The organism is Acidisphaera sp. L21, from assembly GCF_009765685.1.
Lineage (GTDB): Bacteria > Pseudomonadota > Alphaproteobacteria > Acetobacterales > Acetobacteraceae > LMUY01.
The window spans coordinates 1-55972 of the sequence record NZ_LMUY01000010.1; the positions used below are offsets into that span (position 1 = coordinate 1).

Annotated in this window: 57 protein-coding genes, 2 pseudogenes and 1 riboswitch (1 of these 60 cut by a window edge); of the genes and pseudogenes, 29 read left to right on the plus strand and 30 right to left on the minus strand. The window is 63.3% G+C overall.

Translation table 11 applies throughout. The features are described 5' to 3' along the window. The 3 genes from GSQ76_RS02250 to GSQ76_RS02260 form a co-directional block, all read right to left on the minus strand. On the minus strand, positions 1–1998 hold a 1998-nt coding region (locus GSQ76_RS02250), incomplete at its 3' end, for a cobaltochelatase subunit CobN (RefSeq protein WP_174247276.1). Further along, on the minus strand, positions 1998–3026 hold the full coding sequence (gene cobW / locus GSQ76_RS02255) for a cobalamin biosynthesis protein CobW (RefSeq protein ID WP_158742295.1): 1029 nt from the start codon (positions 3024–3026) through the stop codon (positions 1998–2000). The genes cobW and GSQ76_RS02250, both read right to left, overlap by 1 nt. After that, positions 3023–3370: a DUF1636 domain-containing protein gene (locus GSQ76_RS02260; protein WP_158742296.1), complete on the minus strand. Its 348-nt coding sequence runs from the start codon at positions 3368–3370 to the stop codon at positions 3023–3025. Before GSQ76_RS02260 ends, cobW begins: the two co-directional genes overlap by 4 nt. Positions 3371–3499: 129 nt before the next feature. Continuing rightward, positions 3500–3689, minus strand: a riboswitch (cobalamin riboswitch). An 8-nt stretch (positions 3690–3697) separates the two neighbouring features. Between GSQ76_RS02260 and cobU the strand changes: the two genes are divergently transcribed. The 3 genes from cobU to GSQ76_RS02275 are packed head-to-tail and all read left to right on the plus strand — an operon-like array spanning position 3698 to position 6230. Then, positions 3698–4192 (plus strand): bifunctional adenosylcobinamide kinase/adenosylcobinamide-phosphate guanylyltransferase, encoded by a 495-nt coding sequence (cobU, locus tag GSQ76_RS02265; RefSeq protein WP_254070198.1) that lies wholly within the window; start codon positions 3698–3700, stop codon positions 4190–4192. Then, complete coding sequence (gene cobO / locus GSQ76_RS02270; RefSeq protein ID WP_158742298.1) at positions 4189–4794, plus strand: cob(I)yrinic acid a,c-diamide adenosyltransferase; 606 nt, start codon at positions 4189–4191, stop codon at positions 4792–4794. The genes cobU and cobO overlap by 4 nt, the downstream gene beginning before the upstream one ends. After that, a complete protein-coding gene (locus GSQ76_RS02275) occupies positions 4791–6230 on the plus strand; it encodes a cobyric acid synthase (RefSeq protein ID WP_216850861.1) in 1440 nt (479 codons plus the stop codon). Before cobO ends, GSQ76_RS02275 begins: the two co-directional genes overlap by 4 nt. A 2-nt stretch (positions 6231–6232) precedes the next feature. Here GSQ76_RS02275 and GSQ76_RS02280 read toward each other — a convergent pair whose 3' ends face one another. Beyond that, on the minus strand, positions 6233–6847 hold the full coding sequence (locus GSQ76_RS02280; RefSeq protein WP_158742300.1) for a carbonic anhydrase: 615 nt from the start codon (positions 6845–6847) through the stop codon (positions 6233–6235). Between the two features lie 164 nt (positions 6848–7011). Here GSQ76_RS02280 and GSQ76_RS02285 point away from each other — a divergent pair, with 164 nt between their 5' ends. Genes GSQ76_RS02285 through GSQ76_RS02295 form a run of 3 tightly spaced genes read left to right on the plus strand, consistent with a single transcriptional unit; the run spans position 7012 to position 9024 of the window. Beyond that, positions 7012–7965, plus strand: a complete 954-nt coding sequence (locus GSQ76_RS02285; RefSeq protein WP_216850852.1) for a phosphatidylserine/phosphatidylglycerophosphate/cardiolipin synthase family protein — start codon at positions 7012–7014, stop codon at positions 7963–7965. Further along, positions 7958–8500, plus strand: a complete 543-nt coding sequence (locus GSQ76_RS02290; RefSeq protein ID WP_158742301.1) for a chromate transporter — start codon at positions 7958–7960, stop codon at positions 8498–8500. The genes GSQ76_RS02285 and GSQ76_RS02290 overlap by 8 nt, the downstream gene beginning before the upstream one ends. Continuing rightward, the gene (locus GSQ76_RS02295) at positions 8497–9024 is read left to right on the plus strand and encodes a chromate transporter (RefSeq protein ID WP_158742302.1); all 528 of its coding nucleotides are present in this window, start codon (positions 8497–8499) and stop codon (positions 9022–9024) included. Before GSQ76_RS02290 ends, GSQ76_RS02295 begins: the two co-directional genes overlap by 4 nt. A 185-nt stretch (positions 9025–9209) precedes the next feature. On the opposite strand, the gene GSQ76_RS02300 is transcribed toward GSQ76_RS02295, so the two are convergent. Next, positions 9210–10808: an ABC transporter substrate-binding protein gene (locus GSQ76_RS02300; protein ID WP_254070199.1), complete on the minus strand. Its 1599-nt coding sequence runs from the start codon at positions 10806–10808 to the stop codon at positions 9210–9212. Positions 10809–10964: 156 nt separating this feature from the next. On the opposite strand from GSQ76_RS02300, the gene GSQ76_RS02305 reads away from it, so the two are divergent. Together GSQ76_RS02305 and GSQ76_RS02310 are read left to right on the plus strand one after the other, a co-directional pair. Next, the gene (locus GSQ76_RS02305) at positions 10965–12182 is read left to right on the plus strand and encodes an ABC transporter substrate-binding protein (protein ID WP_158742303.1); all 1218 of its coding nucleotides are present in this window, start codon (positions 10965–10967) and stop codon (positions 12180–12182) included. Positions 12183–12256: 74 nt separating this feature from the next. Then, positions 12257–13123: an N-formylglutamate amidohydrolase gene (locus GSQ76_RS02310; protein WP_158742304.1), complete on the plus strand. Its 867-nt coding sequence runs from the start codon at positions 12257–12259 to the stop codon at positions 13121–13123. Positions 13124–13138: 15 nt separating this feature from the next. On the opposite strand, the gene GSQ76_RS02315 is transcribed toward GSQ76_RS02310, so the two are convergent. From GSQ76_RS02315 to GSQ76_RS02325, 3 genes are all read right to left on the minus strand, one after another. Then, complete coding sequence (locus tag GSQ76_RS02315; protein ID WP_158742305.1) at positions 13139–14182, minus strand: alpha/beta hydrolase fold domain-containing protein; 1044 nt, start codon at positions 14180–14182, stop codon at positions 13139–13141. A gap of 105 nt (positions 14183–14287) precedes the next feature. After that, entirely contained in the window at positions 14288–14560 is a 273-nt protein-coding gene (locus tag GSQ76_RS02320; RefSeq protein ID WP_158742306.1) for a hypothetical protein, read from the minus strand. Between the two features lie 34 nt (positions 14561–14594). Beyond that, positions 14595–15077 (minus strand): hypothetical protein, encoded by a 483-nt coding sequence (locus tag GSQ76_RS02325; protein ID WP_158742307.1) that lies wholly within the window; start codon positions 15075–15077, stop codon positions 14595–14597. 444 nt (positions 15078–15521) lie between these two features. Here GSQ76_RS02325 and GSQ76_RS02330 point away from each other — a divergent pair, with 444 nt between their 5' ends. After that, entirely contained in the window at positions 15522–16877 is a 1356-nt protein-coding gene (locus tag GSQ76_RS02330; protein WP_158742308.1) for a carbohydrate porin, read from the plus strand. A 43-nt stretch (positions 16878–16920) separates the two neighbouring features. Beyond that, complete coding sequence (locus GSQ76_RS02335) at positions 16921–18729, plus strand: hypothetical protein (protein WP_158742309.1); 1809 nt, start codon at positions 16921–16923, stop codon at positions 18727–18729. Here the strand turns inward: GSQ76_RS02335 and GSQ76_RS02340 are convergent. The 4 genes from GSQ76_RS02340 to GSQ76_RS02355 all read right to left on the minus strand — a co-directional run bounded on the left by GSQ76_RS02340 (position 18650) and on the right by GSQ76_RS02355 (position 24174). Next, positions 18650–20257, minus strand: coding sequence for a tannase/feruloyl esterase family alpha/beta hydrolase (locus GSQ76_RS02340; protein ID WP_158742310.1), 1608 nt, complete (start codon positions 20255–20257; stop codon positions 18650–18652). The two genes, GSQ76_RS02335 and GSQ76_RS02340, sit on opposite strands and share 80 nt — an antisense overlap. Positions 20258–20419: 162 nt before the next feature. Next, entirely contained in the window at positions 20420–21535 is a 1116-nt protein-coding gene (gene dinB, locus GSQ76_RS02345; RefSeq protein ID WP_158742311.1) for a DNA polymerase IV, read from the minus strand. A gap of 104 nt (positions 21536–21639) precedes the next feature. Further along, positions 21640–22596, minus strand: coding sequence for a TraB/GumN family protein (locus tag GSQ76_RS02350; RefSeq protein ID WP_158742312.1), 957 nt, complete (start codon positions 22594–22596; stop codon positions 21640–21642). A 72-nt stretch (positions 22597–22668) separates the two neighbouring features. Then, positions 22669–24174, minus strand: a complete 1506-nt coding sequence (locus tag GSQ76_RS02355) for a S10 family peptidase (protein WP_216850854.1) — start codon at positions 24172–24174, stop codon at positions 22669–22671. A gap of 635 nt (positions 24175–24809) precedes the next feature. Here GSQ76_RS02355 and GSQ76_RS31575 point away from each other — a divergent pair. The 3 genes and pseudogenes from GSQ76_RS31575 to GSQ76_RS02365 form a co-directional block, all read left to right on the plus strand. Continuing rightward, positions 24810–25002: pseudogene (locus tag GSQ76_RS31575) on the plus strand (IS481 family transposase); the annotation flags it as partial. Between the two features lie 153 nt (positions 25003–25155). After that, positions 25156–25368, plus strand: coding sequence for a hypothetical protein (locus tag GSQ76_RS02360; RefSeq protein ID WP_158742313.1), 213 nt, complete (start codon positions 25156–25158; stop codon positions 25366–25368). Between the two features lie 10 nt (positions 25369–25378). After that, positions 25379–25732 carry a hypothetical protein gene (locus GSQ76_RS02365; protein ID WP_158742314.1) on the plus strand — a complete coding sequence of 118 codons (354 nt, stop codon included), beginning with the start codon at positions 25379–25381 and terminating at the stop codon, positions 25730–25732. A 184-nt stretch (positions 25733–25916) separates the two neighbouring features. Here GSQ76_RS02365 and GSQ76_RS02370 read toward each other — a convergent pair whose 3' ends face one another. Continuing rightward, positions 25917–26828, minus strand: coding sequence for a LysR family transcriptional regulator (locus GSQ76_RS02370; RefSeq protein WP_158742315.1), 912 nt, complete (start codon positions 26826–26828; stop codon positions 25917–25919). Between the two features lie 328 nt (positions 26829–27156). On the opposite strand from GSQ76_RS02370, the gene GSQ76_RS02375 reads away from it, so the two are divergent. Together GSQ76_RS02375 and GSQ76_RS02380 are read left to right on the plus strand one after the other, a co-directional pair. Further along, positions 27157–27861 (plus strand): SDR family NAD(P)-dependent oxidoreductase, encoded by a 705-nt coding sequence (locus GSQ76_RS02375; RefSeq protein WP_254070200.1) that lies wholly within the window; start codon positions 27157–27159, stop codon positions 27859–27861. Between the two features lie 176 nt (positions 27862–28037). Then, positions 28038–28757, plus strand: coding sequence for an SDR family oxidoreductase (locus GSQ76_RS02380; protein WP_158742317.1), 720 nt, complete (start codon positions 28038–28040; stop codon positions 28755–28757). A gap of 159 nt (positions 28758–28916) precedes the next feature. On the opposite strand, the gene GSQ76_RS02385 is transcribed toward GSQ76_RS02380, so the two are convergent. After that, positions 28917–29252: a helix-turn-helix domain-containing protein gene (locus GSQ76_RS02385; protein ID WP_158742318.1), complete on the minus strand. Its 336-nt coding sequence runs from the start codon at positions 29250–29252 to the stop codon at positions 28917–28919. An 86-nt stretch (positions 29253–29338) separates the two neighbouring features. Between GSQ76_RS02385 and GSQ76_RS02390 the strand changes: the two genes are divergently transcribed. After that, a complete protein-coding gene (locus GSQ76_RS02390; RefSeq protein ID WP_216850855.1) occupies positions 29339–30013 on the plus strand; it encodes an NADPH-dependent F420 reductase in 675 nt (224 codons plus the stop codon). Then, entirely contained in the window at positions 30010–30651 is a 642-nt protein-coding gene (locus GSQ76_RS02395; protein ID WP_158742319.1) for a cysteine hydrolase, read from the plus strand. Before GSQ76_RS02390 ends, GSQ76_RS02395 begins: the two co-directional genes overlap by 4 nt. Before the next feature lie 139 nt (positions 30652–30790). On the opposite strand, the gene GSQ76_RS02400 is transcribed toward GSQ76_RS02395, so the two are convergent. The 6 genes from GSQ76_RS02400 to GSQ76_RS02425 all read right to left on the minus strand — a co-directional run bounded on the left by GSQ76_RS02400 (position 30791) and on the right by GSQ76_RS02425 (position 39132). Then, complete coding sequence (locus GSQ76_RS02400; RefSeq protein ID WP_158742320.1) at positions 30791–31825, minus strand: hypothetical protein; 1035 nt, start codon at positions 31823–31825, stop codon at positions 30791–30793. A 261-nt stretch (positions 31826–32086) separates the two neighbouring features. Further along, the gene (locus tag GSQ76_RS02405) at positions 32087–33181 is read right to left on the minus strand and encodes a catalase family protein (protein ID WP_158742321.1); all 1095 of its coding nucleotides are present in this window, start codon (positions 33179–33181) and stop codon (positions 32087–32089) included. 176 nt (positions 33182–33357) lie between these two features. Then, the gene (locus tag GSQ76_RS02410) at positions 33358–33735 is read right to left on the minus strand and encodes a response regulator (protein ID WP_158742322.1); all 378 of its coding nucleotides are present in this window, start codon (positions 33733–33735) and stop codon (positions 33358–33360) included. 72 nt (positions 33736–33807) lie between these two features. Continuing rightward, positions 33808–37062, minus strand: coding sequence for a PAS domain S-box protein (locus GSQ76_RS02415; RefSeq protein ID WP_216850856.1), 3255 nt, complete (start codon positions 37060–37062; stop codon positions 33808–33810). A 446-nt stretch (positions 37063–37508) separates the two neighbouring features. Then, positions 37509–38132 carry a DUF1003 domain-containing protein gene (locus tag GSQ76_RS02420; protein WP_158742324.1) on the minus strand — a complete coding sequence of 208 codons (624 nt, stop codon included), beginning with the start codon at positions 38130–38132 and terminating at the stop codon, positions 37509–37511. Positions 38133–38706: 574 nt separating this feature from the next. Further along, positions 38707–39132: a GNAT family N-acetyltransferase gene (locus GSQ76_RS02425; RefSeq protein ID WP_158742325.1), complete on the minus strand. Its 426-nt coding sequence runs from the start codon at positions 39130–39132 to the stop codon at positions 38707–38709. A gap of 280 nt (positions 39133–39412) precedes the next feature. On the opposite strand from GSQ76_RS02425, the gene GSQ76_RS02430 reads away from it, so the two are divergent. After that, positions 39413–39601 (plus strand): hypothetical protein, encoded by a 189-nt coding sequence (locus GSQ76_RS02430; RefSeq protein ID WP_158742326.1) that lies wholly within the window; start codon positions 39413–39415, stop codon positions 39599–39601. Here GSQ76_RS02430 and GSQ76_RS02435 read toward each other — a convergent pair. Then, positions 39598–39795: a hypothetical protein gene (locus GSQ76_RS02435; RefSeq protein WP_158742327.1), complete on the minus strand. Its 198-nt coding sequence runs from the start codon at positions 39793–39795 to the stop codon at positions 39598–39600. The two genes, GSQ76_RS02430 and GSQ76_RS02435, sit on opposite strands and share 4 nt — an antisense overlap. Positions 39796–40127: 332 nt before the next feature. On the opposite strand from GSQ76_RS02435, the gene GSQ76_RS02440 reads away from it, so the two are divergent. After that, positions 40128–40637 (plus strand): hypothetical protein, encoded by a 510-nt coding sequence (locus tag GSQ76_RS02440; RefSeq protein ID WP_158742328.1) that lies wholly within the window; start codon positions 40128–40130, stop codon positions 40635–40637. Positions 40638–40768: 131 nt separating this feature from the next. Here the strand turns inward: GSQ76_RS02440 and GSQ76_RS02445 are convergent, their stop codons facing one another. From GSQ76_RS02445 to GSQ76_RS32545, 4 genes and pseudogenes are all read right to left on the minus strand, one after another. Beyond that, positions 40769–40948 carry a DUF2256 domain-containing protein gene (locus GSQ76_RS02445; protein WP_158742329.1) on the minus strand — a complete coding sequence of 60 codons (180 nt, stop codon included), beginning with the start codon at positions 40946–40948 and terminating at the stop codon, positions 40769–40771. Next, the gene (locus tag GSQ76_RS32540; protein WP_408836155.1) at positions 40949–41179 is read right to left on the minus strand and encodes a hypothetical protein; all 231 of its coding nucleotides are present in this window, start codon (positions 41177–41179) and stop codon (positions 40949–40951) included. Between the two features lie 309 nt (positions 41180–41488). Further along, positions 41489–42034 (minus strand): hypothetical protein, encoded by a 546-nt coding sequence (locus tag GSQ76_RS02455; protein ID WP_158742331.1) that lies wholly within the window; start codon positions 42032–42034, stop codon positions 41489–41491. 115 nt (positions 42035–42149) lie between these two features. Further along, positions 42150–42788, minus strand: a pseudogene (locus GSQ76_RS32545) (CoA transferase); the annotation flags it as partial. 431 nt (positions 42789–43219) lie between these two features. On the opposite strand from GSQ76_RS32545, the gene GSQ76_RS02465 reads away from it, so the two are divergent. The 6 genes from GSQ76_RS02465 to GSQ76_RS02490 all read left to right on the plus strand — a co-directional run bounded on the left by GSQ76_RS02465 (position 43220) and on the right by GSQ76_RS02490 (position 47806). Beyond that, positions 43220–43441 (plus strand): hypothetical protein, encoded by a 222-nt coding sequence (locus tag GSQ76_RS02465; RefSeq protein ID WP_158742333.1) that lies wholly within the window; start codon positions 43220–43222, stop codon positions 43439–43441. A gap of 726 nt (positions 43442–44167) precedes the next feature. Continuing rightward, a complete protein-coding gene (locus tag GSQ76_RS02470; RefSeq protein ID WP_158742334.1) occupies positions 44168–44632 on the plus strand; it encodes a hypothetical protein in 465 nt (154 codons plus the stop codon). A gap of 486 nt (positions 44633–45118) precedes the next feature. Further along, a complete protein-coding gene (gene tnpA / locus GSQ76_RS32550; RefSeq protein ID WP_408836158.1) occupies positions 45119–45478 on the plus strand; it encodes an IS66-like element accessory protein TnpA in 360 nt (119 codons plus the stop codon). Then, entirely contained in the window at positions 45475–45822 is a 348-nt protein-coding gene (gene tnpB / locus GSQ76_RS02480) for an IS66 family insertion sequence element accessory protein TnpB (RefSeq protein ID WP_158742336.1), read from the plus strand. The genes tnpA and tnpB overlap by 4 nt, the downstream gene beginning before the upstream one ends. A gap of 131 nt (positions 45823–45953) precedes the next feature. Beyond that, entirely contained in the window at positions 45954–47552 is a 1599-nt protein-coding gene (gene tnpC, locus GSQ76_RS02485) for an IS66 family transposase (RefSeq protein WP_158742409.1), read from the plus strand. A 2-nt stretch (positions 47553–47554) separates the two neighbouring features. Beyond that, positions 47555–47806, plus strand: a complete 252-nt coding sequence (locus GSQ76_RS02490; RefSeq protein WP_254070201.1) for a hypothetical protein — start codon at positions 47555–47557, stop codon at positions 47804–47806. 586 nt (positions 47807–48392) lie between these two features. Here GSQ76_RS02490 and GSQ76_RS02495 read toward each other — a convergent pair. Beyond that, entirely contained in the window at positions 48393–48767 is a 375-nt protein-coding gene (locus tag GSQ76_RS02495; RefSeq protein WP_158742337.1) for a hypothetical protein, read from the minus strand. Here GSQ76_RS02495 and GSQ76_RS02500 point away from each other — a divergent pair. The 4 genes from GSQ76_RS02500 (at position 48739) to GSQ76_RS02520 (ending at position 53168) form a co-directional block, all read left to right on the plus strand. After that, complete coding sequence (locus tag GSQ76_RS02500; protein ID WP_158742338.1) at positions 48739–49173, plus strand: SDR family NAD(P)-dependent oxidoreductase; 435 nt, start codon at positions 48739–48741, stop codon at positions 49171–49173. The genes GSQ76_RS02495 and GSQ76_RS02500 overlap by 29 nt on opposite strands. A 509-nt stretch (positions 49174–49682) precedes the next feature. Continuing rightward, entirely contained in the window at positions 49683–49949 is a 267-nt protein-coding gene (locus GSQ76_RS02510; protein ID WP_256366955.1) for a PhzF family phenazine biosynthesis protein, read from the plus strand. 149 nt (positions 49950–50098) lie between these two features. Next, positions 50099–50449: a TetR/AcrR family transcriptional regulator gene (locus tag GSQ76_RS02515; protein WP_216850857.1), complete on the plus strand. Its 351-nt coding sequence runs from the start codon at positions 50099–50101 to the stop codon at positions 50447–50449. Between the two features lie 403 nt (positions 50450–50852). After that, positions 50853–53168, plus strand: coding sequence for an ATP-binding protein (locus tag GSQ76_RS02520; RefSeq protein ID WP_254070203.1), 2316 nt, complete (start codon positions 50853–50855; stop codon positions 53166–53168). A gap of 87 nt (positions 53169–53255) precedes the next feature. Here the strand turns inward: GSQ76_RS02520 and GSQ76_RS32555 are convergent, their stop codons facing one another. The 4 genes in view from GSQ76_RS32555 to ispH are tightly spaced (at most 47 nt apart) and all read right to left on the minus strand, a layout consistent with a single transcriptional unit that may run on beyond the window. After that, positions 53256–53708: a LysE family translocator gene (locus GSQ76_RS32555; RefSeq protein ID WP_408836156.1), complete on the minus strand. Its 453-nt coding sequence runs from the start codon at positions 53706–53708 to the stop codon at positions 53256–53258. Next, complete coding sequence (gene rnhA / locus GSQ76_RS02530; RefSeq protein ID WP_158742342.1) at positions 53665–54132, minus strand: ribonuclease HI; 468 nt, start codon at positions 54130–54132, stop codon at positions 53665–53667. Before rnhA ends, GSQ76_RS32555 begins: the two co-directional genes overlap by 44 nt. Beyond that, positions 54116–55075 (minus strand): homoserine kinase, encoded by a 960-nt coding sequence (locus GSQ76_RS02535; protein WP_158742343.1) that lies wholly within the window; start codon positions 55073–55075, stop codon positions 54116–54118. Before GSQ76_RS02535 ends, rnhA begins: the two co-directional genes overlap by 17 nt. A 47-nt stretch (positions 55076–55122) precedes the next feature. Then, on the minus strand, positions 55123–55972 hold the 3' portion of the coding sequence (gene ispH, locus GSQ76_RS02540; protein WP_158742411.1) for a 4-hydroxy-3-methylbut-2-enyl diphosphate reductase. 104 nt of this gene lie beyond the right edge of the window; 850 of the gene's 954 nt are visible here — the last part of the coding sequence; its start codon lies beyond the right edge, outside the window; the stop codon is at positions 55123–55125.

Genomic DNA, 55972 nt, shown 5'->3' on the forward strand with positions numbered 1-55972 from the left:
CAGCCGGTCCGGGTCGGGCTGCATGCCATAGACATGCAACCCGTCGCGGATCTGCAATTCCTTCACGTCGCACAAATACGCATCCAGCCGGGCCAGCGCGTCGTCCTCCAGTGCGCCCGGGGCAACGCCGCCCTCGTCCAGCAACCCGGCGGTGGCGGCGCGATCCAGGATCTCCGTGCGAAGCAGAGTGGTGCGGCGGCGATCCATGCCATCGGCAGCGGCGTATTCATCGATCAGCCGCTCCAGCCTAGCTGCCTCCCCCAGCAACCCGGCGGCGTGCAGCGGCGGCGTCAGGTGGCCGATGGTGACTGCGCCCAGCCGCCGTTTGGCCGCTGCGGCCTCGCCGGGGTTGTTCACGATGAAGGGGTAGATCACCGGCATTCCACCAATCAGCGCACGCGGCCAGCAGGCGGAGGACAGGGCGGCGGCCTTGCCCGGCAGCCACTCCAGCGCGCCATGCGTGCCCAAATGCACCAACGCATCGGCCTGCAAAGACAAGTATAGCGCGATGAAGCCATGGCGCGGCGGCAGGTCGGGGTCGTGGTAGGCCGCCCGGCGATCGCCCGCATCGCCTCGCTCCGGTTGCACCAGCGCGGTGATGCGGCCCAGTCGCACATGCCGTGCGGCGAACCAGCCGTTGGCGACGGTCGGGTCGTCCGCCGGGTCACCCCAGGCGGCGAGGGCGGCTTGCTGCAACGCCTCCGGCAGGGCGGCGAATAGCAGGCGATAGTCCGCGAGCGGCAGAAACGGCGTGGGGGCCGCGCGGCACAGCGTCGCCGTCAATGCCGACGCGTCGGCAGGCGTCGTTTCGTAACCAGCGTCGGCCAGATGCGTCACGATCGCGGCCAAGCTGGCGAAACTGTCCAGTCCCACCGCATGCCCGCGCTGGCCACCCAGGCCTGGATAGTCGCTGAGCACGATGGTCAGCCGGCGATCGGCCACGGTCGTCGCCGCCAGACGCGACCATCCGACCGCACGGTCTGCGGCCAGGGCGATCCCGTCCGTGTCCGGCGCGTGTATGGTACGGCCGTCGCGTTCGGTCTTGAACGAGATGGCGGTGGTCAGCAGCCGACCGTCCAATTCGGGCAACACCACTTGCATCGCCAGATCGGCCGGGGTCAGTCCGCGCGTGCTGGCCGCCCATGCGGCATGGCTGCTGCCGGCCAGAACCAGTTGCAGCACTGGCGCATTCGCGGCATCCAGCGGACTCGCCTCGGCGTCGCCCTGCGGCAAGCGCGCGGAAAATCCGGTGGCGTTCAGCACGACCTTGGGCGCCCATGCGGCCAAAGTTCGGGACACGAACGTGGCCGTCTCCGGCGCTTTTAGGCTGCCGACATAGATCGCACCCACCGCCAACCCCCGGGCCTGCAATGCCGCGAGCAGGGCGGTGACGGGGGCGATGTCTTCCGACAGCAGATGCGAGCGGTAGAACACGAGGGCTGCGAGCGGCCGATCGTTCAGGTCCAGCGCGTGCACGCCATGCTGCGGCATTGCCACCGCCTGGCCGGCCTCATCCGAGCCGAGTCCGGCCAGATGCGTCATCAGCGCCAGCGCACTGCGCAGATTGGCCCGGCCGCCATGGCGAAAGCAGGCGTCCAGCCGGGCGTAGGCTGTTGGCGTCACGGTGGAAAACGCCGCGAGCGCCGGGTCGTCGCGGCCGTCGCCAGGTAGCACTGCCAGGGCAATCCCGCGCTCCCGGCACAACGCCGCCAGTTCCTCCGCGCCGTAGCGCCAGTAATCCAGCCCGCCCAGCAATCGCAGCACGACGCAACGCGCGTGCGCCACCGTCTGCTCCAGATACAGATCGACCGATAGCGGATGCCGCAGGCGGCCCAGCGGCGCCAGCCGCAGCGCCACTGTGCCTGGATCAGCCGCTGCCAACGCCGCCAAATCGCCGTCGGAGAAGGACAGCACCACCAGTTCCGCGGGCGCGTGGCCGAGGTCGACCGCTTGGGCCGCCTCGTCCAGGGAGCGCGTTTCGCGGAGCAGCAGATGCATCAGGCGGCGGCGAGTGCGGCGGCGATGGCGTCGCGATCGAGCCCGGTCTGTCCAATCACCACCAGATGCCCGGCGCGCGCCTCGCCCTCGGTCCAGTTACGATCGTAGCTTTGGCGGAACCGGGTGCCAACGCCTTGGATTGCCAACCGCATCGGCCGCCCCGCGACTGCGACGAAGCCCTTGATGCGCAGCACCTCATGCGCCCCCGCCACCTCCGCCAACCGCCGCAGCAATGCGTTGGGTGCTGCGGTTTCCGGCATGGGCACGACGAAGCTGTCGAAATCGTCGTGCTCGTGCTCGCCATCGACCGCGTCGTGGCAGGAGGGACGTGCGGCCAGATCGTCTTCCGCCGCGGAATCCAGCCCCAGCAGCACCGACAGATCCACACGGCCCTCCGTCGCCGTCACCAGCGTCGCCGGGCGCGGCAGGCTTGCCGCGATTTCAACGCGCAGCCGGGCGAGCGTTGCGGGGTCCAGCAGATCCGCCTTGTTCAGGATCACCAGGTCGGCGGCGTTGATCTGGTCGCCATAGACCTCGGCCAGCGGGTTGTCGTGATCCAGTGACCCGTCCGCGGCCCGTTGCGCCGCCACCGCCGCCGGGTCATCGGCGAAGCGCCCGGTGGCGACGGCGGGGCCATCCACAACGGTCACCACCGCATCCACCGTGACGCGGGACCGGATATCCGGCCAGCCGAACGCCTTCAGCAGCGGCTTGGGCAGCGCCAGGCCGGAGGTTTCGATCAGGATGTGCTCGGGCGGGTTCGGCCGGTCCAGCAGCGCCTGCATGGCGGGCAGGAATTCGTCCGCCACGGTGCAGCACAGGCAGCCATTGGCCAATTCCACGATATCGGCGTCCTCGCAGCCCGGGATCCCGCAACTACGGAGCGTTTCACCGTCGATGCCGAGCGAGCCGAACTCGTTCACCAGGATGGCGATACGACGGCCGCCGGCGTTCGCCAGCACGTGGCGCACCAGCGTCGTCTTGCCTGCGCCCAGGAAGCCGGTGATGACGGTGCAGGGGATTTTCATGCGGGTAGCCTTCCTTTGACCATACGCGCCAGGCTCGGCGCGCGTTTGGACGGCAATACCGTGCCGGTCGCATGGGCTGCGTATAGCCTTGCATAGGCTAGCAGGTCACCCGCCACAGCCGGCGCCAGGCCGCCGAGCAAGTACGTCCATTTGCCCGGCATCGAGATCGCGGCGGCGCAACCGCTGTCGCATACGGAAAGACAGGACACTTCGCGCAATTCCACAGCATCGGCGTTTGGGTGTGTGGCGATGGCGCTGTGCATGTGGCGGCCAGCGGGTGCTGCGTCCTCCGCCAGTGGCTGGCCGGCGCGACAGGTGATGCAGACGTGAAGAATCGGGGGCATCGTGCGGCGTCTCCGTGGTCAGGCACGGGTGCCCATCGCCGCCCAGGCCACGCCCGGCGGTCGGGCTGCCGCAGCAACCCGCCAACCCCGGTGCACCCCGCCCGGCGTCGCAATGGTGGATCCTGGCGCAAGCGGGCGCCAAGCGATGGCAGGTCTCCTGGCTCACGGATCGAACGTGGTGCTGGCGACCTTCCCGGAGTTACCCCCAGTGGCATGTGCCCTCACCGCTCTCCGCTTACAGTTGCGGGGGCAGCCGCGGTGTTGCACCGCGTTCCCTTTTCACCCCCCGGTTGGAGGGACCATCCCGTCCCGTGTATGACCCAGCGCGTGACAGGTCAAATCACCTTCGTTCTGGGCGGCGCTCGGTCGGGCAAGAGCGCGTATGCCGAGGCATTGGTGCAGGCCCATCCGCCGCCCTGGCGCTACGTCGCCACCGGCCAGGCCTTCGACGCGGAGATGCGGGAGCGGTTCGCCACCCACCAATCCCGCCGCAGCGGGTCATGGCAGACGGTGGAAGCCCCGCTCGATCTGGCCGCAGTGTTGGACAGCCCGGCACCGGTGCTGGTCGACTGCCTGACACTGTGGGTGACCAATCTACTGCTGGCGGAGCAGGCACCGGATTGGCCCGTGCTGCTGGCAGCCCTCGACGCGCGGAACGCTCCGACGGTTTTGGTGTCCAACGAGGTCGGGCTGGGCATCGTGCCGGACAATGCGCTCGCCCGGCGATTTCGCGATATGGCCGGCGTGCTGCATGCCAAGGTCGCCGCGCGGGCGGATAGGGTAGTGCTGATGGTGGCCGGCATTCCGATGGTGGTGAAATGACCGAAGACGACGACCGCCATCGCGAGAAGATGGCCAAGCGCAAGGCAGTGCAGGATGCCGAGGTCGCCAGTAAGACGGTGACCGAAAAGGGCCTGCTGATGGTCCATACCGGCCCGGGCAAGGGCAAGACCACCGCCGCCTTCGGCCTGGCCCTGCGCATGCTGGGCCGCGGCCGGCCGGTCGGAATCGTGCAATTCATCAAGGGCGCCTGGAGCACCGGCGAACGCACCGCGTTCGAGCGATTTGGCGACATGGTGGAATGGCACACCATGGGCGAGGGCTTCACCTGGGAAACCCAGGACCGCGCCCGCGATGTCGCCGCAGCCGGGCGCGCCTGGGCGCAGGCAGTGGCGATGATGGCAAAGCCCGGCCTGGGCCTGCTGGTGCTGGACGAACTGAACATCGCCCTGCGCTACGATTACCTGGCCATCGACGCGGTGCTGGCCGGCCTGGCAGGTCGGCCGCCCGCGCTGCACGTGGTCGTCACCGGCCGCAACGCCCGCCCGGCAATGATCGAGGCAGCGGATCTGGTCACCGAGATGACTCTGGTGAAGCACCATTTCGCCGCCGGGGTGAAGGCGCAGGAAGGGGTGGAGTTCTGAGCGCGCGCGCCATCATGTTTCAGGGCACCGGCTCCAGCGTCGGCAAGTCCCTGCTGGTGGCGGGATTGGCCCGTGCCATGTTGCGACGGGATCTTCGGGTGCGGCCGTTCAAACCGCAGAACATGTCCAACAATGCGGCCGTCACCCAAGATGGCGGCGAGATCGGCCGTGCGCAGGCGCTGCAGGCGCGGGCGGCAGGGGTGGCGCCCAGCGTTCACATGAACCCGGTGCTGCTGAAACCGCAGAGCGAAATCGGCAGCCAGGTGGTGGTACAGGGCCGCGTGGTCGGCAACGCCCGCGCCCGCGAGTATCAAGCGATGAAGCCCAGCCTGCTGCCCCACGTGCTGGACAGCTTCGCCCGCATGCGCGCGGCGGCAGATATCGTCCTGGTGGAAGGCGCCGGCAGCGCGTCCGAAGTGAACCTGCGCACTGGCGACATCGCCAATATGGGCTTTGCCCACGCGGCCGACGTGCCGGTGGTCGTGATCGGCGATATCGACCGTGGCGGCGTCATCGCCAGCCTGGTCGGGACCCATGCAGTGCTAGACCCGGCGGATCGCGCCATGGTGGCCGGCTTCATCGTCAACCGGATGCGCGGCGACACCGCATTATTCGCCAGCGGCATGGACACCATCGCGCAACGCACCGGCTGGGCCGCCTTGGGCCTGGTGCCATTCTTCCCCGACGCCCACCGCTTGCCGGCGGAAGACGCCGCCGACCTTGCCCTCACCCGGCGCCCCGGCGCCTCGGTGCGCATCGCGGTGCCAGCACTGCCGTGGATCAGCAACTTCGACGACATTGATCCGCTGGCCGCCGAACCCGGCGTCGATCTGCATCTCGTCCAGCGCGGCCAGCCGCTGCCGGTCTGCGATTTGGTGATCCTGCCGGGTTCGAAAGCCACCATCGCCGACTTGGCGGCGCTGCGGGCGGAGGGGTGGGACATCGACCTCTACGCCCATCACCGCCGCGGCGGCCGGGTGCTGGGCCTGTGCGGCGGCTACCAGATGCTGGGTCGCACCCTGGCGGACCCGGACGGGGTGGAGGGACCGCCAGCCACGGTGCCCGGGCTGGGCCTGCTGCCGGTGGATACCGTGCTGGGCGGCGACAAGCGCCTGGAGGATGTGCAGGGCGAGTGCGCCGGCGTGCCCTTTACCGGCTACGAAATGCATGTCGGCCGCACCACTGGTGATGCTGCCCCATTGCTGCACATCGATGGCCAGCCGGACGGGGCGATATCCGCCGATGGTTTGATCGCCGGCTGCTACGTCCACGGCCTGTTCGCGCATGACGCCCAACGCGCCGCCTGGCTGCGCCGCCTGGGCACAGACGCGCCACCCCGCAATCATACCGCGGACGTCGAAACCGTGCTCGATCGCCTGGCCGCGCATGTGGAGTCACATGTGGATGTGGCCGCCCTGCTTCGGCTGGCTCGCTAGCGCTACTCGAAGAACTCCACCTTGCCGTCGTCCAGATCGTAGCGCGCGCCGACGATCTTCAGCCGGCCTTCTCGCAACGGCTCGATCAGCATCTGCTCGGTATCGCGCAGGCGGGTGACGATGCGGGCCACGTTTGCACGGACCGAGCGATCTAGCAGGTCGTCCGTCCCCTCGCGCCGGGCGCGCAGGACAGCGGGAATGATCGGCTCGATCATCTGGCCGATGCTGCCGGGGTAGGTGGCGTCGTTCTCCACCACGTTTACCGCGGCTTGCACCGCGCCGCAGCGTTCGTGCCCCAGCACGACGACCAGCGGCGCGCCCAAAACGGCCACGCCGTATTCGATGCTGCCCATCGCCGCCAGATCCACCACGTTGCCGGCGTTGCGGACGATGAACAACTCGCCCAGCCCGCGGCCAAACAGCAGTTCCGGCGACACCCGGCTGTCGGAACAGCCGACCAGCACACAGAACGGCCGCTGTTCCTGCGCCAGTGCCGCCCGGCGTTCCTGACTGGTTTGCTGCGGGCGCATCGCCGTGCCCTCGTGAAACTGCTTGTTGCCCTCCTTCAGCAAGGCCAGGGCTTCATCCGGAGTTATCGCGCTGGGCGGTAGAGGCATGGTTACATCCTTTCTATTGTATCGAGCCCAGCGGGGACGGGCGCAGTTCCCCCCGTGGCTGAACCTATGTCACACTCGCACGCCGACCTACCGGAGCGCACCATCCGATGAAACGCCCGATGCTTCATCATATTGCTCGTGTCTTGGTTATGCCGGAAGACGGCGTGGAATCGGTCGTCGCCTTGATGGCCACGGCCATGCGCACCATTCGGCTAAAAATGTTCACCTTCGACAGCCCGGAGCTGATCGCCGGGTTGGTGGCCTCACAAGCCCGGGGCGTGGAGGTGCGCGTGATGCTGAACCCCAAGCGATCCAGCGGGTCGCGCGCGAACGATACCACAGTTGATACGCTGCGCGCGGCCGGCGTCACAGTGCAGTGGACCAGCCCGCATTTTGCAGTCACCCACGAGAAATCCATGGTGATCGACGACAGCCTGGCGCTGATCGCCACGTTTAATTTCGTCGACAAGTATTTCACTCTGACGCGTGATTACGGCCTGCTGATCGACGATCCGGATACGGTGGGCCAACTCGTTGCGTGTTTCGAGGCCGATTGGGCCGAAGGCCCGTATCAACTGCCACTCGCCAGTCCGCTGGTGCTGAGCAATAACAATGCCCGCGCTACCATGGCAGCTTTCATCGATAGCGCTGTGCACACGCTGCATGTGCAACATCCAAAATTCTCCGACCTGGCGATTTTGGATCGGCTGCTGGACGCGCAGCAACGCGGCGTTCGGGTGCACATTATCTGCGGCGGCCGGCACGGCATTAGCGCCAGTGACATGATGGATACCTTCAGCGCGCTGCGGGCGCTCGGCCGGGCGGGGGTGCGCATTCGCCGCCAGCATGGCCTGCGCCTACATTCGAAACTACTGGTGGCGGATGGGGAGCGGGCGTTGATCGGTTCCATGAACATTGACCGCAGCGCCTTCGATCTGCGGCGCGAAATGGGTGCGGTATTCGACGATGCCGCCGCGGTGCAGAAGCTGGACAAGCAATTCGACCATGATTGGCAGGACGCCAAATCTTACGATCCACCCGACCCATTCCGCCTGGATCTGGTGACCGCGGTGGACCAATTGCATGGCGGCAGCGACCCGGACTTCATTCATGAGTGAGGCGCCCTCCGCCTGGACGGTCGCGCGTGCCTTCAACCAGATTGCGCTGGAAAGCTTCGGTGGCGGCCTGTCCGCCTGGTCGCGGGAGGTGGTGGTGCAGGAGCGTGGTTGGATGACCGATGAGGAATTCCTGAGCGCCACCACGATCTGCCGCATTCTACCCGGCGCCAACCAGGTGAACCTGGCAGTATTCGTTGGGCTGAAGCTGCGCGGCGTCGTGGGGGCGGTGTCGGCGGTGTGCGGGCTGGTGGCGGTGCCGGGTATCCTGGTGCTGGTGGTGGGCGCGATTTATCTGCGGGTGCGCGATGTGCCAGCGGTTCAGCATGTGCTGGCGGGAATGGCGGCGGCGGCCGTAGGGCTGACCTTTTCCGTGGCCTGGCGGCAAGGGCGGGCGACGTTGGTCTCCGCCATTCCGTGCTTCCTTGCGGGGATGACCGTGCTGCTGTCGGCAATGTTTCGCACGCCGCTTTGGCTCATTCTTTTCCTGCTGGGGCCGCTGGGGTTCTGGTGGGCCTGGCGTCGCGCCGCCGCATGAGCAATCGGCTGCTGCAAATTTGCATGGTGTTCGGCAGTGCGTCGTTGCTGTCGTTCGGTGGCGGCAGTGCCATCGTGCCGGAGCTGCAACTGCAAACCGTGCACGATTATGGCTGGCTGACGTCCCGCCAGTTCGCCGACAGTTTCGCCATAACCCAAGTGACACCCGGCCCCAGCACGTTGTTGGTGACGTTGCTGGGCTATCGTGCCGATGGCCTGGCGGGTGCGCTGCTGGCGACGGTGGCGATGATCGTGCCGGCATCCGTGTTGGTGGGTGTGGTGACGATGTTGTGGCTGCGCACCGGCCATGCACGTTGGCATGTCGCGCTGGAGCGTGGGATTGCCCCGATCGCGGTCGGCCTGGTCGTGGCCAGCGGTATCATCATCGCCCGCACCGTCGACCACGGCGTTTCCGCATGGGCGGTGACATTGGCCGCCGGGCTGGTGCTGGGCGTGACGAAACTGAACCCGCTGGCCGTCGTGTGCGCCGGCGGGGTGATCGGTTTGCTGCTCAACAGTGTCTGAATCAGGCAAGCCGGACGCGGCGAGTCCGCACTAGCATTCATGGTCGACAGGGAGGGCCACACCGCCGATAGCGGCGGCGGCATGACGCAACTGCACAACATCCCCAATGGTGGCATTACCAATGGCGGTACCACGATCACCGGTCTGCCTGACAAGCCTCAGCAATAGGACGCTTGGGTGCGGTTTCAGCCCCGGGTCAGCGTTCGCAGATCGACCTGGCGGTGGAACTCGTATTTATAGCCATCCACCGTCTTCAGCATTCCCGTATCCAGTGCCGGCTGCCATAGCAGGATGATAGGAACGTCCTGTTTGGCCAGCGTGATCATGCGCTTGACGTCGGCGTCGTAGGCGGCAGTATCGGTTTCGAACCGGGTCTTTTCCACCAGGGCCGCAAATTCCGGATTATGGTAGCTGCCGAAATTCCAACGCGTCGGTCCATGATAGAACACGCGAAAGAAATAATCGGGGTCGTTTAGGAACGCGATCGAGGCCTCGAAATAGAAAGGCACTGCCTTCCTCTCCAGCAATGCGCCCAATTGTCCGGCCGGCACTTTGGTGATGCGGACGCGAATGCCGATCTTGCCCAGCGCCTCCTGCACCAGCAGCGCTACCGGCTCGGCCACGGTGGCGAGGCCTAATTCGAATGAGAAGCTGGTGTCGAACCCATTCGGGAAGCCAGCGTCGGCCAGTAGCGTTCTCGCCTTGCCTAAATCGGTGTCATAGCCGAGCGGCTGCGGGAATACGGTGCCGTCTGCTTCGCCCGGCACGCCGCCGAACAGAGGTTTGCCGCGCTTGAACAGGGCGGCCTGGAACATGTCTTCGTATGGCAGGGCGTAGGCGATGGCCTGCCGCACCTTGACGTTGTCGAACGGTGCCAACCGGCTGTTCATGCCAATGAACTGGAATGCGCCCTGCATTGGCACGCCCACCACCTTGACGTTCGGCGCCGTGCCCAACCCGGCCGCGTCATTCGGCGGCAGATTTTCCACCAGGTCGGCGTCGCCACGTTCGATGGCGGTTACGCGGGATTGCGCCGCCGGCACCACCTGCCATACCACCCGGCGGAACCCCGGCAATGCCCCGCTTTTCCATCCATCGAAGCGGGATAGCGTGATGCTCTGCCCCGGCATGAATCCATCCAGCCGGAACGGGCCGCCACCGGCGACATTGGCCTTCAGCCAGTCCATGGCCCATGGATCCGCACCCGACGCATGCGCCTTCGCCAGGGTGGAATTGATGACGATTGGGAAGGTGAGCGCGATGTTCGGCAGGGTGAACCGGTCTGGCTGCGGCGTGGTGATGGTGACGGTGTACGGGTCCACCACCGTGAACTGGTCCGGGCTGGTCATCGAACCGGTGGCGAACTGCGACCTGCCGACCGAACTGGCCAGGATGCGGTCCAGCGACCATTTCACATCCGCGGCCGTAACCCGCGTGCCATCATGAAACACCGCATCCTGGCGCAGATGGAAGGTGAGCGTGCGCTTGTCGTCCGAGACCTCGAACCGCTCCGCTAGTTCTCCCTCGATATGGAAGTAATCATAGTACAACGTGCCGTCCGGCAGCGTCTTGGTGCCGAAGCGGACGAGCCGGTCATACACGTTCCAATGCAGCTGGATCGCCCCGCGATTGGCGCCGATGCCGATCGGATCGAACGTATTGGGCCCAGCTTCGCTGAGGATGCGTAGGGAGTCGCCGTGTGTTTGGGCCCGTGCCCAGCCCGTAGGCAACAGCCCAGCCAGCCCAAGTGAGGCGGCTGCCAGCCCGAAATCCCGACGATGCATGCAACCCCCGATGCCGTGGTCCGGTGCCGCAATATCACCGAACCGGGTGGCGTTTATACCTCATCCCAAGAGGTTGTTGCGGGGGCGGCCAGGAACTCGCTACGCTGGGGCAATAGCGGCCCGATCAATGTGGGCGCACGAGGGAGCGTATTCAGGATGTCGATGACCCGCCGGGGATTTTCTGCGGCCGTGGCTGCCGCCGCGTTCGCGCCGCATATCGGCCGTGCCCAATCGCAAACCTTACGGATTGGCGTACTGAACGATCAGTCTGGTCCGTATCGCGACGATGGCGGCCCCACTAGCGCCATTTGCACCCGCCAGGCGGTGGCGGAGTTCGCGGCCAGCGGGTTCAATGTGGAAGTCGTCGTCGCCGACCATCAGAACAAGCCCGACGTCGGCGCCGGCATCGCGCGCCGTTGGTTCGACCAGGATGGCGTGGACGTGATCGTGGACGTGCCGACCTCCTCCGTCGCACTCGCGGTAGCCAGCGTCTGCACCGAAAAGAACAAGGTGATGCTGAACAACGGCGCTGCCACCACAGACCTGACGGGCGCCCAATGTTCCCCCAATATCGTTCATTGGACCTACGACACCTACATGCTGGCCAAGTCCACCGGCGGCGCGATGGTGAAGGCGGGCGGCGATAGCTGGTTCTTCATCACCGCCGATTACGTCTTCGGCCAGCAATTGCAGCGCGACACCAGCGGCTTCGTGGAGGCAGCGGGCGGCAAGATATTGGGCAGCGTCAAATACCCGTTTCCGGCGACAACGGATTTCTCCGGGCTGCTGGTGCAGGCGCAGGCCAGCGGGGCGAAGGTGCTGGGCCTGGCCAATAGCGGTGGCGACACCATCAACTGCATCAAACAGGCCCGCGAGTTCGGGCTGATGCCGAAGATGAAGGTCGCCGGCATGCTGATGTACAACAGCAACGTGCGCGCCATCGGGCTGGACATTGCGCAGGGCCTGCTGCTGACGGAAAGCTATTACTGGGACCTGAACGACCGTACCCGCGCGTTCAACGAGCGGGTGAAGCCGAAGACGCCGAACCAGTGGCCGAACATGGTGCAGGCCGGCTGCTATGCCTCCACCTTGCATTACCTGAAGGCCGTATCGGCGGTGGGGATCGGCGTGGCCAAAACGAGCGGCAAGGACGTCGTCGCACGCATGAAGGCGATGCCAACCGACGACGATTGCTTCGGCCAAGGCATGATCCGCGCGGATGGCCGCAAGATCCATCCGTCCTACCTGCTCCAGGCAAAGACCCCGGCGGAAAGCCATGGCTCATGGGATTGCCTGAAGCTCGTCGCCACCACCCCGGCAGACGAGGCATTTCGCCCGATGAACCAGGGCGGCTGCGCGATGCTGAAGACCTAGGGCGGCACACCGGGCACCGGTTGACAGGGTGGCGGCCGCCGTTTGTGGTGGCCGCCATGTCTCGGAGCCTTGCCATGGACCTGCTGCCCGGCGTTCTTCTCTACACCCCACCTGCGGGCACGTCCGCACCAGTGGTGTTCGACGTGCCGCGCAGCGGCCGCGAATACCCCGCTGCCTTCCACACCACGGCGCCGTTCGCGGACGTGCATTTCCTCGTCTCGATGTATGTGGAAGAAATTTGGGGCTTGGCGCCACAGGCCGGCTGCGGGCTGCTGTATGCGCTGTTCGTGAACAACTGGATCGACGCCAATCGAGGCCTGGCCGATCTGGATCCGGCGTTGCTGGCCGAACCCTGGCCCGAACCGCTCGCCCCATCGGAGAAAACCGGCCGCGGCATGGGTCTGATCCACAGCAGCGTGCGCAACGGCCACAAACTATATAACCGCAAGCTGACTGTTGCGGAGGTACGCAACCGCATCGACCATTATTGGAAGCCCTATCACGACCGCCTCGCCGCCCTGATCGCGGCCGAGCGGGACAGGGCCGGTATCGCCTATCACCTCAGCTGCCACTGCATGGGCACGATCGGCCCAGCCTCCTCCCACGACGCCGGGCAGCGTCGCAAGGATTTCTGCCTAAGCGATCGCGACGGCACCACCAGCAGCCGCGAGTTCATGGACGTGATCGCCGGGGCCATGCGCTCCCACGGTTACAGCGTCAGCTATAACGACCCGTTCAAGGGCGCCGAGAGCATCCGCCTGCACGCCAACCCGGCAGGCGGCGTGCACAGCGTGCAGATCGAGGTGATCAAGGAGCTTTTCTTCAGCGAGGCGACATTTGAGAAGCACCCGAATTTCGACCAGGTGCGTACGGATATGGGCAAGGTCGCCGCGGTGATCGCAGATTACGCCCGGTCCCAGGGGATAGGACCGGCGGGGTAGGACCGGGCGCGGCGCCTATTTTCCCAAATGGGCGTCGAAGAAGGCGGCGATTTCGTGGAATGCCTCAGCATTTTCCGGGGCCGTGTCGTCGCGGGCGAATTCGGCATGGGCCTGGCCGTCATAGACCTGCAAACTTGCCTCGACCCCGGCTTCGCGCAATTTACGATGCGTGCGCACCGTGTTGCTCAGCAGCAGGTCGCGCGTACCGGTGGTAAGGATCGCCGGCGGAAAGCCATGCATGTCGCCGTAAATGGGGGAGATTAGCGGGTCCTTCAGGTCGTGACCGTGCGCGTAGAACACTGTCGCCGCATCACAGAACCCATCCCGCGAGACGAGCACGTTGTCCACCAACTCGTTCGTCTGGAAGCTGTCGCCGACCTTGGTGGCGTCGGCCATGGGGGTGCCGGGCGCGATGGCAGCCGGCATCGGCAGCCCCTCCAGCTTGGCGCGGAGCATCATCTCCAGCGTGAGCGCGCCGCCGGCAGACATGCCGAACACGCCGATATTCTTCGGGTTCGTCATCTTGATGGCGGCCTTGTAGACGGTCATCGCGTCATCCAGGGCGGCCGGGAAATAGGCGTCCGGTGGCATGCGATAATCGGCCGCCAGCACCTTGAAATGACCGAACCCGGCCAGCAACACCGCGTCCACCAGGCCGGCTTTGCCGGGATTCAGAAGGTAGCAGCCGCCGTGCACGTGAACTAGCAAGCGGTTCTGGTTTTCAGGTGGGATGACATCCGGCGTCAGAGTGAAAACTTTGACGCCATCCGTGACGCCAGACTCGATCTTGACGTGCAGCCGCTCCGCCATGCCGTCGACGATTTTCGCGGTGGCCACCGCACCTGCGTCGGCGCGGGCTCGCCATTCCTCTCCGGATTTGGGCAACACATTCCACTCGGCCCGCAGCGGTGCGCCAATGATGGCTGCCATTTGCGGGCTGACGTCGGTCGGGACTGGAATGGACCGGGCGGGCACGTCGCGTGGCGCAGTCTGTGCGAGGCTGACTGCCGGAAAGAGCGCAAGCAGAAATCCCGCCACCGTTTTGCGGATCTTGGACATGGTGTTCCCCCATTTTCGTTGGGTCGATAGAACACTTGCGCGCCCGATTGGGCAAGACCGTCCCGGCCGCCCCGTGTTGCCGAAGCAGCGACGCGAAGCTTGTTATCACCCCTTAGCTTTAAACTTCGAGCCTTCCGCCTGTCTGGCGAACCAACCAACCGCGTTGACGGCGGCATTCAGTGCGGCTTGCCGCGACGGATAGATGCTGTAACCATAATACTGAACCGGTGCCCAAGCGCCTAAATCTTCGACATCACGCCGGAATTCTTCGAACCCGCAGGTTTTATCCGGCCGTTCGAAAAAATCGACACAGCGGTCATGGTGTGCGTTCTCGACGCTGTCATAAACCAGCCAGTCGCGTGGGATGCGGGAGGGCATGATCTAGGCTCCCGCCTCGACGGGGCGCATTCGCTCAGCTGCTCTTGTCGGCAAGTCCTTTGCCCATGAGCAGGCCGAGTTCGCCGGGCCGATCGCTGTACTCCCGCATGGTGCGATATGGCACGGCAGTGATCTCGGTGACGACATTCAGCTTGTCAGCGACGGCAAGGGCACTGAACCGCCCGGCGCCGGGTTTCCGCTCGAACAGGGCAGCAACGGCCCGAAGCGTGCGCTGCGGTATTGCAGCCAACACCCGGGCATGATCCGGCGTCATGTCGGCAGCGGTCAGGGTTCGGTTTGGCGGCTCGTAGGTCATCGACTTGGCGGCCACCCTGCTTCTGAGCTTGTCTCCGGCCGTGTCGGTGGTCACAGGCGGTGTCGCCGTCAGTTCGCTCGCCGGAAAGTCCAATTCGGCACCGTTGTCTTGTGCGATGTAGACCCGGTTGCCGTCCACCTCCAACACCCTCCCGCTTCGCTGTCCGTTGCGGTGCCAAACCTTCTGTCCCGGCGAAAACATACACTCAGTTCCTTCAAAGCGGGGCGCATGTTGCGACGTCCACAGACTGTATGGCATCGCTGGGGCTCCCGCGCGAGGCGGCAGCAGACCTCTCTGGAGGCGGCGTCTGCGAGTTTTCGATCACTGCTCACCCTTTGCCACACCAAGCCTACGCCGACCGCAAACCCTGTCGCTGAGACGCTGGAGACCCTCTGTACTGTATCGGAGCCATTGATTGCGCTGCCAAATGGTCATAGCGTAGTATCGTCGCACACGCCTCGTGTGCAGGAGATGGCGCTGTTTCCAGGCTCCGCACCTTTGCTGGCCCTCTAAGCAACAGGATTGCCGACAAATGCGATCAAACAAGCTTCTAGTGGGGGCGCAGGTGGTTCGATCGAGGTTGGCCTCTCCGTTGCGCCATTCCAAGCTTTGAGACCGACGGCAGTCGAGCATCTTTCAGCATGCGTGTTCCTGCTGGCCGTCGGGATAGCCCTGCCGGCCGGGGCACAAACCACAAATAGCGGCGTGGGGCTTGGCCCAAGCCAGCAAGTGGCACAGCCGCTTGAAGCGCAGACTGGTGTCGCTCCCACTGTAGAGCACCTGCTTGGCGACCCTGGCGGCGTCCGTTCACGCCTGGAGAGTCACGGGATCTTCTTGCTGCTTGATGCCGTGACGGAGTTCGCGGGCAACATCAGCGGCGGCACGCGGCGAGGTGCCACCTTCGCCAACCAGGTCGGCTTCGAGGCCGATATCGACTGGCAGCGTCTTGCGGGCATTGATGGATTGTCGACCCACGTCGTCATCGTCAATCGCTCTGGCAGCAGTGACAGCCATTTGTTTGGTGATAATCTGGAACCTGTGCAGGAGATCTATGGGTCGGGCGGTGACACTGCGGTTCACCTTGTGTCGGCCTATGCACAGGAAACCCTGCTCAACCGCCGGATCGACGTTGCGGCCGGCCGGATGAACGTCGAGAACGACTTTGCCAGCTCGCCGCTCTATTGCAATTACATGAACAACACATTGTGCGGCGATCCGAAGGCGTTGCCGGGTGGCGACGTTGGGCATAGTGCCTACCCGGATGCTGCCTGGGGCGCCCGGTTGCGGGTGCGGCCGACAGGAAAAACCTACGTCCAGGCTGGTGTCTACCAGGTCAATCAGGCGATCTATACCTACCCGGCGTTCCGTAGTGGCTTCAAATTCGATGGCTCCCGCGACAGCGGCGTCTATGTGCCGGTCGAATTCGCCTACGAGCCGCTGATTGGCACCGACAAGTTGCCTGGACACTACAAAATCGGGTTTGGTTATGATTCGTCCGGCACCTTCACGCCATTTTCGGCGGCCCTAAATTCGATAGTACCCGCCCCGCACCATACCGGAAATACCCAAGGCTGGGTCTTGGTCGACCAGATGGTGCGGCGGCAAGGCGCCGGTGACATCGACGGCATCATCGCCCTTGCCGGCTTCATCCACAACGACCCATCCAACTCGTCCTATGCCGAGGAGTATTTTGTCGGGGTTCTGGACAGGGCATTTTGGCCAAAGCGGCCGCAGGACACGATCGGAATTCAGTTTTCCTACAACACGGTCAGCGGCGCGCTCGGCAAAGTGCAGGCGCAGGAGATGGAATTGGGTATTCCAATCAGCAACAACGCAACAGCCCCTCAATCGCGCGAGATGGTGCTGGAATTGAACTACGATCTACACGTGACGACCGGCGTCAATGTGCAGCCGGAATTTCAATACATCATCCACCCCAATGCCCAGGCCAACATCCATAACGCGACGGTATTGGGCTTCAAGGCCCATGTTGAGTTCTGATGTGACGTCCGATCCTGCCGGCAGCGATAAGGGGACATCCCGCTTGGACATACTGCTCGATATCCAACTGCCGAAGGCCGTGGACAATTTGCGGCCTGTGCGGCCGGGTCAATCCTTAGAAGTCTGGGTTTTTGAGGATGAGTCGACCAGGCGTTCGGCGGAGGCGTCTTTGGCCGCTGCCGGTTCGATGGCGCGGCTGCGGAGTGCTTACAAGCCACTGCTCCACTTCTTCCTGGAAGAGGTAGAGTTGACTGGCCTATCCGCTGTAACGATCCGCACGCCGTCACATCGTTCGGCAGCCATCGGTCGCTTCGAGTTGGAGGCCTATCCCTTGGCAGGGTTGCTGCCAGCAGTGGCGCTACGCTTCGAGCCCGGCGCCGAGGAATTGCATTACCACGTGATCCTGGAACACGGGACCCGCCATACCGAGCATCGGGTGTTCGCCCCCAACCGGGAGCGGCGCAACCCGTTTGGCGACACGGTGCTGGTGCCGTGCGGATGGTTGCAAACGAGCCCAGCCGACGCCGGCATCCCGCTGGAAACCGAGTACGAGGCTGCCTTTGCTGCCGTGATGGATTTGGTGGCACAGCAAAACTGGCCAGACTCGCCGCCCTATTTTGACACCCTATCCATTGATATCGAGACGGGCGGTATCGAGCACCGATTGCTATATGGCGACGAGTGCATCAGCACACGCGAAGCTTTGCACGAGGATCTATATTTTTCGGTGTTGGAGTTTTTCCAGCACCGGGCGGGATTGCCGCCCGGTGATCGAACGCTTCGGCTCGGCCAGGTTTTGCCGAACATACGCCAGGGTAGCGGCCCAACCCGCGTCTGCGTAGCGGCGGGCAACACGCCAAAGTTGATCCAGCTTCCCGACGCCGATCAAGTATTGGACGAGGCTGTTAGGCCGCTCGATCCGAGGCAGATTGCCCGTGAATTGGATGCGATCGGTGGCGACCGGTTCGATGTCGCCTCGCATCAGGGGCGGCCGGTGTTGGCAGCGCAGGTTGCGGGCAAGCCGATCGGGCTCGTCATCAGTGCCGGGCAGCACGCGAACGAGACGTCGGGCGTTGTTGGCGCGTTGCGGGCGGCCAGGACGTTGCAGCAGCGCGGCTTCGGTTTCGCTTTGATCCCGCAGGAAAACCCGGACGGGCACGCTCTGCACCGGGCTCTCCGTGCGACCAACCCGCGCCACATGCACCATGCGGCCCGGTTTACCGCGCTTGGGGACGATTTGGCGTTTCGGACGCATGAGCCCTTCATCGAATTGGAGGCACGAAGGGATGCGTATCGCAGGGTCGGCGCCGTCCTTCATGTCAATCTGCACGGCTATCCTGCCCATGAGTGGACACGGCCGCACACCGGCTACGTGCCGCGCGGGTCCCAGCAATGGGCCATTCCAAAGGGCTTCTTCTTCATTCTGAACCATATCCCAGGGCTGCAGGCAGTGGCGGAGACGTTCGTCCGGGCGCTGGCAGCCCGGGTGTCCTGCACGCTCGGCCTGCGCGCGTTCAACGAGGCGCAACTTTCGGTCTTCAAGGTCCATACCGGCAGCTTGGACTTTCCCGTCCACGACTCCATCGTGTGCATCATCAAGGAGAGTCCCGAGCAGATCCCACCATTCATGCTCGTCACCGAATATCCGGATGAGACCATCTATGGCGACGCCTTCCGGTTGGCCCATACGGTCCAAATGGCGGCGGTCGTTGAAGCCGCCGCCCTGCTCGACGAAGGCCTGCTTGACAGGAGCGCGACCTCGGTGGGCGTTGCTACGGAATGGCGTTCGGGAACGAGTTCACGCCCTGGAGGGGTGGCCCATTCTCCTGCGGTTTCAGTTCCGCGCAGCTAAAGCTGGCAGCGTCTGCCGGGTTGCCGGTGCCGTCGTAGGATGCCGCCTGGGGATACGGGCAAAGCGGCCGGCTGATCGCGAGGCCCTGCTTCGGATCGTTGTTGGTGTATTTGGCCGCGATGATCTTGTCCGGCGCAATGCCGTGGTCCACCCACGCGTCCAGCGCATCGACCATGTCATGCATGCGATCGAGCGGGATCCCGGCGGGCTGGTAGGCGCCTCCGAAGCTGTTGACCCCCGGGCCGCCCGTGCAGTGGTTCAGTCCCGGCACCATGAACAGGCGAGCAAAGCTCTGCGTGTCATGGACGGCCGCAGCGTTTCCGCGTTGGCTCAGATCGAACGGTATCGCATGCGCCTGCGCATCGTGGCCGACGATGCCAGCGTAGATGTCGATACTGGCCTGCGGGGCGATGAACGGGTCGGCCCAGCCGTGGTACATGATCAGTTTGCCCCCGGCCTGCCGGAACGGCTCAAGATTGGTGTTGTTCGCGTCCAGGATGCCAACGGCGGTCTGGTCGGCGAATAGCTTGCCCTCGGTGTAGGCGGTGTCCCGGGCGAAGTTGAAGTTCGAGAAATCATACTTCGCGTCATTGAAGATCCCGTCGCGAAAGAACGAGGTGGAACTGCCGCCGGGCAGCGGGGTGCCGACCAGCACCTGTCGCCAATAGGCTTCGCTGCCGGGGGCCATGCCCGCGGTGATTTTTTGTCCTGTGCTGGGGTCGGTGGTGCCGTCGTGGATCACTTGCACGGCCTGCATCTGTGCGGCCGACAGGCAGGTCTGGCCGTCCTGGCCGGGCTTGCACTGCAGCGCTGCGAGGTCGGGATGGCAGGCCCGCGGATCGTTCAGGAACTGGTCGCCCGGCGCCCCGCCATCCTTGGCGGCGCACTGGGCCAGCACTGCCTTGGTCACCAGGTCGAGTTGAGGCTGCGGCAGGTCGGTCCCGCCTGCTGTGGAGACCATACCGATGCGAACCTCGGCCAACATCTGGCCAATCCAATTGGACGCCGGGTCGCCGGCGAGAATGCCGTCATAATCCTGCGGGTAGCGCTGGGCCTCCATCTGGGCGTGGTGTCCCCCTTGCGAGCAGCCCACGAAATACGCGTGCCGGGGAGCCGTGCCGTAGAACGCCTGCACGATTGCCTTTGCGTCGACAGTGCTCACGTGCTGCGCGCGGTAGCCAAAATCGACGACTGCCTCCGGATTCTGCGCGAAGGTCCAACTGCTGCCGGTGTGACCATTATCGTTGGCCATGGTGGCATACCCACGCGCCAGGCCGTCCACCAAGGCAGGGTAGTTTATCGTGCCCGCCGAGCCGCCGGAGCCCTCACCGCGGAACTTGCCGTTCCATGTTCCGGCGGGCGGCAGCCAAACCTCGAAGGTAATTCGCGACCCGGCAACCGGTGTGGCCACGCCGATGACCCGGCAGAATGGCGTGGATAGCGAACGCTTATCCCCTGGGGGCGTGAAGCCCGGATCCATGGTGGTCGCGGCCGTGATCGAAACGCCGGGCAGGGAGGTGGTTTGCAAACTTGCGCAGTCCGCTGCGAACGCGGGCCGCGACATCAGCGCCGTGGCCACAAGCAAGCCGGCAAGTCCAACATTTTTGGAGAATGGAGCCGAGAGGGTCTTGTTCATTGCTATCCCCATACCGGCATTCTTCTGCGCCGGTTTCGAAGTCACACGACGCTACTACGTCGTGTCGGCTGTCGTGTCGAGCAGGCCCGATCGGCGCCCGAACAGTGGCAAGTCAGTTCTCTGGCGGCCCGGCGCATCGAATCCCGACACGGTCACGCCCACCAGCCTGACCCCTTTTTCGACCGGGAAGACAAGCCGGATCAGATCAAGGCTCGCTGCCTGCAGGTCGGCGTGCCGGGTAACGACGTCGGAGTGGCTGCGGCTGCGGGTCAGTTGCCGGAAGTCGGCGTATTTCACTTTCACCGTGACTGTCCGGCCGAAGGACTGCGCGGCTTCGCACCAGGCCCAGACGTCATCGGCCATCTGGAGTACGCCCGCCTCGATGTCCGCCGGCGCCGTTAGGTCGCGGTCGAACGTGGTTTCCGATCCGGACGATTTACGCGTGCGGTCGGGATCGACTGGCCGCTCGTCCTGGCCGCGGGCAATGCCGTAGTACCAGGCAGCCGAGCTGCCGAAATACTCCTGTAGAAAGATCATCGACTGGGCCTTGAGGTCGGCGCCGGTTTGGATCCCAAGCGCGGCCATTTTCCTGGCTGTCACCGGCCCAACGCCGTGGAATCGACCAACTGGCAATGTTTCGACCCAGGCAGCGCCCATGTCGGGCGTCACTGCAAACTGGCCGTTGGGTTTGCGATGGCCGGAGGCGAGCTTGGCAAGAAATTTGTTGTAGGATACTCCCGCGGATGCGGTGAGGCCGGTTTCCTGCAGGATGCGAGCCCGGATTTCCTTGGCGGTCGACCAGGCGGTTGGGGGGCCGGTCAGCTTCTCCGTAACGTCGAGATACGCCTCGTCCAGGGAAAGCGGCTGGATGAGCGGTGTGTAGGCTGCGAAAATAGCATGGATCTGCCGGGAAACCGCTCGATAGACCTCGAACCGTGGCTTGACGAACACGAGCTCGGGGCATCGGCGAAGGGCGGTGACCGAGGGCAGGGCGGACCTCACGCCAAACTGGCGGGCCTCGTAGCTGGCGGCAGCGACGACGCCACGCGCGGCAGGCGAACCGACGGCGACGGGCCGGCCGCGTAGCGATGGGTCATCCCGCTGCTCCACAGACGCGTAGAATGCGTCCATGTCGACGTGGATGATCTTGCGGGTGATCTCGGCAGCCATCCGGTGCAGCATAGCATCGAGTGAACGAGACGGGAACAGAGAAGGCGCCGGCCGGGCGCGCCCTATCCCTGGGCCAGCTGGTTACTCCGTCCATACGGCATGCGTTAGCAACGGTCCGCCGGGCAGGCCGTCACCTCCCAGCCGTCGGCCCGTAGATTGGCGACAATGCCTTCTTGGCCGATGAAGTGCCCGGCGCCGATGACGACAACGTGGAAACCCGGCGTCCCGAGCCGATACTCGATTCGACGCAGCATGGCGGGGTTCCGAGCTGCGTAGAACGCTTGCCGCTCCAGCGCTGCGGCCGTCGCTGTCTCAGGGCCTGGCGGCCAATGTGCAGCCGCGACCACCATCGCGACATGGCCCTGTTGATATTGGGTCCGTTCGTAGTTCGCCAGGATCGGGGCGTCGCTCCCGCGCCGCAGCGCTTCCTCGAGGTACAAGGCGGCAACCGGCCCGTTTGGATTGCCGCAGAGCAACGCCACCTGGGCCTGCGGCCTTTCGAGCGCGAAAATCGGAATGCCGTGAGCCTTGGCGAGCTGCGCGAGAACGACGTCCGGGCTCCCCCCGGGCAAGCCGCTGCGCGATAGACCGCTGGTCCGGCCGTTTACCACCCAGCTGAGGCCGAGCAGGCTTCCCGTTGTTTTGATGTCACCCGGCAGCCACATCGCGTCCAATGCGGATTTTGCCGCGGGATCCAGGGAGGCAATCGCGCCTTCGTCGCGGATCCGGGACGCCCGCGCGCAGGGCGCTATCAAGGCCGTCATCCCCGCGGGGGTCATTTCGGCCAAGTTGAGTTCAACAGTGAGATCCGCCGCGCTCTCCACCTTGTCGCGGATCGCAGACGGCGGAATCGTCGCCTCATCATAGCCGCGGTGGAATGTGCCCCATAACAGCCCATGGTTGATGCCGTCGCGGCGGATGACCCAGCTACGGCTGTCACCGTTCGTGTAGTTGGCCGGATCTGCAGCGATGCCGTTTCGGGCAAAGGCGTCGATCTCCGTTTGGACGGCACCGCCGCCCGCGCAGGAACACAGTATAAAGCAGATCGCGAGCCGCCACATTCTGGCACACTGAGCCGATGCGGATGCAGAACGTCAAGATGATCTGTCGGGCACGCCGCGCCCAAGCCCAACCTAGCTGGGCGGGGCGATCATTTTGGCGGCCGCGCCCCGTAGGCCCTGCCTGGATTCGTCGCGGCTGTAGAACATGTGGCCGCCTGGAAATGTCAGCAGCTGGATGCGGTCGCCGCCGGATGCCGGAGGGATTTGGTTCAATAGTAGTTGCGTGCCGAAATAGGGGCAGACCAAATCGAACAGTCCATGCGCGATGATGACGTGCAGGCCTGGGTCGAGTGCGACGGCCTGGCGGAGCGCACTGAACGATTCGGGACGGTTCCAGCCGCGGCCGTAATCCCACTGCCGCCCCGCTTGCTCGTTCACCAGGCGATACTCGGGACCCGCAGGGTGCCAATGCAGCATGTCGTATACCGCCAGCATGCTGGAGGTCAGCGGGGCGCGGAGTCCGTCTAGCATGGGGTCCGCATTATGCTCGCCTTCGTATTCAGGAAATGGGTCCGGCAAGCTCACTGTCGCATCGTAAAGGCTGTCGATTTGGTCGGTCGTGCGGTCATGCTCGTGCACGAACATGCGCGTGCTCACCAGGCCCCTTTGCCGCCGCACTATCTGGGGCTCGAGGCCGGTTAGTGCGCTAACCTTATCCACCACCCGGCCCAGCGCCTGCGGATCCGCCACACCGCGCAAGACGTCCGTCAGAAAGGCACCCGACGCATAAGCTTCCGCATCTGCTAGGTCGGCGCGCCCGGCTGGCTCCCCCCTGGCTACCCGGGTTGCCGCGTTCATGGATGGCAAAGCTGCGGCGTAGCCCAGGATCTCCATCGCTCCGCTGTGATTGCCGTAATCCAGCACGGGCGACACCATGACCAAACCTTTCAGGCCCACGCCGTCCTGCTCCGCCAGGCGCCGGGCCAGGCGCGGCGCGCGGAATCCGCCATAGCTCTCGCCCAGCAGGAATTTGGGGGAGGCGATGCGACCGGATTTATCCAGCCAGCGCCGGATCGCCTGCGATAGCGCATCGATGTCGCCATTGACCGACCAGAGCCGTTTGCGGACGTCATCGCCCGGCGCCAGTAGGTGGCTGTAGCCCGTTCCAACCGGGTCGATGAACACCAAATCCGTGAAGTCGAGCCAGGTGTCGGCATTGGGCTGCGGCAGTGCGGACGCGGACGGTGCTGTCACCATCGGGATGCGCCAGGGTCCAACCGCGCCCATCTGCAGCCACGCGGACGCCATGCCGGGACCACCGTTCAAGACGAAGGTCACTGGGCGGCTTGCCGGGTCGGCGCCGTCCAGTAGGTAGGCGGTGGTGGCTATGTCCGCTTCTGGCGCGTTCTTGTCGTCCGTCAGGCGTACGAACCCGGCATGCGCCGTAAACCGCAGCGTCCGGCCGGGCAGGTCCAGAGTTTGTTTGGTGACGGCGTCAGGTACCAGCGCAATAGGGCGTGACATTGGGGCCGCAGCCTCGTCCCGCCTCCGGTTGCGATCCTCCGGCGTTTGCGCCCGGGCGGATGTCGCCAGCAGAATGCCGAGCAGGCAGGTAGCCAACATTGATTGGACGCGCACTCGGAAAACCTCCACTTTTCACATCCTCTCACTCGTCGTAAGTGAAAGTAGTCGGTAAATACGACTAGCGGGATCATCGTGTTATCGTCCCGCTATCGCCGCTGCGTCCTTCTGACGTGCCTCATTAGTCTGGATCCGTTCGATGGAAACGTCCACGGTCGCCCTGCATGGGAATTACTGCCATCCTCTGTCCACCGACGGCACCATCTGCGACGAGCACCGCTCCGCCATCAGCGCCGCACGGGCGTTTTCGGCGAGTTCAGCCTCAGTCGACTGTATGCCGCTACATTCGCAAGCACGCCGGAGCCTACGACGTCTGTGCAATCAGTTCGAGGCTTGGGTTTTCGATTTCCGACCAATCTGACATGAGAAGGAATCGTAACCGAAATCTCATGCGGCGGTGAATTCCCGCGTCGCTGCATTGCCATCGCAAGCCGGAAGCGTACTCCGTCTGTCCGACGACTACGCCGAAAAGACGGGAACTCATGTACCCTAGAAATTCAAACTCTCGGTGGGAGCCGGACTTACGGGTATGACCCTTAGCGTTCGCTCCGGGCCCTAGCCGCGGGATGGAAGGACCTCGGGGATAGGTATCGCCGCTGAGTGTCCAGCGACGGTATTGCTTGTGTGCCGGGTTATTTCACTATCGCGACATTGAAAGCCTCAAAGCCTACGTCCTTGCTTTCGTGTCAGCATACAATTTCGCCAAGCACCTAAGGTCTATTCGGGTGGATGACACCTTTCGAATTCGTCTGCCATGCCTGGATGACAACCCCAGTCATCTTTCAACTAAACCCGCGTCACCTTATTCCGGGACCAAACAACTAAGGCGCACCCTGCGCAGATTGCGCTCGATAGCTCTATGGTGCCTTGGCGGCACCCGGGTAAACGTGGTGGCGGCGGCCTGCCTGGAACGCTCCCTACGGAACGGGCGCGGGCTCTCTGCCGCGAACTCCTCCCGACCTCCGCCGTTGCCGTTCCATGATGCAGCACGTCAGCCGGTCCACCTACGACGCGATTTACGCCTCCACCAGGTCCGACCAGCGAGGTCGGTCGCCGGTTGCCGTGTCCGACCAGCTTCGACGAAAGTTGAGCCGGGCAAACGGCGGCGAGGCGGTGTGGGCGGCCATCGACGCCGTCACCGACATGCTGGGCGGGATACCCTCACCGGACCTAAGCCACGCGCCCAGGTGAACTGCTGTTCATGCGGTATCCCACCACGCCGGACGGCCGGTATTTCGTCGTCCGCGGACGATTGTGGCGCTGTTCCAACCCGCACCTCGCCGCTGATGAGAGCGAAGCGCTGACGCGCGAGTTGATGGCGGCCAGACGCGCAAAGGGCGTTGCCATGCGCGCGGGGGATTCCATGGCCCGAGAGGCGGCTCGAAAAAGGGTGGATGACGCCAAGGTCGGACTAGGCGAGCGGGGAGCGGTTTGGTGGACGGACGGGACGCCGGATTGGAACCGTCGCATGGCTCGAACGACGCCATATGCCGAGTGGTTCGCCGCGCTGGGGGACGGAACCGAAGGGTCGAGGTCGGGGGGCATCATCAGGTAGCCGACTGAGGCTCAAAGCAATTTCTTGTCTCGACGAATCGCAGGTCAGACTTTGCTCGACTCTCCCACCAGACGCTCCACGAACGCTCTGGCCGCAAGCTTCGCCGTCTGACTGCTGCGGCAGGCGAAGTAGGAGGGAAGTGCCGGAGAAGGCCGGGTTTCCTCAACCGGAAATGACCAAGTTCCTACGCTTGCCCATCTGGATCAAGCGGGAACGACCGCAGTTCTTCTTCGATGAAGGTTGCGAATGCCCGCGCCTTCGTGCTGACGTTGCGCCCCGTCGGGAATACGGCCCAAAGGTCGATCTGCGGAAGGGACCAGTCCGCCAGCACGCGGACCACGCTTCCGGACACAATCTCGGGCGAGAACATCCATTCCGAGGTGACCGCCAGACCCAACCCCGAGATCACCGCCTCCCGGACGCCTTCGGCTGCCGTCAGGCGAACCCGTCCCTTGAGCGTCACCGCGCTTTCGGACGTGCCTTGGGTAAAGGTCCATACGATGCCTCCACCACGTCGGTTGTAAATCACCGACTGGTGCGCCGCGAGGTCGGCCGGTGTCACCGGAATGCCCGCCTCCTCCAGATAGGCGGGCGCGCCGACGACGATACGCGGGCTGCTGCCGATCTTGCGTGCCGTCAGCGACGAATCCGGCAGGTCTCCCATCCTGAGTGCAAGGTCGACACCCGCTTCGACCAGGTCGATGTTGCGGTCGTCGAGAAGCATTTCGATGTCGAGTGCAGGATGCATCGCCAGGAATCTGCGTAGGCGGGGCACGACGTAGAGTCTGGAGAAGGTGACCGCGCCGCCGATCCGCAGGCGGCCGGACAGCGCCGCGCCCGCCGCGCGGGCCTTGAGTTCCGCTTCGTCAGCCTCTTCGACCGACCGCTTGGCATGCTCGTAAAAGTTCTCGCCCGCCTCGGTCGGCGTGAGGCCTTGCGTCGTACGGAGCAGAAGCCTTACCCCGACCCGGCCCTCAAGCTGCGCGATGATCTTGGAAATCGCTGGCTGGCCGACACGGAGCTGACGGGCCGCATCCGTAAAAGAACCTGTATCGACGACACGCACAAAGGCGTCCATGGCGGCCAGGCGGTTCATTCCCATTCCCCTCCGGAATGATGGATATGCCCTTGAATGGTCTTCCCTCGTCAAGTGACACGAGCGCAAGTTTCGCAGCGTCACTTATTCGGCCGAAATCCTAGCGCTCCTCCTCACTAGGCAGCCGTCCATCCCGGTAGCATTCCAATCAGGAATAAACGTTAGTCCCGTTCGTCGGGTACGCGCTGTCTCATGCCTCTCCTATGTTGGAGTTCTGGCGCCGATCCCGGCGCCTGACACCGTGCCGCCCGGTTGACGAGCGGCACGCGACGATTGAGATCGAAGGATCGGCAAAATGACCAAAGAACTAGCGGGCAAGGTTGCGGTCGTGACCGGCGCCAGCGCGGGCATCGGCCTCGGCATCGCCAAAGCGTTCGCCAACCAAGGCGCGCAGGTGTTCATCACCGGTCGCCGCCAGTCGGAATTGGAGAGGGCCGTGGCCGAGATCGGGGGTGGCGCCATCGCTATCCAGGGCGACGCCGGAGCGCTCACCGACCTCGACCGCCTTTATGCGACCGTCAAGGAGAAGGCCGGGCGGATCGACGTGCTGGCGCTGAACGCCGGGTTCTACGAGTTCATGAAGCTCGGTGACATCACCGAAGAGCACTTCGACAAGACCTACAACGTCAACGTCAAGGGCCTGCTGTTCGCGTTCCAGAAGGCCCTGCCGCTACTGTCGAAAGGAGCATCGGTCATTTTCACCGGCTCGATTGCCGCCTCGATCGGCATTCCCAGCATGTCGGTCTACTCGTCGACCAAGGCGGCGGTCCGCAATCTGACCCGCGGATGGCTGCTGGACACGAAGGAACTTGGCATCCGCATCAACGTGCTGAGTCCTGGCCACACGCTGACCCCGGGTCTGGAATCACTGATCCCGACGGAAGCGCACGCGGGAATCGTCGCCAGGATCCCGCTTTCGCGGCTCGGCACCCCGACGGACCTGGGCAAAGCGGCCGTGTTCCTGGCATCCGATGACAGCGCCTACATCACCGGCATCGAGCTTGATGTCGACGGAGGCGTGTCCCAATACTAGGGGAGGCCCTGGAAGAACGATAAGTTCTTCCTTTCGCCGACCTGCGGGTTGCGGCGCGCTCTACGCATTGCGGTCGGGACGACACGACACTCGGTCGCAGCCCGCAAACCGACGCTGGTTTGCGGGTTTGACGCGAGCGACCCTCCCGCCGACCCGCCAAATCAGGATCAACGAATATGGTCGAGCGTACTTTTCTCGTGACCGGCGCTTCGAAGGGCATCGGCCTCGCTATAGCGACGCATCTCGGCGACATTGGACACCACGTCGTCGGCCTGGCTCGCGAGCCGCTTTCGTCTTTTCCCGGAACACTCGTTTCGATCGACCTCCGCGATGAAAAGGCTTCAGCGGAGGCATTCAACGAATTGGCGCAACGTCACTCGTTCGATGGAGTGGTGAACAACGCCGGTGCCGCCGCCATGCAGCGGCTCGGCGAGGTCGATGTTGGTGTCGTCGACGACCTTATGCGCTTCAACCTTCATCCCTCGATCAATGCCGTCCAGGCGATACTCCCGACGCTGCGCCGCAAGGGCTGGGGACGCATCGTCAACATCACCAGCCTAGCGACCTTGGGAATGGTGAACCGAACCGCCTACGCGGCCAGCAAGGCCGCGCTCGGAAGCTTCACGCGTACCTGGGCGCTGGAGTTGGCGGAGACGGGGATCACCGTCAATTCGGTCGCGCCGGGTCCCGTCGAGACGGAATTGTTCCGCCGCGCCACGCCCGCTGGCAGCGAGGCCGAGCGCATCTTCCTCGCGAACATTCCGATGCGGCGTTTGGCTCGGCCGGAGGAGATCGCCTCCGCAGTCGCTTTCGTGATGTCGGAGGATGCCAGCTACATCACGGGTCAGACCCTGTTCGTCGATGGCGGCGGATCCATCGGAAGGGCCGCCATGTAAGCGAAAGCCGAGCCGTTTCGCTGCGCGGGGATCACACCGAGGTGGCCATTCTGGTGGGTTTCTGCACGCTCGGTTGGGTCATGCCGTCGTGGGTGGCATAATGATGGACAACGCAACTCGGCACCGACTCAATCTGCAGGCGTTGCTTCTTTTCGGTTCCTAGCGACCCGCCCGGATGACGGCTCCCATCTCGCCAGCCTGCGCCGTCCCCCAGTCGTAAAGTGACTGCAGCACCGGTCTCAGTGACGCCCCCCTCATGCTCAAACCGTAGCCGCCGCCGCCGTCCGCGTCTCGTTCAACCAATCCTGCCTGCTGCAGATCCGCCAAGCGTTCGGTTAGCACCTTGTCGCTGATCTGCGGGATGAGCCGACGCAGTTCCCCATACCGCAAGGGGCCATCCTTCAGCCGCGCCAGGATAACCGGCTTCCATTTGCCGCCCAAAACTTGGACGCTCAATTCGACGGGGCAACCGAAAGTCTTCGGCAAACGCTTCACGGACGGACCCTCCCGCTCGGACTACGAACCAAGTGGTGCGTTGAACGCAAGCCCACCCATCGCCCAGTCTGCGGCCGGGAACGTCCGTGGGGTCGAAAGTGGATGGATTGAAGATCGCCATTCTGGGTGCCGGTAACGTCGGCGGCGCGCTCGGTCGCGGCTGGTCGCGCGTCGGGCACACCATAGCCTACGGGGTGGTGGACCCGGGCACTGCCAAACACGGTCCCATCGCCGACGCGGCCGGTGGGGCGGAGGTCGCAACCGTGCTCAAGGCAACCATTGGAGCCGACGTGGTCGTGCTAGCGCTCCCGTTCGCAGCGGTGCCGGGCGCGTTGGAAGCTGCTGGCGACCTGGCCGGTCGAGTGATCGTGGACGTGACGAACCCGATGCGAATGGGATCTGCCGGGCTGGAGTTGGCCATGGGCTTCGACGCTTCCGCCGCCGAGCAGGTGGCCCGGCTGGCTCCGGGCGCGTCGGTTTACAAGACATTGAACCAAGTCGGCTTCGAGGTGATGGAGGACACCGGCCGTTTCCCCATCGCCCCCTTGATGTTCGTGGCCGGGGACGACGACGGTCGCAAACCGCTAGTGCTCGGGATGGTGGCCGACCTCGGCTTTCACGCGGTGGATGCGGGAGGACTGAAGGCGGCCCGGCTCCTGGAGCCGCTCGGTGCTCTCTGGATCCACATGGCCATCAATCGCGAAGCCGGACGCGACGTCGCCTTCGCCTTTTCCACTCGCGGCGAGGCATCACGCCCATGAAGACCCAACACGGCCTGGACGTCCTGACCGGTCTCTCCGACCTCTGCCGCCCCGACCGCATGGCTCTGGTGGTCTACGACATGCAGATCGGCATCGTAAGCCAAGTCGCGGACGGCGCCACCATTATCGAGAAGGCGGCCGGGGTTCTCGCCGCAGCCCGAGCAGCCGATGTTCGCGTGATCTTCACCCGCCACATGTCATTGCCGCCCAAATTAACGGGGCATTTCGGCTACCGGCAAGCCATGGCGTGGCAGAAGGTCACCGATCCGAACGCGGTTCGCCCCTGGTTCCTGCGGGATAGCCCCGGCTTCGGCATCGTCCCAGAATTGGTGCCGCGCGAGGACGAGGTGGTGCTCGACAAACTGGGCTTTTCCGCCTTCGAGGGCACGCCGATGGCCACCATTCTGCGGGATTGCGGTTTGATGGCGTTCGCAATCGTGGGGATCGCGACTGAGATCGGGATCGAGCCAACGGTCCGCCACGGCGCGGATTTGGGCCTCATCCCAATCGTAGTCCAAGACGCGTGCGGCGCCGGACACGCCGAAGCTGGGCGGCGCAGCGTAGAGAGCATGACTTTCATGGGCGACGCCATAATGACTTCCGTGACGAGCATTGTAGATGCATTCGCCGCCCGGTGAAGCAAACGCATCCGTGCAGGGCGGTAGCGTCTCGCTCGTATTCCGACCAAAGCGCCTGCGGACGGCAGATAGCCCAACCATTTTGAAAGACAATCCGACGACAACATTGCATGGCGATTAGCCGCAAGATTGCGTCGCTTCATCGGTTAGGGAAAGTTCTTCCGATCCGGGAATACCTCGATCTCTCCGCAGTCTGCTTGCTGCCGTGAGTGACCGACCCACTGACCACCCTGCAACCGTAGGGTCTCGTAGACCGAGATCGGCTGCGACCCCCGTTTCCCCTGCAACCGACAACTTCGATTTCATCTGCGCCGCTGCGGCCGGCAACGACCTTCCACCCGGCGTGCAGCGTTTGCGCCAAGTTGATCTCGACAGACTTGCGCTCGTAGTCGCTGAGATAGTGCAGGGGTTCGAGCTTTGCCGCCGAAGGCACGAGGATCGTGGTGTCCGGACCGCTGAAGCCACCTGCGCCGGTGCTGTAGTCGACCGTCAGGAAGAAGGTTGGTGCGGGCATTCCGCGCAAGGGAGCAGGCTTTATCTCTGCTAGGGGTTCGGTGAAGGCCTTCTCCGCGGCGACGGCACCCGAAGGATCCACCAAGCGCAAGCGGGCATTCCGGAATGGATGCTCTGCAAACTCGCGTGCTTGCGAACTTCCGGGATCGAATAAAATGTCGGGGTCGTCGGCTTGACCCCACATCTGCTTGCGCATCGCCGAGCTAATCCCACTGTCTTCGAGGATGACGAAAGTCTCTCCATTCGGCATCCCGGCCGGTATTTGTTCCGCGACATGGTAACCAGCCGGGATGCCATTCGGCGATGTCGATGACCCTTCGGCATCGTTGGCGTGCGCGAAATCGATGTTCGGGACTGTATACGCGTCACCGATTCCGGACGGATAAAGCACGACAGATGTGTTCTTATACGACCGCTGGACCGACACGACTGCGGCGGGCGGGATGTCGATGCATCCTCCTGCGGACGCCGCAGCAAGGTCCTCGCTCCGCCCTGGATGGGCATGCGTTCGGCTGTCGCCGTCGCTCAGGGTCAGCTTGCCAAGGATTTCGGGCGACTTGCACATGATGCCTGGCTTGCGTGCGACCAGTTCGTCGGCCACTGCAGGCGAGGATACGGCGGCTATCCCAGGAGCCGCGAATACCAGGGAACCGTAGTTCATGGCGTCCATCCACGAAGGCAACTCGTCCACGCGAGCTTTCGACGTGCGGGAACGCCGAGCGCTTATTTGGAGTTTCCCATCCGCTTTGGCAAATTCAGGATTGTCGCCTGAACCTGAAATCGTCCTTGACGCATGACGCGCCGGCGATCCAGACGCGGGGGCGGGTTGAGGGTTCCAGGCCGAGCGAGAGGTCCGAAAAACATGGCCCGAAGGCCTGACGACCACCGGCAAGCGGCGCACCCGCCGCCGGTGGCCCACCCTTCAGGCTCCGTGGAGCGCTTTCGGCTGGTGCATCGGGCAGCCGTTGTGCTGTCCCCTGAAGGTCGCCGAACTTGTGTAGGTGGTATTGCGCGAGCGCATGATCCCGCCCAACGGCCGGTGGGCGGCCAAACCGTGCCACGGCCCGAATGCCATTCCGTCGTCGATGGATTTGACACCATCGTCGCTCCACGAAGCTTGCGGCTTCACCGTCAAACGAGCGACAGGCTGATAGGGACTTTCATCTTCCGGCCAAATCACGGAGGCATCCTCAATCGGCATCGTCTCCGGGTTCGTCAGCAACTGCACGCGAAGTTCCCATTCACCGCCGTTCACCGCGAAATGGGCTGCCACCGCGTCGCGAAGCGCGTCCGGATTATCGTTTACTTCAACGGGCGCGCCGGTCTGCTTCGATAGGTCGAAGATCGGAAACACGCCGATCTTGGCGACGTAATCTCCGTAGAGCAGCGGAGCTTGCGAATAGTAGGTCTCGCCGAGAATGTTCGTCTCGGGTTGGCCACCCATCGTCGTGACCGTCGGGCTTTTGCCTCCGAAGGCTTCGAGCAACGACTCCGTGCCCCTTGCCACGGCCGACAGCATTTTTTTTGCCCCCTCCGCCTTGTCCGTCGTGGCAGCCAGCATCTTGAGGTTGGCGAGGAATTTCTTGGGATCAGGCGCGCTGAACGCCGGGGCGTTGGCCATGACGAAATCCTGGGTGACGTCGTCCTCGCCGCCGGGCAGTCGGGCACCCTCGACGCCAACCACCTTGATTGCGAGACCGCGCGGCGTGGAAACGCTGTCGTCGAGGACGTCGCCAGGGATTGTCGAGAACCGCATGGCGACCTCGTATTCGGCCGCTTCCGCGAACAGTCCTTGGGCAAGTTCAGCGGGCAAGTTGTCGAGAACAGTCAGCTTGCCGCGCAGAAGACCATGGCCCTTCGCGTGAACGCTGCGCGTGGCGTGACCGGAGTTCTCAAAGGTTGTCTGGCTGATCTTACCCAGGGTTTCGGTGAGGCTCTGAATGGTCTGCGCCTCGTCATCGGCGGGCTGTTCCATGTCCGGGGTGTAGCGGAGGGGCTGGGCGAGCATGCCTGACATTGGATGTCTCTTCATGAATGGGTCTGGTCTGGAACGCCCGTCCCGTGCCGAAGATCCTGGGTGTGCCAGGCTTTTGTGCGCGATGCGGAGATTTCCCACATTTGAAGCGCGTCCGTTCCCATCACGGAAGGGATTTTACGCCGAAGCGCAGCCTGGGGTTAGCGACGACGCGCGACCTATCCTTTTAAGCCGTCCGTAAGTTTGCTGACAGCCTCGGAAAGTTCGGCCATGGTAAATGGCTTGCGCAACGCGGTGTAAGGCTCCGGTGCCCCCGCTGCGGTCAAGAGGTCGGATCGGGCGGACACGAACAGCAACGGTATTGCTGGGTGCCTGGCCCGAGCACGACGCGCGACTTCGACCCCGTCGAAGCCGGGCATGTGGAAGTCGGTGACGATGAGCCGCACATCATCCGGCGAATCCATCAAGCGGAACGCATCCGTGCCGTCTTTGGCCTCCAAAACCTCGTAGCCGTCCTCCTGAAGGGTATCCACCATGAGCATGCGGACGATCGCATCGTCTTCCGCCACCAACGCTCTCAACGCGGTCCGGGTCATTGCACGTATCCAGAATTGAGACTGCACAACTCAAACGGTCGACGAAAGGCAGCATCCCTCGCGGAACGGTGACTATTCACCCTCGATTATCGCCCGGATACGCGCTGCCAAGTCATCCAGGGCGAATGGCTTGACCATGACGTGCATGCCCGTCTCCAGGCGACCGCTACCCATGACGGCGCTCTCGGCATAGCCGGTCACGTAAAGCACCTTCAGCCCCGGCCGCATCGCGCGCGCCGCGTCGGCCACCTGGCGTCCATTCATTCCACCGGGCAATCCGACGTCGGTTACGAGAAGATCGATGCGCGCGTCTGATTGAAGGATTTCAAGCCCCGCAGCGCCTGTCTCGGCTTCCAAGACGCCGTAGCCAAGATCCGCCAGGACTTCGCCCACGAGCATCCGGACGGTCTCCTCGTCGTCGATCACGAGCACAGTCTCTCCGGCTTCCGCACGTGCAGCCGGAGAAGGCGCGACGTCTTTCGGCGCATCTTCGGCGACGCCAGCATGCCGCGGCAGGTAGATCCGCATGGTCGTGCCGACGCCCAACGAGGAGTGGATACGCACCTGGCCGCCGCTCTGTCGGGCGAAACCGTAGATCATCGACAAGCCCAAGCCGGTGCCCTGACCGATGGGCTTGGTCGTGTAAAACGGCTCGAATGCCCGGGCCACGGTCTCCGGCGACATGCCGACGCCGGTGTCGGTGACCCGAACCTCCACGTAGTCGCCCGGCGCCATGTCGCGATCCGTGGCGATACCGCCGCGTAGTTCGGCATTGAGTGTCTGGATCGTCAGTCTGCCGCCATCCGGCATCGCGTCACGCGCGTTGATGCACAGGTTGAGCAAGGCGTTTTCCAACTGATGCGGATCGCACAGGGTGGTCCACAGGTCGGGTGCGTAGTCCGTATCCACCTGGATGGCCGGGCCGACCGTGCGGCGGATCAGTTCCTCCATGCTCCGCGCCAGACCGTTTGCGTTCACGGCCGTAGGCGCCAGGGTCTGTTGCCTGGAGTACGCCGGCAGCCGGTGGGTCAACGCGGCAGCCCGGTCCGAGGCGCCCTTGGCAGCGTCCAGGTAGCGGTCCACCATGTCGTAGCGCTTCTGTCCGATCCGCGTTTTGAGAAGTTCGAGGCTCCCCGCGATTCCGGTCAGAAGGTTGTTGAAGTCGTGCGCCAAGCCGCCGGTGAGTTGGCCGACCGCCTCCATCTTCTGGCTCTGGCGCAGTTGAGCCTCCGCCTTCTCGCGGTCGCCGGTCTCCGACCGCAGGCGATCCAGGGCACCCGACAATTCCGAGGTGCGGGCTTCGACGCGAGCCTCCAACTCCGCCGCGGCCATGCGCGCTTCGGTGACGTCGGTACCGCAGCAGGTATAGCCGAGGTAGTTGCCCAAATCGTCCGTGCGGGCGACGCACTCGCAATGTAGCCAACGCACCCGCCCACCGGCATCGTAGGCGCGGACTTCCGCTGCGAAGGGGAGCCTGGCCGACCTCGCCTTCGCGAACTCCGCGCGAGGGACCGGGACGTCCTCCGGGACCAAAACTTCGTCCCATGCCCCGTGGAGGAAGTCTTCGGCGCGACGACCGAACACGTGGTCGAAATGCATGTTGGCGAAGGTCCATCGACCTTCCGTGTCGGTCATCCAGATCAGCGACGGCGCACTGTCGGCGAGGTGGCGGAAGCGGGCTTCGCTCTCCTTGATGGCCGCTTCGACGCGTAGACGTTCGGTTATGTCCAGGAAGGTGCACACGGCGCCCTCGACGATACCGTCGCGCTCGATCGGCTGCGCCCAGTATTCGACCGGGAAGGACGAGCCGTCGAGCCGAAAGAACAACTCCCCAACGACGTGGGCGGCCCGACCGGTCATGGCGCAGGTGTAAATAGGACAATCCGACGCCGGGTAATGCGAACCGTCTGGATGCGTGTGGTGGATGACGTCGTGCAAGCTGCGACCCAGGGCCTCGGACTCGTTGCGGAACCCGATCTTCCGAAGGAACGCCGGGTTGCACAGGGTCATCACGCCGTTCCGATCGACGGCGTAGAAGCCCTCGGACATCGAGTCGAGGAGCATCCGCACGTAGCCCTCGCTCTGGCGCAAAGCTTCTTGCGAACGCCTGCGCTCGGTCACGTCCACGCAAACCCCGACGATGTGGGGGAGGCCGCCGTCGACCGGAGACGCCACGGCGCCGCGGGCGTAGAGAGTTCGCCGCACGCCGTCCTTCAACGCCACCCGGAATTCGCATTCGAACGGTTGACCGTCGGCCGATCGCGCCAAAGCCGCCTCGAAGAGGGAACGATAGTCGGGGAGGATGGCGTCCCGCCAATCGTCCGCCGCGACGGTCATTCGTTTTGCGGGCATTCCCAGCAGGCTGGCCATTTCGGCTGAAAGCCTGCATTCGCGCGTCTGCAAGTCCAATTCCCAAGCACCGGTGCTGGCCGCTTGAGCCGACAGCTTGTAGAGGGCCTCGCTCTCGCGTTCGGCCGCCTCCGCGCGCCGCTGGTCGGTGATGTCCCTGGTGACGGACAGCAATTTCTCCGGCTTGGCGTCCGCGCCCATAATGGGAGTGACTTGGACATCCCAGTGGCGAGCGTTCCCGGCCATTGTCTCGGCCATGCCCTGGAAGTGGCCCACACGCCCGTTTCGCGCCTCCTCCAGTGCCGCCAAAGCATTTGCGTTGCCCTGGCCATGCCAGAAATCCGGCCACGGACAGCCGCGAATGGCCTCGAAGTCGTGGACTTCCATGACTCGCATGCCGCCCTCGGACATGAAGAGGAGGTGGCCAGCCAAATCCAGCACCTTGATGCAATCGGCGGAGGATGCCAGGACCCCCCGCATGAACTCGGCATCGGCCCGCTGCTTCTCGGCGTCCAGCCGCTGCTGGGTCCGATCCCGCACGATCTTCAGGTAACCGAGGTGCGCCCCCCTCTCGTCGCGAAGGGGCATCATCTCGCCGGAGGCCCAGAACCGGCAGCCGTCCTTGCGGAGATGCCAACGCTCGTCGCTGGCTCGGCCCGTTTCCAGCGACTGCCTCATCTCGTAGGAAGGGCGACCTTCCGTGCGATCTTCGGGCGTGAAGAAGACTTCTGCGGGTTTGCCAACCATCTCGGCCGACGACCAGCCGAAGATCCGCTCGGCTCCGGGATTCCAGTCGGTTACGACGCCCCCGGTGTCGGTCGCGACGATGCCGAAATCTACTGCGCTGTCGAAGATGGCGCGATGGCGACGTTCATGGTCCGAGCGGTTCTCGGCGGGTCCATCTGGCAAGGCGGCGAGATCCTCTGTTGTCTGCCGGTCGCTGCGTCCGAACGCACGGCATAAGTCCAAGGCAAGCAACCCGCCGCGTGGTCTCCCGGCGCTTCGGACCTATGCCATTGTCGAGAACTTTCGGCAACTTAGTGCCCCAACCAATTCGCCATTGATTCATCTTCCTGGTCAGGCAGCGGCCTTCGTGCCCGCTCCGGTCGGCGGCTCCGAAGAGTGCCCCGCCGCCTCCCACGCCGCTTCCACGCACGACGAGACGGTGCCAGCCAGGGGCTGGCGAAGATATCGGCCCCAATGGAACGTTGGATTGCCAGATCGCTCAGAGTCGAATCATCCGAGGGCCAAGGCCCATCAGGATCGGCGCTCCGTTGGGCAGCCGCTGTTGGAGGCGCTGCACCAGGTAGCGCAGGTGCGCCGGACTGCCGGTTGAGATAGGACACGCAGGCCATGGCCACGCCGGTGACGTCCAGGTCGTAGATCGTCCCACGCGAGACATCACCGTATGCGTCTGGCGCCGATTACGAACTCGGTGGGTGCGGCAGTTTGGCCACGATGGGATCGTCGGACCCTTGAGCATCGAGAACCTCTTCGATGGTCTCCAGCCCTCCGACCTCGGTCTCCTTGATGGCGTCCAACACCGCCTGCGGATCGGCGGGCACGGACATGGCCGCCGCCGCCTCGTCCACGCGGTTGTGCAGCGTCGTGCTGTCGCGTCGCATCTCCTCCAACAGGGAGATGATCTTGGCCGATTTCTGTTCCCCCAGGATCGCCAACTCCAGGGTGAGTTGTTCTCGATATCCCGCCAGTTGGTCCTCGCGCCGCTGGGTGGTCAGGATGAGGACGGTGACGTATAGCGCCAGCAGGCCGAGCGCGCCCTGCAACCACGCGAAGGGCGGCGCGTCCCAGGCAGACGTTCCAATTGCACCTGCGGCGAGGTTCCCGGCGACCCAAAGGGCCACGCAAATGGTCAATCCGGCGACAAATCGGGGGCGTCCAATCCAGGCGGTCGAGCGGTCGACGACGCGCTGAAGTGCCCCGGCCTCCTGCCGGTGGTCAGCGTGCAACTTGGCGATGGCGGCGATCGTGTCTTCGATGTGGGCGGGCAGAATGGGCAGCGTGCCGGGCGCGGTTGTGTCGGACATGGTGGTGGTTTCCGGGCTGAAGGGGGTGGATGCCTCCGCCGCGAGGAAAGCACTGGGCGTGTCCTTCGTTCCCGGAGCGCATCACGATCTAGGTTGTAGTCCAACGGTCTCGGTCCGGAACCTCTTGGCACCATCCGAAGTTGATGCACCAGGTTCCGGTGAGAAGTGTGGGACCATTTCGTACGAAACCGTGTTCGTCGCCTACGACACCGCAGAGCGCGGCGGATCGGCGTTCCCAGGACCGATATCAAACGCCATCCGGTGTCCGGCGCCAGTCTGGAAGAGGTGGCGGAGGCACCGGAGCCTCCGACCGGCAGCGGCTTCTTTTGATGGCTGTTCGGGGTGGAGGTTGTTCGGGAGCGGGTCGAAATCTACAAAAGGGCCTTGGCCACCGGCGGCACCATCATCAGCGTCCAGGTGCTCGTGAACGAGCGGGACCGAGTGCATCGCCTGCTGCAGGATTTCCATCCAGCGGCAAGCTTTGCGGATGCAGGTCGTCGAGGTGCAGCAACAAGGCGACGTCGCCCGACGGGGGTGAGTCGGCAGGAGGCAACGGGACCAATCGTCGAAATGGTCACCTGCTGCGGCGATACCAATAGGCGTCTTGAACCGGATGCATCCCGATTCGCTCGTAGAACCCGACCGCGTCCGGTACGGACACCAAGAGCACCGTGACGCCGTCGCCGACCTGCCGTCGCACCTCCTCCATCAAGCCCGCACCCACCCCGGCGCCGTGGGCGGAGGCGCAGACGGCTAAGTCGGCGACGTAGCAGGCCCAGGCGGTGTCGGTCAGGCATCGGGCGAAGCCGACCAAGGGCATCTCCGCAGATCGCAATCGGGCGGTGACGATCAGGTTCGCGCCGGTCAGCATGGCCGCGAGACGTTCGCGGTCGTCGACAGGCCGCCAGGCGCCGAGGCCGGACTCGACCAGCACGCGTCGGAACTCGTCCGTCTCCGAGTTCAACTCGGGGGCGAAGACGATTTCGGAGGATGCGGTCATGCCACCAAATTGCCGCGTCGCCGTCGCACGAGGAAGCGGGGTTAGAGCCGGTGGGTTGGAATTTCTTGGAAATGACACCGCAAGGTGCGGCGTCGCGCCAGCCAGTTTCGATAGCGGCTGCGTCACGCAGGTGTCACCGCGCAGACGTGTGCCAAGCTCTATGTTCTCGATCCGGCTGCCCAGCGTGCTGGAGGAACGTTGATTGAACGACGGGAAAACCACTTCGGCGCCGTTGACGAATGCGATGCTCGCGGCTCTCGTTGGCAGCCCGTGAAACGCGATGGCCGATCTACTCCTGTTGGAAGCCTGGGAGCGCCTCAGACCGATGCGTCTCGGCGTGATGTTGCGCGTCCGGCAAATTCGCAAGGCGAGCCCCGACCTCACCGCCGACATCGAAGCGGAGCTTGGCGCAACGTCGAGGATGCTTGCATCGCGAAGGAGCAGCGTCTCCAGGGAGAACGATGATTAGAAGGGCGCCGCTTCCACCCACTTGACGGGCGCGGCGATGAAGGCCGCCTCTTGCTCGACCCAGCGCCGGGCGTCTTCGGCCGTGCCATAGGTGCGCGTGGCGGGCGTTCGCCGAACCGCTTCGGCCACGAACGCACCCTCGAACTCGTCCGCCGAACGGCATTCAATCCAGGCGACGACACTGCCGAAGGCCATGGCGGTAATCCCATCTAAGTTGTCTGCGGGCCGAATGCGTCGCCACATTATAGTTCCGTTAAGTTTTGTCGGCACGGAGATTCCGCGCGCTCCGATCAATGTCATCGAACTGTCATCCGTTCACTTTGCCCCCGCGTTGCCGTTTTGACCCCGGGCGGCGGCATGCTCGTCCATGTCGTGCCGTCGTCCGACATCGTTGTGGCGATGCTGATCGAGTGCTTCATCCGCGTCCTGCTTTCGAGGCGACTAACGGCTTCCACGACACGTCGAACGCGTCGCCACCGTTATCTACACCAACTCGCGCAGGCCCATTCGGCGGGGCCATTTCACCCGTGCTCGTTCTGATCGGCGCGGGCGGCTCGTATGGCGTGCTCCGCCTGATTTTCCGCAAGGGCCACTTGGTCGAACCGCCGGAGGAAGGCAAGCTGCCCGTATGGTGGTTGCGCGGCCTGCTGATCCTGACCTGCACGTCGGTCAGCTTCTCCCACGGCACCAACGACGGCCAGACGAGCATCGGCCTCATCATGCTGACCGTCATCGGTCTGATGCCCGCGACGCACGCGCTCAATCCCGACGCCGCCAGTCAAATGGAGCGGCTCGGCCGCAACGCCGTGGAAGCTATTCCGCTGATCCGGCAATACGGCGACGACCTGAAGGATGACGCCATTGAAGCTGCGGAGGCGCTGGGCAAGGCGAAGCCGAATGACGCCCCGTCCGGAGACAATGCGGCTTTGCCGCCGGCACGGTCGCAATTCCGCGGCGAGGTTTACCCCGTCCTGAGCGAGATGAAGCACGAGGAGGAGTCCTCCGGCGCGAACGCCGAGGTTTGCCGGGCTAGGTGACGACACAGCACGTTGAACCTCGCAAAAGCGCGGCCCGGGCCGACATGGGGACAATCACGATTTGTGCGGTACCCGTGATTGAGCCGTTTGTTTTGCGGTGGGAGGCCTCAACTATCCGGGGCGTTCCGCGATTACAAGGTCGGCAGGATACGGCCAGGTTTTGAGCGGCTTTCACGACAGGCATCGGAGCAATAGCGCACCTCTTCCCAGACCTTCGCCCACTTCCGCCTCCAGGTGAACGGACGGCCGCAGGTGGCACAGACCTTCGTGGGCAAGTTGGTCTTGCGGACTCGCTTGGGGGATGAAGGCAATCAGCCCTCCGGCTTGGCGGAAATGCCTCTAAGCAGCCAACTTGCCAGTTGATCGCCGGGAATGGTCGCACCGTCTCCCGTCCTCATCATCACACGGCCTGCGAGATCGGCACTGACCGTGAAGTTGCCACCGCATCGGTCAAGCCGCTCGGCAACCAGTTGAATGCCTCGCGTCCACCCATGCCGTGTCAACACATCCACGGCGAAGCAGGAACATGATGTTCGGAACACGCATTGCCGGTTGGCACCGAGTGGATCACGCCCAGCGTTTCGTAGGCGTCCCGGATGTCGCCGGTCGACGCAATCACTCTGGGCGTGTCGTTCGGTTCGTCTCGGCGAGCGGAAAGGCGTGCCACAGCGTTTTCTCCCGGTAAGCCATCATATTATTGCGGCGCGCGGAAGGCATCAAGCAAACCAGCACGCGGGCACTCACCTGCCGCCAGGACTAACCTCGGTTCGTGATCACAAGCGCAGCCTTCGAAGCTGTGGCGAAGGTTGCTGTCGGAGCGGCTACGCCAAGGAATATCTGAGGGCCACATGTCACCGACTGCTGATGTGGATGGACTGGCGGCGTTTTTCGCGGCCGCCCTCCGGGGAATGTCGGTCAAGGAACACTGACACGGCACCATCCGTCGATTCAACCTCCCGCGACAGCCAATCCATCCCGTGACGCAGTACGGATTCGTTGGAGCCGGAGAGGACCTGGTTCAATCGAGTGCCAAGGCTGTCAACGACAAAGCTTGGCTCGAAAGAAACAACAACGTACTCACAGTCGCGGTCTACCTCGTATTCACCCTCAACGAGCGCGCCCGCCGGAATGAATGTAGAGTCTCCGGTGCTTGACAGCGACTTATGCAATCGATGCCCGTCTATTTTGAGATTGGCGACACCAAGCCCCTTTCGATACCAGAAGAGCAAGTCGCTTTTCATCCGGTATCGTATAGTAATCTCACCCATGGACTTCCTGCGAAGAAGTTGGAAGCGGGTGCCTCTTCCATGAGCGGTATGGCCAGTTAACAGCGTTCCACCGACCTCACGGATATCGCCGTCTAGAGGCGCGGCAAGATCCTCGAGTGTCGGTCTCATAGGTCAAGGTCCTTATCACCCTGGCCCCATGTATAAACAGGTGAGTTGTCAATGTCCCCCGCAAACATGGTTTTCTGCCACGAAGGAGAAACTTGGGCAGCTGCCTTCCAACGTTTCAGCCAGGCGGCGGGGCCGGCACCTCGCGGCATTTGCACCGTTCCATAAGCACCCGGCGTCCGCGACATCGCCACCTGCTCGGTGACACCTTGGTAGATCCCGAGGGGGTGTCAGCCGTGATTAGGTCAGGTTGGACATAAGTATGCTCCGCCGATGAACCTGCTTTACGAGCAGCATATGCCTTATCAAAGATCCCCAGGGAAAGCATCCATAGACATGTTCGTGTCAAGGAAACTTGGACTTGGCAGCTCTCTCTTTCTCGCGCCCGCCTTCGAAATGCGATGAGCGCGCCAGCGTTCGCCAGCCATCCGGCAATGTAGTCGTTGACGACTTTGGCTACGCTGAGGCGCGGTTCAGGCTCTGACTCCTCAACAAAATTGAAGCCGGTCACCGCCCCAGCAGACTCACCGAAGCTTATGCGGTCAGCCCAAGGGCCTGTTGAGCCATGCAAGACAATTTGCACGTGGACCAGACCTGGGTGACGACCGCATAGCTCGGCCGCGGTGAGATTGTAGTGCTCAAGATACTGGGCGCGACGGTTCGCAAAAAAGATGTCTGCCGTATTGAGAGGGCCGTCAAATACATGTTTCCCTGCTGGAATACTCAAGGGATTTGTTGTCGAGCGCATTCCCACATTCGAACTGTCAAAAGGCGGTCATGTTCAACGTCAGATGGCTGCCAGACATTCAAAACATCTGCGCCGGGGAGAGCCATGCCTCGACCGAATCCAGCGCCAGCGATCACATGACCTAAACCCAGGGCCCTAATGCCTTCACGTGGAGAGGCTGGACTTGGCGTGAACGGCTGGGAATCCGTCTCGGCAATCTTAATGATACTGATGAGCGGCTCGTGGGCCAAAACATCTGTGTATTGGGCTTCTGACAGGAATTGGTGTGGTGTACGCAGCTTGCGAATCACCACGCCAGCTTCGGCGGCGACGCTCGTGTCCCGTCGAAATGGGGGCCGCTCCACGCAACCTCTGCATGCACATTACGCAATCCCGTCACCACTTACGGCTTTCAGACGTATCCATCCGGCTGCGGCTTCAGCGGTGGCAAGGAAGGCCCATTGGCTGTTCTACAAGGTGAGATCCGGGCGGGACGCGAACTCGCGATCCAACAAACGATGCTCAACGAGTTCTGGGAAATGTTTGCCAGGATCACCGATGCTCCCAAAGACCAGATGTTGGTCATTCTGGTCGACGTGGCGGCCGGGCAGGTTATGGAATTCGGCGCCGTTCTTCCCGAACCTGGGGAAGAAGCTCCCTGGCTCGCAATACATGCGGCTTGAGCCCGATGGGCTCGATAAACAGGCATGGCAGTTACGGTCGCCAGCCACGGTACGCGGCCAAGGGCGCCGCAGCAGCCTTTGTTGTTGCTGATCACGGCGCGGAATAATCTGAGACGGACGCAGCCTACATCTCGGCAATATTCGGACTGGTTGGGGCTAGCATTGGTGGCCTGACGTCGTTCTCAACGACCTGGATGACCCAACAGGCACAGATGCGTGATAAACGTCGAGAAGCCGAGCAGGCCAAGCGGCTGGACCTGTTCAATGACTTTGCCTCGAGGCCAGCCGCCTCTACGGGGATGCTTTAAGCCACGAGAAAGATGACGTTGGTGACTTGGTGCGGCTCTACGCATTGGTAACGAAAATGCGTCTATGGGCCGACCGGCCAGTCGTAACGGCAGCGGAGCGAGTCATGGAAGCCGTTATTGAGACGTATCTGCAACCCAACTGAACGCTTCATGAAATCCGAGCGCTTGCGCAAAGCGGAGAAATGAACTTTCTTTTGGACTTCGGGGAGGCGTGCCGCGCTGAGCTACGAATGGGGTCTCCGGGCAGGGGGAACTGAAACGGATGCGAAAACCGCTTTGGGATTGTAGAATGCTCCCGCTTTCGAATTGGGCACGGCGCGGAAGCCTTGGGCTATTCGCATTAGCTTCGCTGCATAGTCCGTCCTTTGCCGCGGCTAATGACCCTGCGGCCTGCCCAGCCACACCGACGCGGGTCGTAATGCCTAGTGGCAATATCGACTTTGTTGGCATCGCGGCGGGCATTCCGGAGCTTTGCCGGATGAACCGCCCTGACGGGAGTGGGGATTACTATTTCGGCATCTGGAAGACAAACTGGCCTGGCGCCGGAGACGCGTTGCCGGCATTCAAGATTGCTGTTGCCGGACCAAAGGGAACCCGCAGCAGCTTCATCACCCGATCTGCACCTGGATTGCAATGGAACGACAGCATCATCAATGGCGGGACTGAGATACTTGTTGTGGATGGGCGAAGTTACCGTACTCTAAAGCTTGCGCATGAGCGTGAAGGCATTGAGGGAAATACCTATCATTCGATCATCACCGAATGGCGTGACGTCGATACAGGGGTGCCGCTAAAGGTTGTGGAGGATCAAATTTCCGGAGAGTCCTATGGACCGGGAACAACATGGATGGCCTTGCAAGTGCAGCGACTTCTTTCGCCCTAATTGATGAGTTTGGGGCAGCTGAGACTTTAGCAGAGAGGTCCAAACAAATGGAGGAACGGAAGCGGGGGCCTGGGTCCAAAGCTTGATCTTTTAATCTTGCAACGCTCACCACTTCCCACGTCTGACCTATGCTGAAGTTTGGGCCGTTACGTGCAAGTTGTGGGTAAGGCTGGACGCTTGTTGGGGGAGCTAGGCTTATCTTCGACCAGGCCCGCTTTCCAACGACAGAAGCGGGATTACAAGGCCCGCAATGAACACTCAGTGGCCGTCCAAGATCATCTTGAGTCCTGTGAGTCGGTCGTGGTTTGCGAGCGGCAGCACCGATTCGCAGGAGGCTGAGGGTGGTTACGACACCGTTCGTCGCTATGCGACCGCGCGTCAGCGCAAAGTATCCCTCCGTATGAGGCCGCCTGGTATCCGGCGCATGACTGGGGGAGGATAGCCCGTGGTTAGGTGAGGCGGTGAGAAGTGTCCACAAATGCACTTATGGACACAAGTTTGAGGGTGAAACGGCGCCATCGGTCTTGGCCCGAAATGCTGAAGAGGGAAATTGTGTCGGCGTCGTTTGCGCCGGGGGCTTCCGTGTCGATCGTGGCGCGGCAATACAACGTGAACAGCAATCAGGTGTTCGCGTGGCGTAAGCGCTTTGGTGAGACGAGCCTTGCAACGAGTAGCCCGCAGTTTGTGCCGGTCATGGTGACCCCGGACGAACCTGCCAGGGATGGAGCGGGTGTTGCCTCTGATGTCATTGAGATCGATCTACCCCATGGTTACCGGGTTCGTGTGCCTGGGGGCGTGAAGGCCGCGACGCTTCGGTTGGTTCTGGATACGCTGGAGCGGCGATGATTGCATTTCCTGCCAGCGTGCGTGTCTGGTTGGCTGTCGGACGGACCGATATGCGTCGCGGAATGACCGGACTGGCGCTGCAGGTTCAGGAAGCCCTCGGCCGTGATCCTCATGCCGGAGATCTTTATGTGTTTAGAGGTGCTCGGGGCGACCTCATCAAGGTCCTCTGGCATGACGGTATCGGCATGTCCCTGTATGCCAAGCGGCTGGAGAAAGGCCGGTTCCTGTGGCCATCGCCGGCTGATGGAATCGTAGGCATATCGGCGGCGCAGCTATCTTATATGCTCGATGGCATCGATTGGCGGAACCCGCGCCACACTTGGCGGCCCGCCAGCGCAGGATAAGGTCGGCAGGTTGCATTTTCTGGGAGTCATCGGGCCGGATCTGTGATTCAATCCTTGTTGTGGACGCTGATCTTGCCCTGCCGGACGATATCGATGCGCTGAAGACGGCGCTAACGATTGAGCGTGCCAGAATGCAGGCCATGACCGCCGAGCGTGACGCGGGGGCTGCCGAACTCGCGGTGGCACAAGCCAAAGCGTCCGCCGACTTGGCCATGATCGCGCACCAGAAGCTGCGGATTGCTAGGCTAGAGCGTCAACTCTACGGTCCCCGTTCGGAGAGATCGTCCCAACTCATTGATCAAATGGCGCTCCAATTCGAGGAGGCGCAAGCCAGCGCCACCGAAGATGAATTGGCTGCCGAGATCGCCGTCGCCAAGGCCACCACAGTCGTCGGGTTCAGCCGCAAGCGTCCTGAACGGAACACCTTTCCCGAACACCTCCCTCGCGAGCGCGTGGTGATCAATCCGCCGGCCGCTTGTGAATGTTGCGGCGGAAAGAGGCTTCGCAAGCTAGGCGAGGACGTGACCAAGACCCTGGAAGTCATCCCGCGCCAGTGGAAAGTCATCGAGACGGTGCGGGAGAAGTTCACGTGCCAGGACTGTGAGAAGGTCAGCCAGGCGCCAGCCCCGTTCCATGTGATCTCCAGAGGATGGTCGGGGGCAAACCTGCTGGCGATGATTTTGTTCGAGAAATTTGGTCAGCATCAGCCTTTGAACCGGCAGGCCGAACGCTACGCCCTGGAAGGCGTGCCGATCAGCCTTTCGACCATGGCGGACGCCGTTGGCTCGGGTTGTGCGGTGCTGGACCCGGTGCTGAGGCTTCTTGAAGCCCATGTTATGGCGGCCGAACGCCTGCATGGCGATGACACGACCGTGCCGGTCCTGGCCAAGGGGAAGACTGATACCGGTCGATGCTGGGTCTATGTGCGCGATGACAAGCCATTTGGTGGACCATCACCGCCAGCCGCGATGTTCTATTACTCGCGCGACCGCAAAGGCGAGCATCCGCAGATCCACTTGGCCAAATATGCCGGCCTCTTCCAGGCCGATGCCTTCGATGGATATCGCAAACTCTATCTGCCAGACCGAAGTCCCGGTCCTATCTTGGAAGCGGGATGCTGGGTTCATGCGCGGCGTCCGTTCTTTGCCATGGCCGATCTTGAGGAGAACGCCCGTCGTCAGGCCGCCGGCAAGAAAGCGATCATGCTCTCTCCAATCGCAATTGAGATCGTGCGTCGCATCGATGCCCTGTTCGGCATCGAGCGGACAATCAACGGCAAGAGTGCCAAAGAACGCTGCGCGGTTCGCCGAGACCTGAGTAAACCGCTGGTCGACGCCCTGCAGGTCTACATGCAGGATCAGCGCGCCAAACTGTCCCGAGGTCACGACCTCGCCAAAGCCATCGACTACATCCTCAAGCGTTGGGCAGCCTTCACGCTGTTCCTGGACGACGGACGGGTGTGCCTGTCCAACAATGCCGCCGAGCGCGCGCTGCGCGGCATTGCTCTGGGACGAAAGTCGTGGATGTTTTGCGGCTCGGACCGAGGTGGTCACAGAGCCGCAGCCATGTACAGCCTCATCGTCACAGCCAAGATGAACGACATCGACCCTCTGGCCTGGCTTGCCGATGTCCTGGCACGGATCGCTGCGCATCCAGCTCATCGGCTCGACGACTTGTTGCCGTGGAATTGGACGCCCAAGGCGTCCATGATCGATGCCGCAGCTGCCTGATCTTGGCTCCAGTCAACAAGGTCTACCACGTCCACACCATCGCCCGCGTCGCTGAAATGCTCAGCGAGGACCAAGAGTGGCTGTGGGACTTGGCCAACGAGATGGACCAGGAAGACGGCCTGATCTGGGTCTATGGTCCCGGCGATGAGAGCGTCATGGCGTTCACAAATTTTGGCATCGAGACGCTTGCCGGCATCGTCGAGACCTACAAGGCCAACCCCACCTTGCTCAAGCGAGAAACCGACCCTGCTTAGCCCACTGCGGCCTACGCCGCATGCTGCTGACCTTGTAGCCGTGGCGCAGGAACACCCGTGTTGCCGCCGACAAGGTGACCTCGCGTTTAGGCGGCCCCACCGGGGGGGCGACGATGGCATCGAACACCGAACCCAGCCCGATGTCGCTCACGAAAACCTGCCTTGGCTCGACTGCACTGCACCGTGCATGTTATTGGTGCAACTATAAAGTGCAAAAGAGTGGTGCATGAATGACGCGCCGGGCACTACCCCGCCGGCCGACGATGCTTGGCCGACGCATGGCTCCTTTCCCAGCATCAACGCGATCGTCGGCAGCTCGACTATGAGGGGTACGTCCGTCCGCTCCGGATCCAACCTCGGAAAAGGCACGGTTATCTCTCGCTTCTCCACCCGCTTCCGGCACGTCTCGCGCACCGGCCCGCTCTCGTCTCCACCGGGCTGGGCTTCTGCGCATTCGGCGCGTTCTCGGCATTCTAGGCGACCCTGGCCTTCCACCTCGCAACGCTGACCTTCGGGCTGGGACGGCGGCGACTGGATTGTTCGAGTTATGGGGTGCGCCGGGCGCAATTCTGGTACCGACGGGCGGTTATTTGGCCGACCGCTTCGGATCCAACGTGGTGAATGCCTTCGGACTGGCCTTCACCGCGGCCTCGGTTTTGGTGGCCGGCACATAGGGTGCGACGTCCCTCCTGGCCTCGTCGTCATCGTCAATCTGCTGGATTCCAGCCTCCAGAGCGGGCAGGTAGCCAACCCGGCGCGGATCTTCACCCTGGGCGACGGGCAACGGGCCAAGTTGAATACGACCTACATGGTTGCCGTCTTCAGTGGCGGCGCGATCGGATCCGTCATCGGCGCCCTGGCCTGGAGCGCCGACGGATGGACGGGCGTTTGCACCGTGTCTGGCCTCCTTGTAGCGGCGGCAATCGTCATGCTTGGCGCAGCACGGCGTCTTCTTCTGCATCCGGGCGGCGCTTCCTCGTCTGCTGGAGACCAGGGGCAACATCGTCAACGTGTCCTCCGTATCCGGCATCGGCGGTGACTGGAACATGAGCGCCTACAACGCGGCCAAGGGCGCCGTTACGAATCTCACCCGGTCTTTGGCAATGGAACTTGGCTCCAAGGCGGTGCGGGTCAATGCCGTGAACCCCAGCCTAACGTTCACGGAGATGACCGGTGGTTTGAAAGACGACGCGGCCCTCATGGCCAAGTTCGCCGAGCGGATACCTCTGGGACGTGGAGCGGAGCCTGCCGAAGTGGCCGATGTCATTGCCTTCCTTGCCAGCGACGATGCCCGGTTCGTGACCAGCGTGAACCTGCCCGTCGACGGCGGCCTGTCAGCTTCGAATGGGCAGCCTAGGGTCACCTAGACCTTAGGCCAGGCCGAAGCCACTGCTTGCCATCGGGTATCCAGTGCCATTCGACACATCAGCCCGATCGGCGGAAATTGCCAGATCCTACTACGCCTCGACCAAGGCCAGCCGGGTTGGCAACACCGATCGGTCACCTGATGCTGGCCAACAGCGGCAGCCCACGCGCCAACTCTGGTTCGGATGTGGGCGCACAAAGCGACAGACGCACCATATTATACGAGGAATCAATTGCCGATGCGACAACTCGCGATGCGTCGGCAGTCGTGCCCCCGGGGCCAGGTGGCCCTCCCGAATGGCATCCTCCAGCCGGCCGGCGCGTTGTGCCGCCTCCAAACCCATGCCAACCTCTGTCTCTGCGACAATTGAAACATTGTAGTTGTGAACCGAGACGAGCTGTCGCTATGGAAAATGCAACACTGCCCCGTCGCCGCTTCGTCACCGCCGACGTGTTCACCGATCGCCTTTTCCACGGCAACCCGGTTGCCGCATAGCAGGATGCGGCAGGTCTGACGGCGGCGCAGATGCAAGCCATTGCTCGCGAGTTTAACTCCATCGAAAGCACCTTCGTTCTGCCGCCGGCTGACCCGGCACACACCGCGCGAATCCGTATCTTCAGTCCTACGCGCAAAATCCCGTTCGCTGGGCACCCAAACATAGGTACGGCCTTCGTACTGCCGCGGGAGACCCCGACCCGCGGGCAACGCGCGGTGAGGGCGCAGACCCGGCCGTGCGGCTCGGCGGACGTTGCGTTGCGGCGATGGAGGGCATTGTGATGCCAACGTCGGGATAATGGCGCAGCCACGACAAACTCACAATTGCCAACCGATGGGTCCAATTATATCGAATGGTTCAGCAGACAACATCGCGACCGCCACGTGGCCGGCTGCGAGAGTTCGATGAAGGCGCGGCCATTGAGCGCGCCATGGAAGTGTTCTGGCCACGTGGCTATCACGGTACCTCGCTCCCCGACCTGCTGGAGGCGACGACCCGTTCGCGTGGTAGCCTATATGCAGCTTTTGGGGACAAGCACAGCCTGTTTCTGCAGGCGCTAGACCGTTATACCGACAACGCTTTGGCGCGGATGATGACCGAGTTCGATCCGAAAAAGAACGCCTTGGCAGGTCTGCGGGCGTGTCTCGCCGGGTATGTCAACCGCACCAGTGGCATCATGGGCAGGCGTGGATGCCTGGTGGTCTGCTCGGCCGAGGGAATGCCACGTTGGCGAAAACGACGAATGTCTGACTTTGCATCTGCGGCGATGACAGAAACGTAGGGCGCAGAACTGGGAACTCGTAAAGATTTTCCGCCAAGGCTCCAAGTCTTAATGCATTTAATGACTGACATCGTAATTAAGGCGTTATTTGCGCGCCTGACGGTTTCTTGTCTTATATTCGGATCTCGACGGCTCCGTCTGTGATACAACACAACCTCGGGGTTCATCCGGTACAGGAAGTGTTATGCCATCGCTAACGTTAGAGCGCGGGAGAATACTGAAACAGGCCAACCGGATTCTATACTCCATTGCCGCCCTAGTGACCTTGCTCCTGGCAACCGTCGCCTGGACCCAGTGGGACGCGAGGGTGGCAGCGCGTAGACTGGCCCAGCAGCAAACCGGCAACATAGCCCTGGGATTGGAGCGTGATATCGGCCGTTCGCTGAGTATGTTGGACCAATCGTTGCTCATCGCCGTCAACCGTATCGAGGAAACAGGACCGCATACCGGAGCGGCGGACCTCCAGTTGCGCCTTTTATCCGACGAGATGATCTCGGCCGATCTCTACGGCGGCGCTGTCATCGACGCGTCGGGCCGCGTAATCGAGGCGACGGAAACCTATCCGGTTCCTCTGGGCTACAGTCTGGCGAACCGAACATATTTCAAGGCCCAGCAGTCTGGACACGGCGTCGGGCTATTCGTCAGCGGCCCCATTGTTTCGAGCGGATACCGCGTGCCTGTCGTCGAACTCTCCCGACGCATCGAGGACCCGGTGGACGTTAGCTTTGCGGGTGTCGTGGCGATTGGTCTGAAGATGTCGTACTTCCAAAAACTCTTCGCACCGCTCGATTTGGGTGAGGACGGGGTCGTGTCATTCGTGACGACCGATGGCTATCTTCTGGAACGCTTTCCGCACGATGACCAGAATTTCGGAAGGGATCTCCGCCCGGCCTTGCTGTTCGAGCATTTGGCAGCCTCGTCCGATGGCGGCTACGAAGGGATCTCGCCGGTCGACGGTGTATTCCGGTATTATTCCTACCGGCGCATCGGCAAGCTTCCGCTGGTGGTCTCCGTCGGATTCTCAACCCGCGAAATGTTTGCCAGGTCGAACCTGAAGGCCGCCTATATCGGCGCGGCCTGCCTGTTGTTCGTCTCGGTCTGCGCGGCGCTCGGATGCAAGACGTGGTTGGAGCTGCGCCGCCGCCTCAACGCGGAAACGGCAGCCGCCGGACTGGCGCATTTGCGCGCCGATGCCGACGCACAATTGGCGGTGCTGTTCAACAATTCGGCCGACGCCATGGCAATTTCAAGCGTCATGCCGGATGGCAGCTTTACCTGCGACGCCATCAACCCGACCTGGACCGGGATGCTCGGGGTTCAGCTCACCGATGTTACGGGCAAGCCACCGGAAGCCTATCTTCCGCCGGAGGTCGTTCCGGCCGTGGACGCGGCCTACCGCGAGTGCATCGCCACCGGGCGGGTCGTTCCCTATCGCTATAAAACGCCGAGTGATGGCCGCGAGTGGGAGTCGTCAGTGGCACCGATTGTTGGCGAGGACGGCCGCGTACGCAAGTTGGTGGCCGTTGCCAAGGACATGACCGATCGGGACATCGTCGAGGCCGGCGTGCGGCAAACCAGCCGCATGGAGGCTGTGGGGCAGCTTTCGGCGGGCGTAGCGCATGACTTCAACAATATGCTGCAATCGATGATGGCGGCGCTGGAGATCCTGCGGGACCAGGACGGCCTGACTAGCCAGGGACGCGAATGCGTCACTCTGGCGGAGGATGCGGGACATCGCGGTGCCACCCTCGTGCAGCAGTTACTGGCGTTCGCGCGGAAGCAAGCGCTGGCGGCCGACATTCTTCGCCCGCAGGATGTTCTGGCCGAAATCACACCGTTGCTGGCGCATGCAATGGGCAGCGCGATTACGATCCGCACGCAGATCGGTGACGTCATCCCCACGGTACGTGCCGACGGCACCCAGTTGGGAAACTGCCTGTTCAACCTCGCGATCAATGCGCGCGACGCCATGCCCGGCGGCGGTACCCTCACGTTGCGCGCCTGCGGGATCCCTGCCCTCGATGCCGCAAGCGCCGGGTTCCCCGAAGTGGAACACATGCGGTTCGACGTGGAGGACGACGGGGAGGGGATGTCGCCCGAAACAGTCACCCGCGCGATGGAGCCGTTCTTCACCACGAAGGTAATCGGCAAGGGAACCGGCCTCGGTCTTTCCTCTGCACTCGGGTTTGCCCGGCAGAGCGGCGGCGATATCCGGATCCGCAGCGTCGTGGGCGAGGGAACGACCGTAAGCTTATGGCTGCCCTGCGCCACCGGGGAGACAATCGTCTTGCAGGAGGAAATCGGATATCGGCACCCGGCCGGGGAACGCGGCCGCGGGCGCGTGCTCGTAGTAGAGGACCAGGAGGGCATTGGCCGCACGCTCTGTTTCTTCCTGAAGAAGGCAGGCTATGCATTCTCCCAGGCATCCAGCGGCGAGGAGGCCTTGGGCATGCTCGCCGCTGGGGAGAGCTTCGACTTGCTAGTGACGGACCAAACGATGCCCGGCATGACCGGCGACAAACTCATTGGTGAAGTCAGCCGCCTGCAAGCGCATATGCCAACCATGCTCATCACGGGTGCGGCAACCCTCCCGGGCTTCGACGATAACCACGGGCAGGTCACCGTCCTACGCAAACCGTTCCTAAGGGAGGCATTTTTGGAACAGGTCCAGGCGCTGCTCCCGGATGCAACCCAAAAATCGGGTTCTGCTGCCGGGTGAACCGGCCGGCCCACAACGATGTTGGGGTTCCCGAAGTCGGAATAACCTAACTCGCTCGACTGCCACGCATCGTGCCCGGTCCTTATTCTAGCCAGATTGGGATGATTGATGCGGCAAGCAGCAGACCAAGAGCGACGTTAGAACCCGCCATTGTCGCTCGGTCCTAAAAACGCGGCCGAATAACTGCCCGGCAAGACACCACAGCGACAGCGACAGCGCCGCCGCGAGGCCGAAGGCAGAACCCAGCAGGCAGGCAAGATGGAATGGACCCCTCGTCAGCCCGCCGAACGAGGCCGCCGCTCCAAACGCCATGGCCCACCCTTTCGGGTTGACCCAAAGCAGGGACGCTCCCTCAAGGAAGCTGCCTGCTTGTCCGGTGCCCCCACCTGTCGTAGATCGACTGGACCGCGCGATCTTCCAGCCAAGCCAAAGCAGGTAACCCGATCCGGCTAGCCGCATGGCCGTGCCCAATAGACGGCACTGCCAGCAGAACCACTCACGCAGTCTGTTGCCGGGCGCGGGTCGCCAATACGTCGGCACGTTCGTTCATGATGTCGCCGGCATGACCGCGCACCCATTTCCACTCTATCGTGTGGGGTTTCGCGGCGTCCAATAGGCGTTTCCAAAGATCCATATTCGCCACCGGGTCGCCCGCAGCGTTGCGCCAGTTCTTTCGCACCCAGCCAGTGTGCCAGCGGGTAATCCCGTTTCGCACGTATTCGCTGTCGGTGTGCAATGCGACTTTGCAGGGGCGCTTCAACGCTTCCAGCGCCGCCGCGGCCGCCGTCAATTCCATGCGGTTGTTGGTGGTCACCGGCTCAAACCCGGTCATCTCACGTTCAATATCGCCGAACTGCAGGATGGCTGCCCAGCCGCCCGGGCCGGGGTTTGGCTTGCATCCGCCATCGGTCCAGATCGCGACCAATGCGGCTGCGGCTGGATCGGCCTCAGAGTCCGTAGGCATGTTCGTCCGTGGCCCCCAGGTGAAAGCGCAGGCGGCCTAGATAGGCCATCGGATCCTTGCGGGTGACCATCGCGCCCGGCGGCGTGTTCACCCAATCGTACAACCGGGTCAACAAAAAGCGGATTGCGGCACCCTGGCATAGGACGGGCAGGGCGGCGCGCTCGGCGGCATTCAGCGGCCGACGCGCGGCGTAGGCGCGGAGCAGGGCGCGGGATTTGGTGATATTGAACTGCATGTCGGGCTCGAAACACCAGGCATTCAGGCAAACGGCCAGGTCGTAGGCTAGCAAATCCGTTGCCGCGAAGTAGAAATCGATCAGCCCGGACAGTTCACCGCCGAGGAAAAACACATTGTCCGGGAACAGGTCGGCGTGGATGTGCCCGCGTGGCAGGTTGCTCGGCCAACGCGTCAGGATCTGGTTCAGCGCCGCCGTCAATTGCCCCCCCAGTCCCGGCTGCACCTCGTCCGCGCGCGGCAGGCAACGATCCAGCAACGGCCGCCAACCGGCAGGACCAAGCGCGTTCGGTCGCTCCGGCGCGTAGTCGCTCCCGGCCAAATGCAGGGACGCCACCGCGTCACCCACGGGCGCGCAATGGGCTGGCCGAATCTTCCGGGGCCACACGCCGGGCAGGAATGTCGTGATGCAGGCCGGCCGGCCGGCCAGATGGCGCAACGCTGATCCATCCCGCGCCCGCACCGGCTGCGGGCAGGTGATCCCGCCACGCGCCAGGTGCTCCATCAGCCCCAGAAACCACGGCAATTCGGCCGGGTCGACCCGCTTTTCATACAACGTGAGGATGAAATCGCCCGCCGTGGTGCGCAGCGAGAAGTTGCTGTTCTCCACGCCCTCGGCAATGCCACGGAACGCGACGACGGTGCCGAGGTCGTATTCGCCCAATAATGCGGTCAACGCGTCATCGGTGACCTCGGTATAGACCGCCATACTCTAGCCCACCCTCTCCAGGCCGGAGAGGGCGCCACCCATGCCCATCAGGAAAGCGGGGCGGGCAGCTTGAAGATCACGTCTTCCTCGGTGACCCGGCGTTCCTCAATCCCCAGCGTGTAGCGTTCGGCAAGGTGGGTGATCATTTCCTGCACCAATGCCTCGGGGGCGGAAGCGCCGGCGCTCAGGCCCAGGGTTTCCACCCCGTCCATCAGCGTCCAGTCCAGGTCGCGCGCACGCGGCACCAGCACGGCCCGCTTGGCGCCAGCCCGCTCGGCCACTTCGCGGAGTCGCTGGGAGTTGGAGGAGTTTGGGCTGCCAATCACGATCACCAGGTCGCAATCCGGCGCTACAGCCTTCACCGCAGCCTGCCGGTTCGTCGTCGCGTAGCAGATGTCCTCCCGCTTCGGCCCCTCGATCCCGGGGAAGCGCGTCCGCAGCACCTGCACGATTTCCGCGGTATCATCGACCGACAGGGTGGTCTGGGTAATGAAGGCGAGGGGGCCGGGGGCGGGCTGCACCAACTCGGCCTCCTCGGCATCTTGCACCAGGGTCACGGCGCCGGGCGGCAACTGGCCCATGGTGCCCACCACTTCCGGGTGTCCGGCATGGCCGATCATCAGGATGTGCCGCTGTTCCGGCCCGCCATCGCCGAAATGCCGCTCGGCCTCGCGATGCACCTTGCTGACCAGGGGGCAGGTGGCGTCGTAATAGTGCAGGTGGCGACGCTCGGCCTCCTGTGGGACGGATTTCGGCACGCCATGGGCGGAAAACACGACATGGGCGTCGGGCGGGACCTCGTCCAACTCCTCGACGAACACGGCGCCCTGAGCCTCCAGCGCCTCCACAACGGTCCGGTTATGGACGATTTCGTGGCGCACATACACCGGCGCGCCG

Coding starts and splice junctions, on each gene's coding strand:
- GSQ76_RS02425 (WP_158742325.1), bottom strand. CDS start 39,132: ATGACCGCATCCTCCGAAATCGTCTTCGCCCCCGAGTTGAACTCGGAG.
- tnpC (WP_158742409.1), top strand. CDS start 45,954: ATGCAGGCCATGACCGCCGAGCGTGACGCGGGGGCTGCCGAACTCGCG.
- GSQ76_RS02315 (WP_158742305.1), bottom strand. CDS start 14,182: ATGTCCAAGATCCGCAAAACGGTGGCGGGATTTCTGCTTGCGCTCTTT.
- tnpB (WP_158742336.1), top strand. CDS start 45,475: ATGATTGCATTTCCTGCCAGCGTGCGTGTCTGGTTGGCTGTCGGACGG.
- GSQ76_RS02360 (WP_158742313.1), top strand. CDS start 25,156: ATGATGCAGCACGTCAGCCGGTCCACCTACGACGCGATTTACGCCTCC.
- cobO (WP_158742298.1), top strand. CDS start 4,189: ATGACCGAAGACGACGACCGCCATCGCGAGAAGATGGCCAAGCGCAAG.
- dinB (WP_158742311.1), bottom strand. CDS start 21,535: ATGGCTGCCGAGATCACCCGCAAGATCATCCACGTCGACATGGACGCA.
- GSQ76_RS02295 (WP_158742302.1), top strand. CDS start 8,497: ATGAGCAATCGGCTGCTGCAAATTTGCATGGTGTTCGGCAGTGCGTCG.
- GSQ76_RS02370 (WP_158742315.1), bottom strand. CDS start 26,828: ATGAACCGCCTGGCCGCCATGGACGCCTTTGTGCGTGTCGTCGATACA.
- GSQ76_RS02430 (WP_158742326.1), top strand. CDS start 39,413: ATGGCCGATCTACTCCTGTTGGAAGCCTGGGAGCGCCTCAGACCGATG.
- GSQ76_RS02515 (WP_216850857.1), top strand. CDS start 50,099: ATGGAAGTGTTCTGGCCACGTGGCTATCACGGTACCTCGCTCCCCGAC.
- GSQ76_RS02495 (WP_158742337.1), bottom strand. CDS start 48,767: ATGCAGAAGAAGACGCCGTGCTGCGCCAAGCATGACGATTGCCGCCGC.
- GSQ76_RS02305 (WP_158742303.1), top strand. CDS start 10,965: ATGTCGATGACCCGCCGGGGATTTTCTGCGGCCGTGGCTGCCGCCGCG.
- GSQ76_RS02400 (WP_158742320.1), bottom strand. CDS start 31,825: ATGAACTACGGTTCCCTGGTATTCGCGGCTCCTGGGATAGCCGCCGTA.
- rnhA (WP_158742342.1), bottom strand. CDS start 54,132: ATGCCTACGGACTCTGAGGCCGATCCAGCCGCAGCCGCATTGGTCGCG.
- GSQ76_RS02410 (WP_158742322.1), bottom strand. CDS start 33,735: ATGACCCGGACCGCGTTGAGAGCGTTGGTGGCGGAAGACGATGCGATC.
- GSQ76_RS02535 (WP_158742343.1), bottom strand. CDS start 55,075: ATGGCGGTCTATACCGAGGTCACCGATGACGCGTTGACCGCATTATTG.
- GSQ76_RS02420 (WP_158742324.1), bottom strand. CDS start 38,132: ATGTCCGACACAACCGCGCCCGGCACGCTGCCCATTCTGCCCGCCCAC.
- GSQ76_RS02310 (WP_158742304.1), top strand. CDS start 12,257: ATGGACCTGCTGCCCGGCGTTCTTCTCTACACCCCACCTGCGGGCACG.
- GSQ76_RS02455 (WP_158742331.1), bottom strand. CDS start 42,034: ATGAGACCGACACTCGAGGATCTTGCCGCGCCTCTAGACGGCGATATC.
- GSQ76_RS02320 (WP_158742306.1), bottom strand. CDS start 14,560: ATGCCCTCCCGCATCCCACGCGACTGGCTGGTTTATGACAGCGTCGAG.
- GSQ76_RS02380 (WP_158742317.1), top strand. CDS start 28,038: ATGGTCGAGCGTACTTTTCTCGTGACCGGCGCTTCGAAGGGCATCGGC.
- GSQ76_RS02405 (WP_158742321.1), bottom strand. CDS start 33,181: ATGTCAGGCATGCTCGCCCAGCCCCTCCGCTACACCCCGGACATGGAA.
- GSQ76_RS02470 (WP_158742334.1), top strand. CDS start 44,168: ATGCCTAGTGGCAATATCGACTTTGTTGGCATCGCGGCGGGCATTCCG.
- GSQ76_RS02325 (WP_158742307.1), bottom strand. CDS start 15,077: ATGTTTTCGCCGGGACAGAAGGTTTGGCACCGCAACGGACAGCGAAGC.
- cobW (WP_158742295.1), bottom strand. CDS start 3,026: ATGAAAATCCCCTGCACCGTCATCACCGGCTTCCTGGGCGCAGGCAAG.
- GSQ76_RS02260 (WP_158742296.1), bottom strand. CDS start 3,370: ATGCCCCCGATTCTTCACGTCTGCATCACCTGTCGCGCCGGCCAGCCA.
- GSQ76_RS02350 (WP_158742312.1), bottom strand. CDS start 22,596: ATGTGGCGGCTCGCGATCTGCTTTATACTGTGTTCCTGCGCGGGCGGC.
- GSQ76_RS02435 (WP_158742327.1), bottom strand. CDS start 39,795: ATGGCCTTCGGCAGTGTCGTCGCCTGGATTGAATGCCGTTCGGCGGAC.
- GSQ76_RS02395 (WP_158742319.1), top strand. CDS start 30,010: ATGAAGACCCAACACGGCCTGGACGTCCTGACCGGTCTCTCCGACCTC.
- tnpA (WP_408836158.1), top strand. CDS start 45,119: ATGGACACAAGTTTGAGGGTGAAACGGCGCCATCGGTCTTGGCCCGAA.
- GSQ76_RS02290 (WP_158742301.1), top strand. CDS start 7,958: ATGAGTGAGGCGCCCTCCGCCTGGACGGTCGCGCGTGCCTTCAACCAG.
- GSQ76_RS02280 (WP_158742300.1), bottom strand. CDS start 6,847: ATGCCTCTACCGCCCAGCGCGATAACTCCGGATGAAGCCCTGGCCTTG.
- GSQ76_RS02365 (WP_158742314.1), top strand. CDS start 25,379: ATGCGGTATCCCACCACGCCGGACGGCCGGTATTTCGTCGTCCGCGGA.
- GSQ76_RS02300 (WP_254070199.1), bottom strand. CDS start 10,808: ATGCATCGTCGGGATTTCGGGCTGGCAGCCGCCTCACTTGGGCTGGCT.